The sequence below is a fragment of the Mameliella sp. CS4 genome, from assembly GCF_019392335.1.
In the GTDB taxonomy this organism is placed as follows: domain Bacteria; phylum Pseudomonadota; class Alphaproteobacteria; order Rhodobacterales; family Rhodobacteraceae; genus Antarctobacter.
On sequence record NZ_JAHXRQ010000005.1, the window covers coordinates 162,570 to 218,498 of the forward strand.

53 protein-coding genes, 1 tRNA gene and 1 pseudogene (2 of these 55 running past the window's edge) are annotated in these 55,929 nt (G+C 66.0%); 39 read left to right on the top strand and 16 right to left on the bottom strand.

All coding sequences use genetic code 11. The features are described 5' to 3' along the window. Window positions 1-2,323, top strand: partial view of an ATP-dependent Clp protease ATP-binding subunit ClpA gene (clpA, locus tag KZZ07_RS09025; RefSeq protein ID WP_219513643.1) — the 3' portion only. It extends 8 nt beyond the left edge of the window; 2,323 of the gene's 2,331 nt are visible here — the last part of the coding sequence; its start codon lies beyond the left edge, outside the window; it ends in the stop codon at window positions 2,321-2,323. Beyond that, window positions 2,320-3,294, top strand: coding sequence for a M23 family metallopeptidase (locus tag KZZ07_RS09030; protein ID WP_219513644.1), 975 nt, complete (start codon window positions 2,320-2,322; stop codon window positions 3,292-3,294). Before clpA ends, KZZ07_RS09030 begins: the two co-directional genes overlap by 4 nt. Window positions 3,295-3,336: 42 nt before the next feature. Here the strand turns inward: KZZ07_RS09030 and KZZ07_RS09035 are convergent, their stop codons facing one another. The 3 genes from KZZ07_RS09035 to KZZ07_RS09045 form a co-directional block, all read right to left on the bottom strand. Then, window positions 3,337-6,798, bottom strand: a complete 3,462-nt coding sequence (locus tag KZZ07_RS09035) for a peptidoglycan -binding protein (protein WP_219513645.1) — start codon at window positions 6,796-6,798, stop codon at window positions 3,337-3,339. Between the two features lie 3 nt (window positions 6,799-6,801). After that, on the bottom strand, window positions 6,802-7,977 hold the full coding sequence (locus tag KZZ07_RS09040) for a biopolymer transporter ExbB (RefSeq protein WP_219513646.1): 1,176 nt from the start codon (window positions 7,975-7,977) through the stop codon (window positions 6,802-6,804). Window positions 7,978-8,092: 115 nt separating this feature from the next. Then, entirely contained in the window at window positions 8,093-8,722 is a 630-nt protein-coding gene (locus tag KZZ07_RS09045) for a TetR/AcrR family transcriptional regulator (protein WP_219513647.1), read from the bottom strand. Window positions 8,723-8,853: 131 nt separating this feature from the next. On the opposite strand from KZZ07_RS09045, the gene KZZ07_RS09050 reads away from it, so the two are divergent. Next, a complete protein-coding gene (locus tag KZZ07_RS09050) occupies window positions 8,854-9,810 on the top strand; it encodes a homocysteine S-methyltransferase family protein (RefSeq protein ID WP_219513648.1) in 957 nt (318 codons plus the stop codon). A gap of 84 nt (window positions 9,811-9,894) precedes the next feature. On the opposite strand, the gene KZZ07_RS09055 is transcribed toward KZZ07_RS09050, so the two are convergent. After that, a complete protein-coding gene (locus KZZ07_RS09055; RefSeq protein WP_219513718.1) occupies window positions 9,895-10,428 on the bottom strand; it encodes a gamma-glutamylcyclotransferase in 534 nt (177 codons plus the stop codon). 66 nt (window positions 10,429-10,494) lie between these two features. On the opposite strand from KZZ07_RS09055, the gene KZZ07_RS09060 reads away from it, so the two are divergent. Both KZZ07_RS09060 and KZZ07_RS09065 read left to right on the top strand, forming a co-directional pair. Next, window positions 10,495-11,406: a DUF2125 domain-containing protein gene (locus KZZ07_RS09060; RefSeq protein WP_219513649.1), complete on the top strand. Its 912-nt coding sequence runs from the start codon at window positions 10,495-10,497 to the stop codon at window positions 11,404-11,406. Window positions 11,407-11,464: 58 nt separating this feature from the next. Next, window positions 11,465-12,736, top strand: a complete 1,272-nt coding sequence (locus KZZ07_RS09065) for an acetylornithine deacetylase/succinyl-diaminopimelate desuccinylase family protein (RefSeq protein ID WP_219513650.1) — start codon at window positions 11,465-11,467, stop codon at window positions 12,734-12,736. A gap of 68 nt (window positions 12,737-12,804) precedes the next feature. On the opposite strand, the gene panC is transcribed toward KZZ07_RS09065, so the two are convergent. Both panC and panB read right to left on the bottom strand, forming a co-directional pair. Continuing rightward, the gene (gene panC, locus KZZ07_RS09070; protein ID WP_219513651.1) at window positions 12,805-13,647 is read right to left on the bottom strand and encodes a pantoate--beta-alanine ligase; all 843 of its coding nucleotides are present in this window, start codon (window positions 13,645-13,647) and stop codon (window positions 12,805-12,807) included. Continuing rightward, the gene (gene panB / locus KZZ07_RS09075) at window positions 13,644-14,477 is read right to left on the bottom strand and encodes a 3-methyl-2-oxobutanoate hydroxymethyltransferase (RefSeq protein ID WP_219513652.1); all 834 of its coding nucleotides are present in this window, start codon (window positions 14,475-14,477) and stop codon (window positions 13,644-13,646) included. The genes panC and panB overlap by 4 nt, the downstream gene beginning before the upstream one ends. 183 nt (window positions 14,478-14,660) lie before the next feature. Between panB and KZZ07_RS09080 the strand changes: the two genes are divergently transcribed. The 4 genes from KZZ07_RS09080 to KZZ07_RS09095 all read left to right on the top strand — a co-directional run bounded on the left by KZZ07_RS09080 (window position 14,661) and on the right by KZZ07_RS09095 (window position 20,164). Continuing rightward, window positions 14,661-16,130: an ABC transporter substrate-binding protein gene (locus tag KZZ07_RS09080; protein ID WP_219513653.1), complete on the top strand. Its 1,470-nt coding sequence runs from the start codon at window positions 14,661-14,663 to the stop codon at window positions 16,128-16,130. A 93-nt stretch (window positions 16,131-16,223) separates the two neighbouring features. Then, complete coding sequence (locus KZZ07_RS09085; RefSeq protein WP_219513654.1) at window positions 16,224-17,783, top strand: peptidoglycan-binding protein; 1,560 nt, start codon at window positions 16,224-16,226, stop codon at window positions 17,781-17,783. A gap of 78 nt (window positions 17,784-17,861) precedes the next feature. After that, window positions 17,862-19,268 (top strand): hypothetical protein, encoded by a 1,407-nt coding sequence (locus tag KZZ07_RS09090; protein ID WP_219513655.1) that lies wholly within the window; start codon window positions 17,862-17,864, stop codon window positions 19,266-19,268. A gap of 5 nt (window positions 19,269-19,273) precedes the next feature. Next, window positions 19,274-20,164 carry an alpha/beta fold hydrolase gene (locus KZZ07_RS09095; RefSeq protein WP_219513656.1) on the top strand — a complete coding sequence of 297 codons (891 nt, stop codon included), beginning with the start codon at window positions 19,274-19,276 and terminating at the stop codon, window positions 20,162-20,164. A 15-nt stretch (window positions 20,165-20,179) separates the two neighbouring features. Here the strand turns inward: KZZ07_RS09095 and KZZ07_RS09100 are convergent, their stop codons facing one another. Beyond that, on the bottom strand, window positions 20,180-21,055 hold the full coding sequence (locus KZZ07_RS09100; protein WP_219513657.1) for a hypothetical protein: 876 nt from the start codon (window positions 21,053-21,055) through the stop codon (window positions 20,180-20,182). A 177-nt stretch (window positions 21,056-21,232) separates the two neighbouring features. Between KZZ07_RS09100 and KZZ07_RS09105 the strand changes: the two genes are divergently transcribed. From KZZ07_RS09105 to KZZ07_RS09170, 14 genes are all read left to right on the top strand, one after another. Further along, window positions 21,233-21,784 carry a hypothetical protein gene (locus tag KZZ07_RS09105; protein WP_219513658.1) on the top strand — a complete coding sequence of 184 codons (552 nt, stop codon included), beginning with the start codon at window positions 21,233-21,235 and terminating at the stop codon, window positions 21,782-21,784. Window positions 21,785-21,909: 125 nt separating this feature from the next. Continuing rightward, complete coding sequence (locus KZZ07_RS09110) at window positions 21,910-22,851, top strand: ABC transporter permease (RefSeq protein ID WP_219513659.1); 942 nt, start codon at window positions 21,910-21,912, stop codon at window positions 22,849-22,851. Further along, entirely contained in the window at window positions 22,848-23,663 is an 816-nt protein-coding gene (locus KZZ07_RS09115; RefSeq protein WP_219513660.1) for an ABC transporter permease, read from the top strand. The genes KZZ07_RS09110 and KZZ07_RS09115 overlap by 4 nt, the downstream gene beginning before the upstream one ends. Then, window positions 23,660-25,300 carry an ABC transporter ATP-binding protein gene (locus tag KZZ07_RS09120; RefSeq protein ID WP_219513661.1) on the top strand — a complete coding sequence of 547 codons (1,641 nt, stop codon included), beginning with the start codon at window positions 23,660-23,662 and terminating at the stop codon, window positions 25,298-25,300. Before KZZ07_RS09115 ends, KZZ07_RS09120 begins: the two co-directional genes overlap by 4 nt. A gap of 409 nt (window positions 25,301-25,709) precedes the next feature. Beyond that, window positions 25,710-26,441: an SDR family NAD(P)-dependent oxidoreductase gene (locus KZZ07_RS09125; protein WP_219513662.1), complete on the top strand. Its 732-nt coding sequence runs from the start codon at window positions 25,710-25,712 to the stop codon at window positions 26,439-26,441. 11 nt (window positions 26,442-26,452) lie between these two features. Further along, a complete protein-coding gene (locus tag KZZ07_RS09130; protein WP_219513663.1) occupies window positions 26,453-27,193 on the top strand; it encodes a glucose 1-dehydrogenase in 741 nt (246 codons plus the stop codon). A 389-nt stretch (window positions 27,194-27,582) separates the two neighbouring features. Further along, entirely contained in the window at window positions 27,583-29,154 is a 1,572-nt protein-coding gene (locus KZZ07_RS09135; protein WP_219513665.1) for a hypothetical protein, read from the top strand. 211 nt (window positions 29,155-29,365) lie between these two features. Beyond that, entirely contained in the window at window positions 29,366-29,935 is a 570-nt protein-coding gene (locus KZZ07_RS09140) for a hypothetical protein (RefSeq protein WP_219513667.1), read from the top strand. Then, window positions 29,932-30,594, top strand: a complete 663-nt coding sequence (locus tag KZZ07_RS09145) for an ABC transporter ATP-binding protein (protein WP_219513669.1) — start codon at window positions 29,932-29,934, stop codon at window positions 30,592-30,594. Before KZZ07_RS09140 ends, KZZ07_RS09145 begins: the two co-directional genes overlap by 4 nt. Continuing rightward, window positions 30,591-31,745, top strand: a complete 1,155-nt coding sequence (locus KZZ07_RS09150; protein ID WP_219513671.1) for an ABC transporter permease — start codon at window positions 30,591-30,593, stop codon at window positions 31,743-31,745. The genes KZZ07_RS09145 and KZZ07_RS09150 overlap by 4 nt, the downstream gene beginning before the upstream one ends. A gap of 37 nt (window positions 31,746-31,782) precedes the next feature. Continuing rightward, window positions 31,783-32,547 (top strand): DUF4198 domain-containing protein, encoded by a 765-nt coding sequence (locus KZZ07_RS09155; protein ID WP_219513672.1) that lies wholly within the window; start codon window positions 31,783-31,785, stop codon window positions 32,545-32,547. Beyond that, window positions 32,544-32,879: a hypothetical protein gene (locus KZZ07_RS09160; RefSeq protein ID WP_219513673.1), complete on the top strand. Its 336-nt coding sequence runs from the start codon at window positions 32,544-32,546 to the stop codon at window positions 32,877-32,879. The genes KZZ07_RS09155 and KZZ07_RS09160 overlap by 4 nt, the downstream gene beginning before the upstream one ends. After that, window positions 32,879-33,751, top strand: coding sequence for a metal ABC transporter substrate-binding protein (locus KZZ07_RS09165; RefSeq protein WP_219513674.1), 873 nt, complete (start codon window positions 32,879-32,881; stop codon window positions 33,749-33,751). Before KZZ07_RS09160 ends, KZZ07_RS09165 begins: the two co-directional genes overlap by 1 nt. 336 nt (window positions 33,752-34,087) lie before the next feature. After that, window positions 34,088-35,086, top strand: a complete 999-nt coding sequence (locus KZZ07_RS09170) for a P1 family peptidase (protein WP_219513675.1) — start codon at window positions 34,088-34,090, stop codon at window positions 35,084-35,086. Here the strand turns inward: KZZ07_RS09170 and KZZ07_RS09175 are convergent. After that, window positions 35,083-35,877, bottom strand: coding sequence for an SseB family protein (locus tag KZZ07_RS09175; protein ID WP_219513676.1), 795 nt, complete (start codon window positions 35,875-35,877; stop codon window positions 35,083-35,085). The two genes, KZZ07_RS09170 and KZZ07_RS09175, sit on opposite strands and share 4 nt — an antisense overlap. Beyond that, a complete protein-coding gene (locus KZZ07_RS09180; protein WP_219513677.1) occupies window positions 35,874-36,455 on the bottom strand; it encodes a uracil-DNA glycosylase family protein in 582 nt (193 codons plus the stop codon). Before KZZ07_RS09180 ends, KZZ07_RS09175 begins: the two co-directional genes overlap by 4 nt. Before the next feature lie 260 nt (window positions 36,456-36,715). Between KZZ07_RS09180 and KZZ07_RS09185 the strand changes: the two genes are divergently transcribed. From KZZ07_RS09185 to KZZ07_RS09200, 4 genes are all read left to right on the top strand, one after another. Next, complete coding sequence (locus KZZ07_RS09185; RefSeq protein WP_219513679.1) at window positions 36,716-37,060, top strand: ArsR/SmtB family transcription factor; 345 nt, start codon at window positions 36,716-36,718, stop codon at window positions 37,058-37,060. Further along, the gene (locus KZZ07_RS09190) at window positions 37,053-38,078 is read left to right on the top strand and encodes a permease (RefSeq protein WP_219513681.1); all 1,026 of its coding nucleotides are present in this window, start codon (window positions 37,053-37,055) and stop codon (window positions 38,076-38,078) included. The genes KZZ07_RS09185 and KZZ07_RS09190 overlap by 8 nt, the downstream gene beginning before the upstream one ends. Before the next feature lie 149 nt (window positions 38,079-38,227). Next, window positions 38,228-38,887, top strand: a complete 660-nt coding sequence (locus tag KZZ07_RS09195; protein ID WP_219513682.1) for an ABC transporter ATP-binding protein — start codon at window positions 38,228-38,230, stop codon at window positions 38,885-38,887. Further along, window positions 38,865-40,547 (top strand): KpsE/RkpR family capsule polysaccharide export protein, encoded by a 1,683-nt coding sequence (locus KZZ07_RS09200; protein ID WP_219513683.1) that lies wholly within the window; start codon window positions 38,865-38,867, stop codon window positions 40,545-40,547. The genes KZZ07_RS09195 and KZZ07_RS09200 overlap by 23 nt, the downstream gene beginning before the upstream one ends. A 12-nt stretch (window positions 40,548-40,559) precedes the next feature. Here KZZ07_RS09200 and KZZ07_RS09205 read toward each other — a convergent pair whose 3' ends face one another. Further along, window positions 40,560-41,252 carry a nitroreductase family protein gene (locus KZZ07_RS09205; RefSeq protein WP_219513684.1) on the bottom strand — a complete coding sequence of 231 codons (693 nt, stop codon included), beginning with the start codon at window positions 41,250-41,252 and terminating at the stop codon, window positions 40,560-40,562. A 158-nt stretch (window positions 41,253-41,410) separates the two neighbouring features. Between KZZ07_RS09205 and KZZ07_RS09210 the strand changes: the two genes are divergently transcribed. Further along, window positions 41,411-41,500 (top strand) — tRNA-Ser (locus KZZ07_RS09210). Window positions 41,501-41,599: 99 nt separating this feature from the next. Here KZZ07_RS09210 and KZZ07_RS09215 read toward each other — a convergent pair. The 4 genes from KZZ07_RS09215 to KZZ07_RS09230 form a co-directional block, all read right to left on the bottom strand. After that, window positions 41,600-42,379: a hypothetical protein gene (locus KZZ07_RS09215; protein WP_219513685.1), complete on the bottom strand. Its 780-nt coding sequence runs from the start codon at window positions 42,377-42,379 to the stop codon at window positions 41,600-41,602. A 101-nt stretch (window positions 42,380-42,480) separates the two neighbouring features. After that, complete coding sequence (locus KZZ07_RS09220) at window positions 42,481-45,447, bottom strand: bifunctional DNA primase/polymerase (RefSeq protein WP_219513686.1); 2,967 nt, start codon at window positions 45,445-45,447, stop codon at window positions 42,481-42,483. A 57-nt stretch (window positions 45,448-45,504) separates the two neighbouring features. After that, window positions 45,505-45,780 carry a helix-turn-helix domain-containing protein gene (locus KZZ07_RS09225; RefSeq protein ID WP_255564243.1) on the bottom strand — a complete coding sequence of 92 codons (276 nt, stop codon included), beginning with the start codon at window positions 45,778-45,780 and terminating at the stop codon, window positions 45,505-45,507. 119 nt (window positions 45,781-45,899) lie between these two features. Then, the gene (locus tag KZZ07_RS09230; protein WP_219513687.1) at window positions 45,900-46,628 is read right to left on the bottom strand and encodes a hypothetical protein; all 729 of its coding nucleotides are present in this window, start codon (window positions 46,626-46,628) and stop codon (window positions 45,900-45,902) included. Window positions 46,629-47,124: 496 nt separating this feature from the next. Here KZZ07_RS09230 and KZZ07_RS09235 point away from each other — a divergent pair. The 11 genes and pseudogenes from KZZ07_RS09235 to KZZ07_RS09285 form a co-directional block, all read left to right on the top strand. Continuing rightward, window positions 47,125-47,601: pseudogene (locus KZZ07_RS09235) on the top strand (transposase); the annotation flags it as partial. Between the two features lie 271 nt (window positions 47,602-47,872). Further along, window positions 47,873-48,748, top strand: coding sequence for a universal stress protein (locus KZZ07_RS09240; RefSeq protein ID WP_219513689.1), 876 nt, complete (start codon window positions 47,873-47,875; stop codon window positions 48,746-48,748). Window positions 48,749-48,752: 4 nt separating this feature from the next. Continuing rightward, window positions 48,753-50,195 carry a F0F1 ATP synthase subunit beta gene (atpD, locus tag KZZ07_RS09245; protein WP_219513691.1) on the top strand — a complete coding sequence of 481 codons (1,443 nt, stop codon included), beginning with the start codon at window positions 48,753-48,755 and terminating at the stop codon, window positions 50,193-50,195. Next, window positions 50,192-50,641 (top strand): F0F1 ATP synthase subunit epsilon, encoded by a 450-nt coding sequence (locus KZZ07_RS09250; RefSeq protein ID WP_219513693.1) that lies wholly within the window; start codon window positions 50,192-50,194, stop codon window positions 50,639-50,641. The genes atpD and KZZ07_RS09250 overlap by 4 nt, the downstream gene beginning before the upstream one ends. After that, window positions 50,638-50,925, top strand: a complete 288-nt coding sequence (locus KZZ07_RS09255; protein WP_219513694.1) for an AtpZ/AtpI family protein — start codon at window positions 50,638-50,640, stop codon at window positions 50,923-50,925. The genes KZZ07_RS09250 and KZZ07_RS09255 overlap by 4 nt, the downstream gene beginning before the upstream one ends. Then, complete coding sequence (locus KZZ07_RS09260) at window positions 50,922-51,194, top strand: N-ATPase subunit AtpR (RefSeq protein WP_219513695.1); 273 nt, start codon at window positions 50,922-50,924, stop codon at window positions 51,192-51,194. Before KZZ07_RS09255 ends, KZZ07_RS09260 begins: the two co-directional genes overlap by 4 nt. 3 nt (window positions 51,195-51,197) lie before the next feature. Next, window positions 51,198-51,866 carry a F0F1 ATP synthase subunit A gene (gene atpB, locus KZZ07_RS09265; protein WP_219513696.1) on the top strand — a complete coding sequence of 223 codons (669 nt, stop codon included), beginning with the start codon at window positions 51,198-51,200 and terminating at the stop codon, window positions 51,864-51,866. A gap of 13 nt (window positions 51,867-51,879) precedes the next feature. Next, window positions 51,880-52,128, top strand: a complete 249-nt coding sequence (locus KZZ07_RS09270) for a F0F1 ATP synthase subunit C (RefSeq protein ID WP_219513697.1) — start codon at window positions 51,880-51,882, stop codon at window positions 52,126-52,128. A 4-nt stretch (window positions 52,129-52,132) separates the two neighbouring features. Continuing rightward, complete coding sequence (locus tag KZZ07_RS09275) at window positions 52,133-52,870, top strand: F0F1 ATP synthase subunit delta (RefSeq protein ID WP_219513698.1); 738 nt, start codon at window positions 52,133-52,135, stop codon at window positions 52,868-52,870. A gap of 3 nt (window positions 52,871-52,873) precedes the next feature. Then, complete coding sequence (locus tag KZZ07_RS09280; RefSeq protein ID WP_219513700.1) at window positions 52,874-54,394, top strand: F0F1 ATP synthase subunit alpha; 1,521 nt, start codon at window positions 52,874-52,876, stop codon at window positions 54,392-54,394. Next, window positions 54,394-55,221 carry a F0F1 ATP synthase subunit gamma gene (locus KZZ07_RS09285; protein WP_219513701.1) on the top strand — a complete coding sequence of 276 codons (828 nt, stop codon included), beginning with the start codon at window positions 54,394-54,396 and terminating at the stop codon, window positions 55,219-55,221. Before KZZ07_RS09280 ends, KZZ07_RS09285 begins: the two co-directional genes overlap by 1 nt. A gap of 73 nt (window positions 55,222-55,294) precedes the next feature. On the opposite strand, the gene KZZ07_RS09290 is transcribed toward KZZ07_RS09285, so the two are convergent. Then, window positions 55,295-55,654 (bottom strand): SpoIIAA family protein, encoded by a 360-nt coding sequence (locus tag KZZ07_RS09290; protein ID WP_219513702.1) that lies wholly within the window; start codon window positions 55,652-55,654, stop codon window positions 55,295-55,297. Between the two features lie 10 nt (window positions 55,655-55,664). Then, window positions 55,665-55,929, bottom strand: partial view of a hypothetical protein gene (locus KZZ07_RS09295; RefSeq protein WP_219513703.1) — the 3' portion only. Its footprint extends 20 nt past the window's final position; 265 of the gene's 285 nt are visible here — the last part of the coding sequence; its start codon lies beyond the right edge, outside the window — the gene reads right to left on this strand; the stop codon is at window positions 55,665-55,667.

A 55,929-nucleotide genomic window follows, 5' to 3' on the forward strand; every position in this document is an offset into this window, starting at 1 on the left:
ATTCTCGAACACACTTGAGCAGGCAATTCATTCGGCGCTGGCGTTGGCGAACTCTCGCAGCCATGAATTCGCCACGCTTGAACACCTTCTTCTTGCGCTGATCGACGAACCGGATGCCTCCCGCGTGATGAAGGCCTGCTCGGTCGATACCGAGGAGCTGCGCACCACGCTGGTCGAATTCATCGACGACGATCTGTCGAACCTCGTGACCGATGTCGAAGGGTCCGAGGCGGTGCCGACCGCGGCCTTCCAGCGGGTCATCCAGCGCGCGGCGATCCACGTCCAGTCCTCGGGCCGGACCGAAGTGACCGGCGCCAACGTCCTGGTCGCGATCTTCGCCGAACGCGAATCGAATGCCGCCTACTTCCTGCAGGAACAGGACATGACGCGCTACGACGCGGTGAATTTCATCGCCCATGGCGTCGCCAAGAACCCCGCCTACGGCGAAGCGCGGCCCGTCCAGGGCGCCACCGAGGCCGAGGAAGAAACCCAGCAGGCAGAGGCCGCAGCGCCCGGCTCGGACAAGGAATCGGCACTCGCGAAATATTGCGTCGACCTGAACGCCAAATCGCGTGACGGGGAGGTGGATCCGCTGATCGGCCGCAATGCCGAGGTCGAGCGCTGCATTCAGGTGCTCTGCCGTCGGCGCAAGAACAACCCGCTGCTGGTCGGTGATCCCGGCGTGGGCAAGACCGCCATAGCCGAGGGGCTGGCACGCAAGATCGTCTCGGGCGAAGTCCCAGAGGTTCTCTCCGAGGCGACCATCTATTCGCTCGACATGGGCGCGCTGCTGGCCGGCACGCGGTATCGCGGCGACTTCGAGGAAAGGCTCAAGGCCGTCGTGCAGGAGCTTGAGGAACATCCCGACGCGGTGCTCTTCATCGACGAGATCCATACTGTGATCGGCGCCGGGGCCACGTCCGGCGGCGCTATGGACGCCTCCAACCTGCTGAAGCCCGCGCTTCAGGGCGGCAAGCTGCGCACGATGGGATCGACCACCTACAAGGAGTTCCGCCAGCACTTCGAGAAGGACCGCGCCCTGTCGCGCCGGTTCCAGAAGATCGACGTGAACGAGCCGTCGGTGGATGACACCGTCAAGATTCTCAAGGGTCTGAAGCCCTATTTCGAGGAGCATCACAGCGTCAAATACACCGGCGACGCGATCAAGACCGCCGTCGAACTCTCGGCGCGCTACATCAATGACCGCAAGCTGCCCGACAAGGCCATCGACGTGATCGACGAGGCCGGTGCGGCGCAGCATCTGGTCGCCGCCTCCAAGCGGCGCAAGTCCATCGGCACCAAGGAGATCGAGGAAGTCGTGGCCAAGATCGCCCGCATTCCCCCGAAAAACGTCTCCAAGGACGACGCCGAGGTGCTCAAGGACCTGGAAAACACGCTCAAGCGCGTGGTCTTCGGCCAGGATGCCGCCATTACGGCGCTGTCGTCGGCGATCAAGCTGGCCCGCGCCGGACTGCGCGAACCGGAAAAGCCCATCGGCAACTACCTGTTCGCAGGCCCGACCGGCGTCGGCAAGACCGAGGTGGCCAAGCAACTGGCGGATACGCTGGGCGTGGAACTGCTGCGTTTCGACATGTCGGAGTACATGGAGAAACACGCGGTCAGCCGCCTGATCGGTGCGCCTCCGGGCTATGTCGGCTTTGACCAGGGCGGTCAGCTGACCGACGGCGTAGACCAGCACCCGCACTGCGTGCTGCTGCTGGACGAGATCGAGAAGGCGCACCCGGATGTCTACAACATCCTGTTGCAGGTCATGGACCACGGCTCGCTGACCGATCACAACGGGCGCACGGTGGATTTCCGCAACGTGATCCTGATCATGACCTCGAACGCCGGAGCGACCGAACAGGCCAAGGCGGCCATCGGCTTTGGCCGCGACCGCCGCGAGGGCGAGGACACGGCCGCGATCGAGCGGACCTTCACGCCGGAATTCCGCAACCGCCTGGACGCGGTGATCAGCTTTGCGCCGCTGCCCAAGGACACGATCCTGCAGGTTGTCGAGAAGTTCGTGCTGCAGCTCGAGGCGCAGTTGATGGATCGCAACGTGACCATCGAACTGACCAAGCCCGCCGCAGAATGGCTGGCGGACAAGGGCTACGACGACAAGATGGGCGCCCGCCCGTTGGGCCGCGTGATCCAGGAGCACATCAAGAAGCCGCTGGCCGAGGAGCTCCTCTTTGGCAAGCTGACCAAAGGTGGAATCGTCAAGGTCTCGGTCCGCGACGGAGAGCTCTTCCTCGACCTTAGCGGTCCGGACAACCCGCGCCTCGGCTCCAAGAAACCGCCGCTTCTGACCGCGGAATGACCTTTGCGCGCGCCGCCACCGCGGCCGCGCTGGCCCTGATCTCCTCCGTCCCGCCTGCCGGGGCGGAGGATTTTCGCCTTGCGGTGCCGCTGGACTGCACGCTGGGCGAAACCTGTTTCATCGAGGATTACGTCGACAACGACCCCGCCCACGGGCGCCACAGGGATTTTGCCTGCGGCATCAATTCGCGTGACGGGCACAAGGGCACGGATTTCGCCCTGCTCGACTTCGGCGCCATCGGTGAGGGCGTGTCGGTGCTGGCCGCAGCGCCCGGCGTGGTCAAGCGCATCCGGGATTCGATGCCCGATGACCGGCTGATGCGCGGTGTCACCTCGGAAAACGCCTGCGGCAACGCGGTGCTGGTCGATCACGGCGAAGGCTGGCAGACGCTCTATTGCCACTTGCGACGGGGCTCTGTCTCGGTCGCGCCCGGTGACCTGGTACAGCCCGGTAATCCCCTGGGCTTCGTCGGCCTGTCGGGCCAGACAAATCACCCCCATGTGCACCTGACCCTCTTGCGCCAAGGCAAGGTGGTCGACCCCTTCCGCCCCGAGGCCACGGGCACCTGTGGCGATCCCGGCCCGACCCTTTGGGCCGAGCCGCCCGCCTACACCAGCACCGGGCTCGTCACCGCCGGTTTCTCGGATGCGGTGCCGACATTACGGGCCGTGGGCGACGGCTCTGCCCGGCGCGAAACGCTGCCCCCGGACGCGGCACTGGTCGTCTATGCGCACGCAGGATATGCCCACCCCGGCGACGTCCTGACGATTTCAGCGGAAGGCCCTGCCGGAACGGAACTGTTTCGCCGGGCCATCACGCTCGACAGCGACCAGGCCAGCCAGATGCGCGCCCTGGGCCGCAAGGCGCCGCCCACGGGCTGGCCAGCCGGCGAGTACCTCGGCCGCGCCAGGCTGACCCGCGACGGCACGGTGATCGCACACCGGTTCGCGCATGTGACCGTCACGAATTGAGCGCAACGCAAGCGCGTTGCAACGCGCTTGGCCGCCCGGTGATCAGCGTTCCGTCAGTTTCAGCTCGATACGCCGGTTCCTGGCGCGCGCCTCTGGCGTATCCGCCGGGTCGATCGGCTGGAACTCGCCAAAGCCGTTGGCCGACAGCCGGTTTGGCGGAATGCCGTAATTGTCGATCATGTCGCGCACCACCGACAGCGCCCGCGCCTGGCTGAGCTCCCAGTTGTCCGCAAAGTCGCCGCCCGGTCGGATCTTCTGGCTGTCGGTGTGACCGTCCACCCGGATCACCCAGTCGATGCCCTTGGGAATATCCTCGGAGATGTCGAACAGGATCTGGGCGACCTTCTCGATCTCGCGGCGTCCCGCCGCCGACAGATCGGCCGAACCGACCTCGAACAGGACCTCTGACGAGAACACGAAACGGTCGCCCTCGATCCGGATGCCCTCGCGGTCCCCGACAACCGACCGCAGCTTGCCGAAAAACTCGGACCGGTAGCTTTCCAGGTCCTTCTTCTCGGCTTCCAGCCGCTTGGCCCGCTCCTCTTCCAGTTTGCGCTTTTCCTCTTCGGCCTTGCGGCGCGCCTCTTCGGCCAGGCGGCGGCGGCGTTCTTCCTGTGCCACCCGGGCAATTGCCGCGTTCAGTTCCGACCCGAGGTTCTGCAGCCGAACCTCCGCCGCCGCATCGCGGGCCTTGGAGTCGTCCAGCAGCGCCTGCAAATCGCTCAACTGGCGGCGCAGTTCAGCCACGTTCTGGTTCAGCGCCTCGACCTGCAGTTCCGCCTTGGTCGCACGCTCCTCTGTCTGGGCCAGCTTCTCGCGCGCCGTGTTCAGCAGGATCTGGCGTTCTTCCACCTCGTCCAGGCGTGCCTCCAGCTTGACCTCTGCCGCCTCCTGCGCCGCCAGCGCCGAGGCAAGCCGGTCCCGCGTTTCCGCGACGGTGGTCTCGGCGGCCATGCGCGCGGCCAGCGCGGCGGCCAGCTTTTCCTCCAGCGTGCGGGTATCGTCGCTCTGCTCGGCAGCCCGGGCCTCGGCCTCCGCCAATTGCTGGCGCAACTCCGCGATCACCGCGTCGCGCCGCGCGTCGCGAGACCGCAGGGCCTCAAGCTCGGCCGAGATCCGGTCGATCCGGCCCTTGAGCAGGTCCAGTTCCGCGTCCCTGGCCGCGCCTCGGCCATCGGCCTCCGCCAAACGGCGGCCAAGATCGGCGTTCTCGGCTTCGAGCGAAATGACACGGGTCAGCCCCTGCGCCGCGCGCGCCTGCGCGGCCTCCAGCCGGGTGCGCACCTGCGCCAGTTCCCCGCGCAAGACCTCCAGTTCGGCGGCCTCGGCGGTGCGGTCCTCGGCCCGGGCTTCGGCCTGCGCCAAATCCTGCTGCAGCCGCGCCATCTGGGCGTCGCGCTCTGTTGCCCGCGCGCGCGCCGCGTCGAGGTCCGCCGACAAGCGCGTGTTCGTCGCCTGCAACGCGGCAACCTCGGCATCCTGTTCCGCCGCTTCGCCGCCCAGCCGGGCCAGGCGCGCAGACAAATCCGCATTCTCAGTTTGCAGGCGGTCGATCCGGTCGCCACGGTCCTCGACCCTTTTCAGGGCTGAATCCAGCTGCGCCTGGACCTGGGCAACCTGGCCGCGCAGTCCTTCGATCAACTCGGTCCGTTCGGCCACACGTCCCTGCGCCTGGGCCAACTGCGCCTCCAACGCGGCCACCTGGTCCTGCAAAGAGGCCACGGCGCCCCGCGCATCGCCCACATCGCCGCGCGCACGGGTCAGTGCCGCGTCCAGACGGTCACGCTCTGCCCGGAGTTCCTTGAGGGCTGCGGCGCGGTCATCGGCCTGCCCCTCGGCCACCGACAGGTCTGAAACCAGGGATTCGTTGCGGGCCTGCAGCGCCTCCAATTCGGTCCGAAGCGCCTCTGCCTCGGCCAGCCGCGCCAGCGCCTGCGCCAGTTGCGCGGAAAGATCCGTCAGTCGCGAGGACCGCGCTGCAGCCTCTGCCTGTGCGTCCTTCAGGGCACGCTCGGCCAGGGTGCGCGCCGCCGATTCACGTGCCAGCGCCTGTTCGGCATCGCGCTGCGCCTTGAGCGCCTCGGTCAGGTCGCCGCGCAGCCCCGCAAGGCGGCTGTCGGTCTGGGCCCCCTGCGCCCGCGCATCGGCCAGCGTTTCCTCAAGTTCGGAAATCCGCGCCAGCGCCGCGTCGATGCGGCTTTGCAGGGCGCGGGCCTCACGCTCGCCATCGGCAAGCGCCACGGCCAGTTCCTCGTTCAGCTTGGCCTCGTCCTGACGGGCTTGCGACAGGGCCGCTTCCAGTTCGGTGATACGGGCCAGTGCCGCATCGACCTGGGTCTGCAGCGTTGCGGGCGGTGCCTCGGTGGGGCCAAGCCCGGCGGTCAATTTTTCACCGGCCTTGGCGGCCTCGTCGAGGTCGGCCTCCAGCCGGGCGATCCGCGCGGTCGCCTCGTCGATACGCGCCTTGAGCCGCTGCGCCTCCAGCGCGCTTTCATCCTTGAGGTCCGCCAGTTGCGCGTTCAGGCGGGTTTCGTTTCGGCGCGCCTCGGCCAGTTGCGCCTCCAGCGCGTCGATCCGCGATTGCAGGTCGTCTCCCTGTTGTTTTCCGGCCAGCAACGCCGCCGCCAGTTGCGCGTTCAGGTCCTTTTCCGCCTCGCGTGCCGCTGCCAGCAGGGTCAGGGTCTCCTCGGCGCGGGCCCGTTCCTGTTCCAGCGCCAGCGTCATGGCGGTCAGTTCGGCATCCGCCTCTTCCAGCCGTTTGCGCAGGGCGGCGGCGGCCTCGGCCTCGGCCAGCTTGGCCTGTTCCTCTTCGGTCAGGGCCTTTTCGGCCTCGTCGAGATCGGCGGTCAGCGTGGCAATGCGCGCGTCACGGTCGGCGTTGCGGGCACGCAGATCGGTGATCAGCGCCTCCATCGCCTCGCGCCGGGCGGCGGCCAGCCGGGCTGCCTCGGCCTGTTCGTCGATCTCGGTCCGGGCCGTGGCCAGCGCGGCGGTCAGCGCATCGCGTTCATCGGCCAGTTCGTCGCGTTCCTCTGCCAGGGCGTCGCGGGCGACGGTCAGGTCCTGCACCTCGTCGCGCGCCTCATCCCGTTCCAGCAAAAGGGTGGCAACCCGCTCCTCGAAGGTTGCGATGCGCGTGGCGGCGGCGGCAAGTTGATCGGCCTGACGGTCGCGGGTCGCGGTCAGGCTTTCGATGATGGTCTGCTGTTCGGCCAGTTGCAGGTCCCGGTCGCTGAGAGTCGAGGTCATGCGGCCAAGCTCGGTCTCCAGCCGGGTTGCGCGGGTCCGTTCGACGCCCAGCGCCTTGGACAGGGCGCTGAGTTCCGCGCTGAGCGTGTCGAGTTCGGTTTCCTGCCCCGAGATCGTCTCGTTCAGGACGAATTGCATGACCATGAAGATCGACAGGACAAAGGTCAGGACCAGCAGAAGCCCCGTCATCGCATCCACGAAGCCCGGCCAGATCGAGGCCTGAAAGCGCGCACCCGTGCGTCGCGACAGGGCCATGCGTCACCCGTCCCCGCGGGGCCGGATGTTGCGCGTCGTCCCCAGCGAACGTGAGAGCGCCGCAAGGTCGGTCCGCAGTTCGGCCATGCTTTCCTGCCGGCCCGCGCTGATTTCTTCGAGGATGCGCAGCATCTGTACGTCGATCGACCGCAGCCGCATCCGGCTTTCGGCGTCCAGCCCCTCGTCACTTTCCTTTTCGCGGATCGCCTGGGCCAGCAGTTCCTGCCCCTCTGCGATCCGTGCCAGCGACGAAGCTGAGGGCGAGGTCGCCTCGATCCGTTCGGTCAGGCGTTCGACGCTGTCGGCCAGTTGCGCCAGCCGGGTATCGACCTCGGACCGGCCCTGTTCCGCTTCGGCGAACAGGTATTGCAGCCGGTCCATCTGCTCGGCCATCTGGTCCAGAACCAGCCCCGCCGGGCCAAGGTCCGGTCCCTCGCCGTCATGAGAAAAGCCCAGACGGGTGATCGAGGACAGCCATTCCTCAAGCTCGCGGTAAAAGCGGTTCTGACCGTGTCCCGCGAAAAGTTCCAGCAGCCCGACAACCAGCGAACAGGCCAACCCCAGCAGCGAACTGGCAAAGGCCACGCCCATGCCGCCAAGCTGGCCTTCCAGCCCCGACATCAGGCGGGCAAAGGCGGCGGTGCCGGTTTCCCCCTCTTGCGGCGCAAGGCTCTGGATCGTTTCGACCAGCGCGGGCACCACGGTCGCCAGCCCGTAGAACGTCCCCAGAAGGCCGAGGAAGATCAGCAGGGACACGATGTAACGCGTGATCTCGCGCGCCTCGTCGATCCGCTGCGCCACGGAGTCGAGGATCGACCGGGTCGAGGTCGCCGTGATCTGCATCCGCTTGTCCCGACGCGACCGCAAGAGCGCGGCCAGAGGCGCCAGCAGCCGCGGCGGCGTGGCGCGCACGCCCTGGTCGCCGCGCGCCGTGAACCGTTCGATCCAGCGCACGGACACCATCAGTTGCGCCACCTGCCAGAAACAGGCCAGCACACCGACGACAAAGACGACCAGGATGAAACCGTTCAGATAGGGGTTCGACTGGAACACCGGCAGAACGCGCGGCAGGGCCAGAAACCCGCCAAAGCCGGACAAGCCCAGCACCGCCAGCATGAGGATCACCTGACGGAAGGGCTGACTGAAATGTGGCTCGGCCTCGAGGTCGGGCTGATCCATCGGACACCTGACGCTTGTTCTCTTGTGCTATACCTAGGGGTTTAAGGCCACAGAGCCAAGAAGTTATGAGCAATTCCGCGCCTATGCCCCGGAAAACCCGCGCTTTGGGCAACAGTCAGCCTGCCTCGGTGAAAAGCCCCGAGACAAAGACCTCGTAAAGGGCGATCTGCCGGGGCAGCGCCTCTTTCTCGCGGACGGTCTTGGACAGGATGATCGCCCCGTCCACCAGCACGACCAGCATGTCGGCCAGAGCCTCCAGGTCGATCTCCTGCCGAAGCGGGCGACCGCGCGCAATCTCGGCCAGGCGGGCATGGAACCGACGCCGCCAGCTCAACAGGTTCTGCTGGGCGAGGTCATGGACCGTCTGGGTGAACAGCCGCTCCTGGAAACAGGTCGCCGCGATCAGACAGCCAGGATGCACGTCCGGCAGTGCCTCCATCTGTGCGCGCAGCAGCCGCAGAAAGGCCAGGAACTGCCCCAGCGGGTCCTCGCTCTGCTCGGCGGCGCGGGCGAAAAGCTCGTCCAGCCAGGCCTCCTCCGCGCCCAGATGGCGTTTCAGGATGGCCTCGATCAGCGCGCTCTTGTCCTTGAAGTGGTAAAAGAACCCGCCTTTGGTGATGCCCACCTCGGCGATCAGCTCCTCGATCGACGTGGCGGCAAAGCCCTTGTCCAGGATCGCCATCTCGGCAGCGGTCAGCAGGCGGTCGCGGGTGGTTTCGGTGCTGCGCGGCTTGATGAAGGACATCGGTCGGCTCCTTTCCCCCGAACTTACCGCAAGGGACCGCCTGCGTCACTGTACCCCAAGTACAGTAGACCGACCGTCCTGCCACGGGCAGGCTTTGACCATCCCCGGACAGCCCCGAAAGGAGACCGGCCATGCCTCCCCTCTTTCCCCAGCACCCCGATGGCCTGCCCTGGTTCACCGAGGGTGGCACCGAGACCGAGCTTATGTTTCGCCACGGCTTCGAATTCGATCATTTCTGCGCCTTCACCCTGCTGGACAATCCACGCGCCATGCAGGTCACGCACGACATGTACCGCCGCCTGCTGGACCGGATCGCCGCCTCTGGCGGCTGCGCGCTGCTCGCCGGGCTGGACTATCGCGCCAGCGCCGACTGGGCCGGGCTGGTAGGCTACGACAGCGCCGCGCTGGAAGAGATCCAGTTGCGCAACATCGCCTTCCTGCGCGAGGTCAGCGCGCCCTACAAGGGCCAGATCCCCGAGATCCGCATCGCCGGCATTCTGGGGCCGCGCGGCGACGCCTATGCTCTCAACCGCGCCATCACGGCGGATGAGGCCGAGGACTACCACGCGCAACAGATCACCACCTATGCCCGCGACGGTGTCGACCTGATCTGGGCCGCGACGATCAACAACGTGCCCGAGGCGGTGGGCATCTCGCGCGCCGCCGCAACCGCCGGCATCCCGGTCAACATTTCCTTCACCCTGACCGAGGATCACCGCCTGCGCGCCGGACCCAGCCTGGCCGATGCGGTGGTCCAGACGGATGCCCACAGCGGCCCGGACGCGCAGCCCGACAGCTACGGTGTGAACTGTTCCCACCCGCTGGAATTCGAACCGGCGCTGGAGGCGGGCGCCTGGCAGGACCGCCTGCGCAGCTTTCGCCCCAATGCCGCCGCGATGGACAAGATCGCGCTTTGCAAGCTCAACCACCTCGAAGAAGGCGACCCGCAGGAACTCGGCCAACAGATGGGCGACCTCGCACGCCGCTTTCCGCAGGCCGACATCTGGGGCGGGTGCTGCGGCAGCTGGGACCGCCACCTCGCCCTGATCGCCCCCGCCGTCATGCAGGCGCGCCGCCTGGCGTCCTGACCCGCAGGCGCGGCTTCTTCTTTGTAAAAATACCCCTGGGGGGGCAAGGCCGAAGGCCGAGGCGGGCAGCGCCCCCTGCCCCTGCTAGTCGCCCCGCGACAAGGCCTTTACCTCGCGCACCAGCCAGTGCAGATCCGCGTCCGGCACGCCGATCTCGTCCAGGTGGGCGGCGGTGTTATACAGGTATTCCGTGTTCGGCCCGCGCCCACCATGCGCCCGCGCGATCAGCCGCGCCTGTTCTTCCAGCGCCAGGTGGCAATACTGGACGTGATGCGGGTCGATCACATAGGCCACCGCCTCGACGTGTCGCCCGTCGGTCAGGCTCAGTTCCAGCCTCTTTTCCAGGTAGGCGGAGGACACCAGCTCGCGTTCGCGCAGATAGGCCAGCGTCTCTTCCTCGCTGCCCGGCGCGGCGCGCAGGGCCAGCCCGTCGCAGCAGGCGTCTTCCTGTTCGTCCAGGGCCAGCACCAGCCCCGGCTTTTCCTCAGTGCCGCGATGGTGGATCGAATACATGCAGAAACTGCGCGCATAGCCGTGCAGGCGGGCCTGCACCCGCTCCGCTACCGGGAACCCCGGGTTCCAAAGAAGTGAGGCGTATCCGAACACCCAAAGCGTCATCATTCTGGTCCTTCCCGCTGAGGGCCTGTAAACACGATCGGGTGCGGCAGGAAAAGGGGGGCGCGCGTGGCACGTTGGATCTTTGCCGTGACCTTGGCGCTGGGGCTGGCTTGGTCGGGCCTCTGGCTGACCTCCTCCTGGGCCCTGAAAGCGGACATCGCCGACTGGTTCGAGGCGCGCCGCGCCGAGGGCTGGCAGGCCGACTATGGCTCGCTTTCCGTGCGCGGCTTTCCCAGCCGCCTGGACGCCACGTTGACCGATGTCGTGCTGATGGATACCGCGCGCGGCCTCGGCTGGCAGGGCGAGGTCTTTCAGGTCCTCGGGCTGACCTACAAACCCGGGCACCGCATCCTGGTCTGGCCCGACAGCCAGACCGTGACGCTGCCCTCGGGCGACATCATCCTTCACAGCAGCAGCTTGCGGGCCTCGCTGATCCATGACGCCGAGGGCGTTGTCCTGCGCGCCAACCTCGAAGCAGAGATGTTGCGCAAGGGCACCCTGTCGCTGGCCGACCTGCGCGTGGGCCTGCTGGAGGTGCCGGGCACGCCGGGTCTCTACCGGCTCGGGATGAGCGCCGGTTTTGCAGGCACACCGGCGGACAACGGGCTGGCCCTGCGGGCAGAGGTCACCTTTGACCGCGACTGGCGGCTTGGCAGTCTTGCCGGGCCTTTGCCACAGCCGACAAAGATCGACCTGCGACAGGGCAGCTATACCACCGGCGGCGCAGAGCTGGACGCCACGGGCCTGCTGGAAATCGACGCGCAGGGGCGCCCCAGGGGGCAGTTGGCCCTGCGCGCAGGCAACTGGGGCGCGCTGGTGGACAGCGCCCGCCAGTCCGGCCTGATCCCGGCCCCGCTGGCCGACAGCCTTGTCCGCGCCGCAGAGGACAACCTCGACCTGCCCCTGAACATCGACGAGGGACAGGTGTCCCTGGGCGGCACACCCTTGGGCACGTCACCGCGCCTTCACCTGCCCTGAACGCCTGCCGCGACTGCGCCCCCTTGCGCCCCCGCGACAAGCGACAGAGACTTTGCGCATGACAGATTCCCTTTTTGCGCGGATCGACGCCGCCCGCGACGACCTGATCGCGCTGACCCAGGACCTTGTCCGCCTGCCCACGCTGAACCCGCCGGGCCGGCACTACCGCGAAATCTGCGAGCTGCTGCAACAGCGCCTCGCGGCTTCGGGCTTCGCCTGCGAGCTGATCCGGGCGACCGGTGCGCCGGGGGACAGCGACCGGTATCCGCGCTGGAACGTGATCGCCCGGCGCGAGGGCACAGACCCCGGCGACTGCGTGCATTTCAACAGCCACATCGACGTGGTCGAGGTCGGCCACGGCTGGACCCGCGATCCCTTTGGCGCCGAACTGGACGGTGACCGGATCTATGGCCGGGGCACTTGCGACATGAAGGGCGGGCTGGCCGCCTCGATCATCGCGGCGGAATGCTTCATCGCTGAGCACCCTGATTACGCCGGAGCCATCGAAATCTCGGGGACGGCGGACGAGGAAACCGGCGGCTACGGCGGTGTCGCGCACCTGGCGCACCTCGGCTATTTCTCACCCGATCGCGTGCAGCACGTCATCATCCCGGAACCGCTCAACAAGGACCGCATCTGCCTTGGCCATCGCGGCGCCTGGTGGGCCGAGATCGAGACCAAGGGAGAGATCGCGCATGGCTCCATGCCCTTCCTCGGCGACTGCGCCGTGCGCCACATGGGCGCCGTCATGCAGGCCTTTGAGGACCGGCTGTTCCCCGCGCTGACCACGCGCGAAACCGCCATGCCCGTCACGCCCGAGGCCGCGCGGCAATCGACACTCAACATCAACTCGGTCCACGGCGGCGAAGCGGAGCTGGAGGATTTCACCGGCCTGCCCGCCCCCAACGTGCCCGACAGTTGCCGCATGGTGATCGACCGCCGGTTCCTCGTCGAAGAGGCCTATGACGAGGTGCGCGGCGAGGTCATCTCGCTGCTCGAAGACCTCAAGGCCCGCCGCCCCCGGTTCGACTACGCGATCCGCGACATCAACCGCATCGACCCTTCGATGACCGCGCAGGACGCGCCGGTGGTGACAACGGTGGCCGAAGCCATCGCCGACGTGCTGGGACAAGCGCCGGACTACGTCGCCTCGCCCGGGTCCTACGACCAGAAACACATCGACCGCATCGGGCGGCTGCAGAACTGCATCGCCTACGGGCCGGGGGTGCTGGAACTGGCGCACAAACCCGACGAATGGGTCGGCGTGACCGATATGCTGGACAGTGCCAAGGTCATGGGCAGGGCATTGGAGAAACTGTTGCTGCCCTAGGCGCGACGCCCGTGGGACGGCGGGCGGGGCGTCTTTCGCGCGCAGCGCGAAACAGCGTCCGCCCGGCGTCACACCGCGATATTGTCGATCAACCTGACCCCCGCCAGCCAGGCCGCGACCAACAGGCGCGCGGGCCGGTCCGGCCGGTCCAGCAGCGCCAGATCGTCATTGGCTCTCAGGTCCAGGTAATCGACCTCGGTAAAGCCGGCCGCCGCCAGCCGCGCCTCTGCCTCGGGGCGCAGATCCTGCGCCAAACGCCCGCCACGCAGCCCCTCGGCCATCTCCTCCAGCGCCTCGTTCAACGCCGCCGCCCTTGCGCGTGCCATGTCGGACAACAGCAAATTGCGCGACGACATGGCCAGCCCGTCGATTTCGCGGATGGTCGGGCAACCCACGATGTCACAGGGGATATTCAGATCAGCCACCAGCCGCCGCACCACCTGCAACTGTTGCCAGTCCTTCTCGCCGAAAAAGGCCCGGTCGGCGGCGGTCTGCAACAACAGCTTTGTCACCACGGTTGCCACACCGTCGAAATGCCCGGGCCGATACGCGCCACAGAGAACATCCGTCAGGCCGGATACGGACACGCCGGTCGAAAAGCCCTGCGGATACATCTCGTCCCCGTCGGGCACAAAGATCGCGTCGACGGCAAAGCGTTCCAGCTTGCGGGCGTCGTCATGTTCGGTACGCGGGTATTTCTCGTAATCCTCGCGGCTGTTGAACTGCCTTGGATTGACAAAGATCGTCACGATCACCCGGTCGCAGCTTTCCTTGGCCGCGGCGACAAGGCTCAGGTGCCCATCATGCAGCGCGCCCATGGTCGGCACCGCGCCGATGCTTTCCCCCGCGCGGTGCCAGCCGCCGGTCAGCTTGCGCAGCTCTGCGACGCTGCGGACGATCGGCGCAATCATGCCTTGTCCTCCGGCGCGTCGTCGCCAAAGACATGCTCGGGCGCGGGGAAGGTCCGCGCGCGCACCTCGCGGGCGTAGTCGGCAATCGCCGCCTCGCCATCCGCGCCCAGTGTCGCGTAGCGTTTGACGAATTTCGCCTTGAAGGCGGTGAAGAGCCCCAACATGTCGTCCACGACAAGGATCTGCCCGTCACAGCCGGCCCCCGCACCGATGCCGATGGTGGGGATCGGCACCGCCTCCGTCACCGCATCGGCCAGAGAGGCCGGCACCTTTTCCAGCACCACCGAAAAGGCCCCTGCCTCGGCCACGGCGCGCGCATCGGCCATCAGGGCCTCGCCCGCCGTGCCGCGCCCCTGCACCTTGTAGCCGCCCAGGGTGTTGATCGACTGCGGCGTCAGGCCGACGTGCGCCATGACCGGGATGCCCCGTTTCACCAGGAAGGCAATCGTCGGCGCCATCTCGACCCCGCCTTCCAGCTTGACCGCGCCCGCCCCCGTCTCGGCCATCAGCCGCGCGGCATTGCGGAACGCCTGCTGGGGGCTTTCCTCGTAAGAGCCAAAAGGCATGTCGATCACCATCATGGCATGCGACAGGCCCCGCGCCACCGCCTGACCGTGCAGGATCATCATCTCCATCGTCACGCCCAGGGTCGAGGGCAGCCCGTGCAGCACCATGCCCACGCTGTCGCCGACCAGGACGAAATCGCAATGCGCATCCATCATCTGTGCCATCGGCGTGGTATAGGCCGTCAGGCTGACCAGCGGCGCGCCGCCCTTTCGGGCGCGGATATCCTCCGCCATCGGCGCTTTCTTCTTCGCGGTTGCACTCATCGCCTGAGCCTCCTCCCTAAGCGTGGCGCAAGGACCGGGCAAGGCCCGACGCCTATCGCGCAACAAAGTTGCGCACCTACCTATCATTTGCTGCAGCGCAGAACCAGAGGCCATTTGCAGCCCGTGCTTGAACCGCGCGCGGCAAAGCGCAACACTCGATGTCAAAGCAACAGGGGAAACGACATGACATTCCGCCTCACCCTCGCCGCCGCCCTGCTGGGCGGGACCGCGGCGCTCGCCCAGCAGACCGATCTGACCATCGCGATCCAGCTGGAACCGCCGCACCTTGATCCCACCTCTGCTGCCGCCGGGGCCATCGACAGCGTGCTGTATTCCAACGTCTTCGAAGGATTGACACGGTTCACCGGCGATGGCGCCATCGTGCCGGCCCTGGCCCGGTCCTGGGAGATTTCCGACGACGGGCTGACCTATACCTTCCACCTCGCCGAGGGCGTCGTCTTTCACGATGGCACCGCCTTCGACGCCGAGGACGTCAAGTTCAGCCTCGACCGCGCCCGGGCCGAGGACAGCACCAATGCGCAAAAGGCGCTGTTCTCCGATATCGCCGAGGTCAGGGTGATCGACCCGGCCACGGTCGAGTTGTCCCTGAATGCCCCCAACGGCAACTTGCTGTTCAACCTCGCCTGGGGCGATGCGGTCATGGTGGCGCCGGAAAGCATCGAGGACATCCAGCAGACCCCCATCGGCACCGGCCCGTTCCGGTTCGACGAATGGCGCAAGGGCGACAGCGTCCACCTTGTGCAGAATGCCGATTACTGGGGCGATACGCCCCACCTGACGGAGGCGACCTTCAAGTTCATCTCGGACCCGACCGCCGCCTTTGCCGCCATGATGGCGCAGGACATCGACGTGTTTACCGGCTATCCCGCGCCCGAAAACCTGCCCCAGTTCCAGGCCGACGCGCGCTTCCAGGTGCTGCTGGGCTCGTCCGAGGGTGAGACCATCCTGGCGATGAACAACAAGCAACCGCCCTTCGACGACCCCCGCGTGCGCGAGGCGGTGGCCCATGCCATCGACCGGCAGGCGATCATCGACGGCGCCATGTTCGGCCTTGGCACGCCCATCGGGACGCATTTCGCGCCCCACAACCCCGATTACGTCGACCTGACCGGCCTGTCGCCCTATGACCCGGACCGGGCGCGCACGCTGCTGGTGGACGCGGGGTATGCCGAGGGTTTCAAGACCACACTGAAACTGCCGCCCCCCTCTTATGCCCGTCGCGGCGGCGAGATCATCGCCGCCCAGCTGCGCAATGTCGGGATCGAGGCAGAGATCACCAACCTGGAATGGGCGCAATGGCTGGAAGAAGTGTTCAAGGGCAAGGGGTTTGGCCTGACCATCGTCAGCCATACCGAGCCCCTGGACATCGGCATCTACGCCCGGCCCGACTACTACTTCCAGTATGACAGCGCCGAGTTCCAGGCCCTGATGAAAACCCTGAACGCCACCACCGATCCGTCGGCACGGTCGGACATGCTGGCCGAGGCCCAGACGCTGATCGCCAAGGATTACGTCAACGGCTTCCTGTTCCAGCTGGCTTTCCCCACCGTCGCCGACGCCCGGATCGAGGGTCTTTGGACCAACCAGCCGACCCAGGCGAACCCTCTGGCGCAGGTGCGCTGGACCAAGTGATCGCCTTGCGCGCCTTGTCCGTGGACAGGGCGCGCGCCTTCGGGGCATCGTGAAGGGGATTATTGACAGCCTTTGCGACGATGGATTTCCCCGATGCCGATTATCAGACTTCTCTGCCTGATCCTCTTTGCCCACCCCGCCCTTGCCGCCACGATCACGCTGGATCGCGGACCGACAGGCAACCGCGAGGTGACATTCATCATCCCCGAACCGAGTTTCGCGGACGGCTGGGCCTTCGCGTATGGCGAAAGACCCCTTCAAAGGCAGGAGGACACCAGCCGGTTCAAATCCGCAAACACGACGTTCGACGCGCGCGGGCTCACGCCCGACGGCGCGGGCAACGCCTATACCGAGATCTCGAAATACGCGGCCGAGAGCTTTCTGAACGGACGGATCTTCCGTCTCGAAGGGCCGATCACGGTGGGCGATACGGACCGCCTGGCCAGACTGGCCGAACCTCACCTGCGTGCCATTTGCCCGGCGGGCCAGAACTGTCCCCATTCCGCCATCCTGTCACTGAACTCTCCCGGCGGCAGCCTCGCCGAGGCCATGCGCCTCGCCCGGTTCATCAAGAAATGGAGCCTCGTGACCGTGGTCGACAAGGGCGACCGCTGCGAGAGTGCCTGCGCCTTGGCCTTCTTCAGCGCGTTTGACGAATTCGAGGGCTATTCCGGGGCTCGCCGTTTTGCCCATCTGGAGTCGCGTATCGGCATTCATCAGCCCATCCTTGCACTCGACCCATCCGATCCCCGGGTCGCGAATGCCCGACATGCCGACCTGTTTCGCCTCGCCAATCTCGCCACCGGCGAAGTCGCCCGCCTGTTCCTGCAAACAGGCGTCTCCATCGGATTGCTGGACCGCATGTATGCCACGCCGCCAGACGACATGCTGATCCTGTCCCCCTTCCAGCTTGTCAGCGAGGATGTCCGCCTGTTCGACGACCGGACCACTGCCTTTGCCGGGGATCGGTCCGACCTGATCGCCCTCTGCGCCAACCGCTTTGCCGCCCGGCACCATAGCCTGTCCGATGAACTCATCGACAATTTCCAGATGGCGGGCGATGCCTTCCTGACCTTCGACGCGGGCCGTAATTTCCTCTGCGCAGGACACCGCGATGACGGCCCCGACTGGCGGATCATGACCTGCCTTGCCTATGACGGCTGCGCCTTCATCGGCTTTGTCAAATGGGCCTATGAATACGGCGAAGGCTATAAGGAAACGCCGGACTTCGAAGATCTCTACATCTGGATCACCGAGCGCGGCTTTCTCGGCTTTCGCGAGTATTCCCACCGATCCATCCTGCTGCGGGCCTTGCGCGATCACGCGGCACAGCGATACAACAGTTACCGCCCCCTCCAGATCCCCGCCTCCGCCCTGCCCATGCCGCCCGAGCTCTGCGGCAAGCTGGACGAGGCGCACCCCGCGCTTGTCCTGACCGTCCAGCAGAAACTCGCCACCTACGGCTTCGACGCCGACGGCGCGGATGGCAGCCTTGGCCCCAAGACCCGCACCGCCGTGCAGGCTGCCAACGCCCAGATCGCGCCCAACGCGCCGCCCGGCAACCGGATCACGCCCGCCCTGCTGAGGGCGATGCGGGTTCCGCAGACGACCATTGATCGTTTCACACTCTGCCACCCGAGCTATCGTGACTGACAGGATACAGCGCTGTTCGCCCAAACCTGTCCCGCGTGCTAGGCTGAACCGATTTCTCTGCATCGGGACCCATTGCCAATGTCCGCCATTCGCTTTTCCATCGCCCGCCTGATCCGCCTGTCCGCGCTTTTGGCCTTCGCCCTGCTGGCCATCGCCCTGCCCCCCGGCGCCCGCGCCGCCACCGTCGCCATGGGCAACGGCCCCTGCACGTTCACGCTCGACGGGCAGATCACCGGCGGCGAATACGACCAGCTGGCCGCATTCAAGGGCGAGGCAATGTTCTGGTCGGAAACCGGGTTCGACATGGACCCCGTCCTCTGCCTCGACAGCGAGGGCGGCAGCCTGACCGAGGGCATCAAGGTCGCGCGCTTCGTCTATGATCAGGGCGTTCAGACGCGGATCGGCGACGGCGCTCGCTGCTATTCGATCTGCGCCATCATCTTCATGATGGGCAACAAACACGCCGGCCCCACCTCGATCGAGGAAAACCGCATCCTGCATGTCGGCGGCGACCTGGCCTTTCACAGCCCCTCCATCAGCATCGACGACGGTGGGCAATACAGCTCTGACCAGATCAAACGCGCCTACACGCTGGGCATCGAAAGCATCCTGAGCCTTGTCGAACTGGCCAATTCCCCGCGTGTCTTCGAGGCCGGCGCCATGATGCACCCGGAGCTGATCGGCAACCTCCTGGCCACGCCCAGCACCGAGCTGTTTCACCTCCGCACCATCGAACAGGCGCTGATCTGGGATATCGGGCTGGAAGGTCTGGACGGCCCCCTGCCGCAACTGGCGGTGCAACGGCAGATGGCCTGCGAAACCGGCCTGCTGCGCGGTTTCCGCCAGCCCAGCAGGATCTACGACGGCCACGGCGGCGGCAGTGTCAAGGTCATGTCGGACTCGATCTTCGACCTCGCGCCACTGCCCGACACGGATACGGATCGCATTCTGTGGGACTACGACGCCGCCGATGGCCAGGACACCGTCTACGGCTTTCGCTACAGCGCCCTGCCGATGGAATGCCGGGTCCGCATCGACGGAGACCGGGTCGAGGTCTGCGGTTACGACAGCAACTATCGCATCACCGTCGGCGATTGCGAGGACGACGTCTTTGTCACCCTGCCGCCCTACGCCCGCTATCACCCGGTCAGCGAAATCAAGGCGATCAGCACCAGCGGGCTGCAGGCCGACGCCCTGCGCAGCGCCCGCTGCACGCTGCGCGATACCTCGGGCGCCGTGCTGCGGGATGCGCCCTGTACCCAGGCGGTCGACCTGGTCGACCGGCCTGACCGCGACAACAGCCTGCACCGGCTCTACTGGCCCTCCGGCACGCCCACACGGGTCGAAATCGCGGTGCATCTGGTCTACGAGGACGGACCTGATCTCTACCGCGTGGATGGTGCCCTGGCCGAACCGCATGGCAAAGACGGCACCTGCCTGCTGATCCCCGGCCGCGGTGAGATCCTCTGCGTAACGGGGGACTAGGCATCATGCTCCGCAACGACATCCCCGGCTTTGCCGCCGCCAGCGCCCTGTTGGACGGCACGCGGATCGCCTATGAAAGCGCGGGCAGCGGGCCGCCCCTGCTCATGCTGCACGGTTTCCCCCAGACCCACGCCATGTGGGCCGAGGTCGCCCCCACCCTGGCCCGCGATTTCACCGTCATGTGCCCGGACCTGCGCGGCTATGGCGAAAGCGACAAGCCCAGGGGCGTCGCCAGCTACAGTTTCCGCGAGATGGCACGCGACCAGCTGGCGCTGATGCGCCACCTCGGCCATGAGACCTTTCACCTGGTCGGGCATGATCGCGGCGCGCGCACCGCGCATCGCCTTGCGCTGGACGCGCCCGAGGCGGTGCGCTCGCTGACGGTGATGGACATCGTGCCCACCCACCACCTGCTGACCGAACTGACCCACGAGGTCGCGAAGGGGTATTACCACTGGTTCTTCCTCGCCCAGCCGGAACCCTTCCCGGAAACCATGATCGCTGCCGACCCCGAGGCTTTCTACACGCGCTGCCTGCTGGGCTTCGGCAAGGCGGACCTGTCCGATTTCGCCCCCGCCCAACTGGCCGCCTACCGCGCCGCCTGGGCGGACCCGGACTGCCGCCGCGCCATGAACGACGACTACCGTGCCGCGATCGAGAACGACCTGCACGATGATGCAGAAGACCTCGACCGCCGCGTGACCTGCCCCGCGCTTGTGCTTTACGGCGCCGATGGCGCGATGGCTCGCGCCTATGACGTGCCCGCCACATGGGCCGACCGGCTGGGCGACATGGCCGCCCGCGCGATCCCCGGCGGGCATTTCTTCATCGACCAGTCCCCGGCAGAGACGACAGAGGCGCTCATGGCGTTTCTCGCCAAAGCGCAACGGACGTGATGGCAAACCGAGGGATCAGGCGGCGCCGCAAGGCGACCCGGACCACGCCGCAAGGATCGCGAGGACCAGCAAGGCGAATGTCAAAGGCGTCAGGATATACACCTTGCGCCGCAGGCGACGCCCCCCAAGGCGATGGCCAAGGGAATAGGCTGCCACGGCACCCACGAGGTACGCCGCGACCGCGACCTGAACCGACCAATCATCGCGAAAGCCGCAAAGATGGTGCGGCACCCGGACTGCGATCGCCAGGAAGGCCCCCGCCCCCGTCACCAGGCCAAAGACAAGACCGAACAGCAGCCTCAGGTTGAGAGGCATCGGAAACCGGGTGTGGCGCCGCGACAGGTACCCGCAGGCCAGCGCCGTTCCGATCCCTGCGCCGGGAAAGGCGATCCGCAATTCGAGGAACCAGTTTTCCACGAACAGCGCATAGCCGACAGCGACCGCCAGCGCACCGACAGTCGTGATCCGTATCCACAGGCTGATATCGCCGACGATGTCGTGGCCGACCCATCCCGCCCGGCGCCCTCCCGGCAAGGGCAAGTCGCCCGGAACGGTGTCTGGCTCGGGCTCGGTATCCGGCACCATCAGGATCAGGTCACGCGGTTCGACGTTCAGGAGGAGCGCCAGCCCATAGGCGGTGTCGAAACGGACATTTGACCCGGCGCGCGCCCGCCGGATCCATCGGTCGGTGAACTTGCGTGGAATGCGGCCGTTCCGGAACCGTTCGACCGACAAGGCCGCAAGCGCGTCGTCCGAGGCCCGGCCCCGGGCGCGAACCTGCAGGATCTCCAGCAATTCGCTGTCGATTCTCACCGGGGTCGCCGGGGTCACGTCGTAGCCCTCGGCTTCGAACTTGCGCCGCCAGTCCGCCTGTTCCGGAAATGCTTGCACTCGCCCGCCCCGCCCGCGCCACCGTTCAACCCCCATTAACCGGAAACCTGTCCGGAAAGTAGGGCGGAAACCTGCAAACTGTCCGGTTCCGCGGCTTTCCTCACTGTCCGTCCCGCGGCCAGGTTTCGGTGCACCCGCCGGAAACACCCGGCGCACTTCAAGGCAAAAGGAGCCGACATGAAACATCTCATCGCACTTGCCGCCACGGTCATCATGCTGATCGCCGGAGGCGCACAGGCCGGCATGGGGGACCGTCTGACCGTCACCCCGGGACAGCCCTTCGACGCCACGCGCACCTACTGGGTGGACAGCCACCAGGACGTGACGATCCGCTTCACGCTCGATGCCAGCGGCAAGGCGCATTTCCACTCGCGCTACTCCAACGGCAAGAAACTGGACGGCGACCACTTCTACGCCAAGGTCGTCCTGCTCGACCGCTTTGGCCAGAAAGTCGCCGAATCCATCGCCGGTGTCGGGCTGAACGGCTCGGGCATGGGCCGCACAAATGTCGCCTTCCGCGACATCGGCTTCGTTCTGCCGCGCGGCCACTACAAGGATGTTGCCCAAGTCCGTTTCGAGGCCGGGCACTCGGACAGCCGCGATGACAAGGCCTTCTGGCAGAACATCCGCAGCATCGCGGAAACCACCTTTGGTTCGTCCGATGCGGGCGCCGTGGTCTACGGGGCAAAGTCCCGCCTGAAGGACCGCACGCCGCTGGTGTTCCAGTAACCAGCGGAACGATACAGGCCGGGACGGCGTCCCCCGGCCCGCTGTCGGCGCGGTCGCAAGGCCGCGCCGGTCTGTCCGGCGCCAAGCCTCTGGACGCCGCCCCGGGCCGCCCATACGGTGCCTCCATGCTGGCCTACCTGTCCCGACGCCTGATCTCGCTGGTCCTCAGCCTTGCCGTCGCTTCGGCGGTGATCTTCCTGGTGGTCGAAGTGGCGCCCGGGGACCCGGCCAGCTACATGCTGGGCATCAACGCCCAGCCCGAAACCCTGGCCGCCCTGCGCGAGGAACTGGGCCTCGACCTGCCGAAATGGCAACGCTACCTCGCCTGGACCACTGGCATGCTGACAGGCGATTTCGGCACCTCCTACACCTACCGTGCCCCGGTGGCCGAAATCATCGGCGAGAGGCTGTGGATCTCGCTGCCGCTCGCGCTTTTCGCCCTTGCCCTCTCGATCCTGCTGGCCTTCCCGGCCGGTCTGATCGCCGCCGCCACCCGTGGCCGCGCGCCCGACCTCGGCGTCATGGCCTTCTCACAGCTGGGCGTCGCGATCCCGAACTTCTGGTTCGCCATGCTGCTGGTGCTGGGCTTTGCCATCACCTGGCGCATCTTTCCCTCCGGCGGCTTCCCCGGCTGGGAGGACCCGCTGCAGGCCCTCCGCGCCCTCACCCTGCCCGCCGTGGCACTGGCCCTGCCGCAGGCCGCCATCCTCGCCCGGGTGCTGCGCTCCTCCCTGATCGACGCCCTGGGAGAGGATTACATCCGCACCGCCCGCGCCAAGGGGCTGACCCGCACCCAGACGCTCTGGCGCCACGGGGTGCGCAACGCGCTGATCCCGGTGCTGACCATCATCGGGTTGCAATTCTCCTTTCTCATCGCCGGGGGCATCATCATCGAACAGGTTTTCTACCTGCCGGGCCTCGGGCGACTGATCTTCCAGGCCATCAGCCAGCGCGACCTGATCGTGGTGGGAAGCACCGTCATGCTGCTGGTCTTCGCCGTCATCCTGGTGAATTTCCTGACCGACCTCGCCTATGCGCTGGCCGACCCCAGGCTGCGCCACAGATGAGCCGCAACCTGATCCTCGGCGGCGCGCTCACCGCGCTCTTTCTCGGCGCCGCCCTTCTGTCCTTTCTCTGGACGCCGGGCGAGGTCACCGCGATGAACATTCCCGCCCGCCTGCAACCACCGGGCGGCGACCACCTGCTGGGCACGGATCACTTCGGCCGCGACATCCTCAGCATGCTCATGGTCGGCGCGCGCACCTCGATCGCCGTGGCGCTGGTCGCCGTGGGCATCGGCCTCACCCTCGGCGTGCCGCTGGGCCTAGCCGCCGCCGCCGCCCGCGGCGGCTTGCTGGACGAGCTGATCTCGCGCACCTCCGACCTGATCTTCGCCTTTCCCAGCCTGGTCATCGCCATCCTGATCACCGCCGTCTTCGGCCCCGGCGCCATCAACGCGATCCTGGCCATCGGCATCTTCAACATCCCCGTCTTCGCCCGCCTCTCGCGCGGCGCGGCGCTGTCGCTCTGGACGCGCGACTTCATCCTCGCCGCCCGCGTCGCGGGCAAGTCCACGCCGCGCATCAGCGCCGAGCACATCCTGCCCAACATCGCCAACCTGCTGATCGTGCAAAGCACCATCCAGTTCTCCCTGGGCATCCTGGCCGAGGCGGGCCTCAGCTACGTGGGCCTCGGCGCCCAGCCGCCGGTGCCCTCCTGGGGGCGAATGCTGGCCGATGCGCAGACGCTGGTCTCGCTCGCCCCGCATGTCGCCGTGATCCCGGGGCTGACCATCGTCTTCATGGTCCTCGGCCTCAATGTCCTCGGTGACGGGCTGCGCGACGCGCTTGACCCACGGTTGAAGGTCCTGCGCACATGAGCGCTTCTTTGGGCGAAAAATCCTCCGGGGGAGGCCGCAGGCCGGGGGCAGAGCCCCCCCTTCTCGACATCGACGCCCTCACCGTCGAGATCCAGGGCACGCGCATCCTCGACACCGTCTCGTTGAACATCGCCCCCGGCGAAATCCTCGCCCTGACCGGCGAATCCGGGTCGGGCAAATCCATGACCGCGCTTGCGACGATGGGCCTCCTGCCACAAGGCGCCCGCGCTTCGGGCCGCATCGCGCTGGACGGCACAGACCTGCTCACGCTCCCGGAACGGCGCCTGTGCGACATCCGGGGCCGCGACATCGGCATGGTTTTCCAGGAACCGATGACCGCGCTCAATCCGGTGCAGAGCATCGGTGCCCAGGTCTCGGAAACCATCCTGCAACACGCGCCCCGCACGCCGCGCGCCAAGGCCCGCGCGCAGGCCACAGAGGCGCTGGCCCGCTGTGGCCTGGACCTGCCGCTCTCGCGCTACCCGCATGAACTCTCCGGCGGCCAGCGCCAGCGCGTGGTGATCGCCATGGCCATCGCGCTCCGGCCCCGGCTGCTGATCGCGGACGAACCCACGACAGCGCTCGACGTCACCACCCAGGCACAGATCCTCGACCTTTTGCAGGATCTGACGAAAACAGAGGGCATGGCGCTGATGATGATCACCCATGACCTTGCCGTGGTCGCGGGCATGGCCGATCGCATCGCCGTCATGCAAAAGGGCCGCATCGTCGAAAGCGCACCGACAGACCGGCTCCTCGCGCGGCGCGAGCACCCCTATACCCGCGCCCTCTTCGAGGCCTCCGGCCACCAGCCGCATCTGCCGCCCCGCCCCGACAGCGGCCCGCTTCTCGACGCCAGCGGCGTGACCTGCACCTACCCGCTGCCGCGCCCGCATCCCTTTGCCGCCCATCCGCACTTCACCGCCGTCGACGATGTCGGCTTTGCCATAGACCGGGGGGAACGGGTTGGACTGGTGGGCGAATCCGGCTGCGGCAAGTCCACCCTCACCCGCGCGCTGCTCGGCCTGACCCCCATCGCCTCGGGGACCATCACGCTCGACGGCGCGCCGGTCTTCACCCATCACCGCCCCAACCCCGAGGTCCGGCGCAAGGTGCAGGTCGTCTTCCAGGACCCCTACGGCAGCTTCAACCCCCGCCACCGCGTCGCGCGCCTGATCACGGAACCCTTCCACCTGCTGCCCGACCCACCCCGGGGCAAAGCCCGGGACGAGGCCATCGCAGAGGCGCTGACCGCCGTGGGCCTCTCGCCCGGCGATGCGCAGAAACACATCCATGCCTTCTCCGGCGGCCAGCGCCAACGCCTGGCCATCGCCCGCGCGCTCATCATCCGCCCCGACCTGATCGTCTTCGACGAGGCGGTCTCGGCGCTCGACGTGCGCGTCCGGGCGCAGATCCTCGACCTCATCGCCGGGCTCAGCGCCAGTCACGGGCTGGCCTATCTCTTCATCAGCCACGACCTCTCGGTGGTGCGGGGGATCGCCGACCGGGTCATGGTCATGCAAAAGGGCCGCATCGTCGAGGCCGGCCCGACCCAGCGGATCTTCTCCGCGCCGGAACACCCCTATACACAAACCCTGCTCGACGCCGCGCCCCGACTGCCGGCACTCACCTCCTGACTCTTCTGTTCACGCATCCGCACCGGTGCTCACACCGGAGAGTTTACCGGCAGGCAGACCGGCCCCCAGCCTGTTCCCCGGAGCCCTCCGTCGCTTGAGGCCGATCAGAGCCGGGGCGCGGGGCGATGCTAGGGGCCGCAGGCCCGCGCAAAGCGCGGCTTGCCCTTGCATCGCCCCGCGCGCTGGCTCAGGCCCGAATAAGCGAGGGAGGGGTCAGGGGAACAGGCGAGGCCTGTTCGCTGGTGACTCCCGAAGCGAAAAACAGGCGCAGCCTGTTCCAAAGGGTCGGCGGGCGGGCGCCTTTGCGGCGCATGCCGCAAACAGTCCCGTCCCGCCGACAACAGCCCGCAAAGCGCTGGACCTCGCCACGGACTGGCCCCAACATGCCGCCCAAAAGGGAGGATCATCAATGCGCTTTGAAAACCGCCACGCGGTCGTCACCGGCGGCGCCTCGGGCATCGGTGCGGCCATTTCGCGCCGCCTTGCCGCCGAGGGCGCCGCAGTCACGGTCTGGGACATCTCCGAGGACAACCTCGCCGCCATCGAAGGCGAGGCCAACATCCGCACCCGCGCCATCGATGTCACCGACCCCCAGGCCGTCACCCGCGCAATGGCAGAGGATCAGACCGCGATGGGCGGGCTCGACACGCTGGTCTGTTCCGCCGGGATCACCGGCCCCAACACCACCGTCATCGAATACCCCACCGAGGCCTGGAAACAGGTCTTCGAGCTCAACACCCACGGGGTTTTCTACTGCAATCGCGCCGCCGCGGCGCTGATGCGGCCCGCGGGGTTTGGCCGCATCGTCAACATGGCCTCCATCGCGGGCAAAGAGGGCAATCCCAACGCCTCGGCCTATTCCGCCTCCAAGGCCGCTGTCATCGGGCTGACAAAATCGCTGGGCAAGGAACTGGCCGACACGCAGATCACCGTCAACGCCATCGCCCCCGCCGCCGTCCGCACCGCGATCTTCGACCAGATGACGGATGAATTCATCGCCTACATGGAAAGCAAGATCCCGATGGGCCGCTTCGGCACTGTCGACGAAATCGCGGCGATGGCCTGCTGGCTCGCCTCCACCGAGGCGAGTTTCACCACCGGGGCGGTCTTCGACCAGTCCGGCGGCCGCGCAACCTATTAAGGAGAGCCATCATGAGACTGGAAGGCAAACGCGCCATCGTCACCGGCGGCGGCTCCGGCTTCGGCGAAGGGATCGTCACCCGTTTCGCCGCCGAGGGCGCGCAGGTGGTTGTGGCCGACATCAACTATGAAAACGCCCGCAAGGTGGCCGAGGCGACCGGCGCGCACCCGCTGCACAGCGATGTCTCGGACGGGTCCAGCGTCCGCGCCCTGATGGCGCTGGCGCATGAGCACATGGGCGGCATCGACATCCTGGTGAACAACGCCGGCATCACCCACCTGCCCGCCCCGATGGACGAGGTCAGCGAAGAGGATTTCGACCGCGTCTTTGCCGTCAACTGCAAGTCGGTCTACCTCACCGCCCGCGCGCTTGTCCCCGCGCTCAAGGCGCAGGGCTCGGGCGCGATCCTCAACGTGGCCTCGACGGCGGGTGTCTCTCCCCGGCCCAACCTCAACTGGTACAATGCGTCGAAGGGCTGGATGAACACGGCGACGCGGACAATGGCGGTGGAACTGGCGCCGTCGGGCATCCGCGTCAACGCGCTCAACCCCGTGGCAGGCGAAACGCCCCTGCTGGCCAGCTTCATGGGCGAGGACACGCCCGAGATGCGGGCCAAGTTCCTCTCCACCATCCCTCTGGGCCGGTTCTCGACGCCCCGCGACCTGGCCAATGCCGCGCTGTTTCTTTGCTCGGACGAGGCGGACATGATCACCGGCGTCTGCATGGAGGTGGACGGGGGGCGGTGTATCTGAAACGGGCCGGGGTGTAGGGCATCGACGCGCGAACAGTTTGACGGATCAGTCAAATCAATGGGTTACAGAGGCCCCCTCCCTTTCCACTCAAGACTGGACCCATCGCAGCCGCCCCCGCCCCGGGCGATTTCGGGCTGACGCCTCTTGGCATCAGCCTCATCTTTGCCCATGTCGAAAGACAGGAGGGACGCGATGGCAGGCACTGGCAAGACACTGGATCAGATCAAGGGGGACATCCCTGGACCAAAGCCGAGGAAAGGCTGATCGCCGAGGCGCCCAACGGCTTTGTCGATTTCGGCGAGGGCTGCCCCGAGGACAGTGAAGACGCCCCCCGCATCCGCGCGCCCCTGATCCGCCACCTGGTCACCGGCGGCTGCGCCGATCTGCCCTTGCCCGATCGCTCCGTTGGGGTGCAGGGCGCGGTGATCACCGGGTTCCTCGACCTCGAAGCCGTCAAATCCTCCCGTGATCTGAGCCTTTTTGACTGCCGGTTTCTGCAAGAGCCGGATCTGGACGATGCGGAGCTGGGCGGCGTCTATCTGCCCGGCTGCGCCCTGCCGGGATTGCGGGCGGACCGCTTGAAGACGGAACGCAATCTGCATCTGAGAAACGGGTTTCATGCCACCGGAGAGGTCACCCTCAGAGGCGCCCGGATCACCGGGCAGTTCGACTGCACCAAGGGGCGGCTCGAAAACCCCGGCGGCGTGGCGCTCGATTGCAATGGCTTGCAGGTGGGGTCTGACGTCTTCCTGAGGGACGGGTTTCATGCCACGGGAGAGGTCAACTTTATAGGCGCCCGGATCACCGGTCAGCTAGACTGCATCAAGGGGCGGTTCGAAAACCCCGGCGGCATGGCGCTCAACTGCGATGGCTTAAAGGTGGGGGCTGACGTCTTTCTGAGGGACGGATTTCACGCCGAAGGATTGGTCAACCTCACCCGCGCCCATGTTCAGGGCCATCTCGATTGCCAAGAGGGCCGATTTGACAGCGGGCTGGCCGCAGAAGGGCTGCGGGTGGAGGCGGCGCTGTTCTGGTGCGGGTTGGCGGGGTTTTCCGGGCCACTGGATTTCGACGATGCGCATCTCGGGCGACTTTGCGATGACAGGGAGAGCTGGCGAGGCGCCAAGCCGCTGTATCTCTCCGGCTTTCGCTATGAGCGGCTGGACAGCGGGATGAGCGTTGCCGAGCGGTTGACCTGGCTGTCCCGCAAGGCAGAGCGGCGGATCACTCCGGCCATCGACAAAATTCTGGATCACGACGGCAACACGCGGCTGGACCAGCCGCCCTTCATCCGCGGCGCCAATCGCAAACAATGCGACCCGCAGCCCTATACCCAGCTTGCCAAGGTGTTGCGCGAGCAGGGCGTCACACAGGGGGCCGCCCGCCTTCTGGAAGAACGCGACAAGCGGGTGCGGCGGGCGAGCTATCATCGGGCGATGGCGGCGCAGGACGGGACATGGCGCGCGGGTTGGGCGGCGCAACTGGCCACGCTCATGCGGCCCGTCAACGGTTTGTTCGGCGCGGTCTTTGGCTTTGGCCACCGGCCCGGTCGGGCGATCTACTGGGTCCTCGGTCTCTGGATCTTTGCGACGCTGCTTTACGCGCAGGTCTGGGCGGTGGACCAGATGGCGCCGGAGTCTGCCATTGTCCTGACTTCCGCCGACTGGATCACGGCGGTAGAGGGCTATGAGGACAACCCAACAGGCCCGCTGCCGCTGGCCCTGTGGAAGGGCAGCCCGGCGGCGCAGGATTACGAGACCTTTCAACCGATGCTCTATGCGCTGGATGTCTTCATCCCGCTGGATGCCCTGGGGCAAGAGGCGGCCTGGGCGCCGTCTCCGGTCCGGGGCAACTGGGGGGCATTCGGGTTTTGGGCCAAACCCGCCCTGCAGGTCGCGGGATGGATCATCACCGCCGTTGGCGCGGCGGCTGTGGCAGGATTGGTCGGGCGCAAGGACTAGGCCGGTGCCCTTTGATACGCGACGAGACGCCTTTTGACGTTTTGCGCACAACGCTCAGGGCGGTCGCCCCGCGCCCCCGGGCGCCACGCCTTGCCGCCGGGCCTCGGACCGCAGGATTCGCGGGGCATGGTGGAAGGCGCGGTCCGCCTTGCACGCGACCGGCTCTGCACTATGCTCATGGTCGAAGTTCGGAAGGCGGTGCAGGCGTATCATGTTCAGGAACATTTTGGCCGCGGCGCTCGCGGCGGCCGGTATCGCGATCGGCGCCTGGTCCTTCATGGCGCCGGATCGGGCCGCCCCGGTCTCGGCCAACGGCATGTCGCCGCAGGAATTTTCCCGCGAAAGCCCCCTCTTGCTGCCCGGCATCCTCGCCACGATCTACGAGGCCTTCAGCCAGACCGAAGAGGCCGAGATCTATGACCGTCTCGCCACGGTGGCCGCCGGTCCCGCGCTGGAACAGCTCTATCTTGAACGGGTCGGCGCGATGGCCGGGGGCGGCCTGAACCCCGATCAGGAAATCCACGACGTCTCGCTGCTGGGCATGAGCGCGCGCCGCACGGGCGACATGGTCGAGATCGCGGCCAGATGGCGCGTCCTGGGCGTGGTCGGCCATGCCGAACACATGCACATGCGGGGCAATGCCTATGCCGCGGATCTCACGATGGCTCCCGATCAGGGCGCCTGGAAGATCACCGGGTTCTCGCTGACAGAGGTGGACCGCAGCGACGCGGGCACGCTGGAGCGCAACGCCGACGCCCCTCCCCCGGGGGAAGACAGTTGATCGCGGCGCGCGACCTGGCCTTTGCCTATCCCGGCGGCGGCTTTGCCCTCAAGGTGCCCGCGCTGGACGTGGCCGCCTGCGAACGTGTCGGCGTGATCGGTCCCAGCGGCACCGGCAAGACGACGCTGCTGAACCTCGTGGCCGGGATGGTGCGGGCGGACGCGGGCACGCTGACTGTCGCCGGGACCGATCTTGCCACCCTCGATGAGGCCGCACGCCGCCGTTTCCGGGCGACGCATGTGGGTTTCATCTTTCAGAACTTCGCGCTGGTCGACTACCTGAACGCCTATGAGAACATCCTCTATCCCTATCGCGTCGGTCTTGGCCTGCGCCTGGATGCACAGGTCAGGGAACGTGCCCACGCCCTGGCAGAGGCCTGCGGCATCGCGCATCGCCTGAAAAGCCACCCGCCCGCGCTGTCGGGGGGCGAACAGCAGCGCGTGGCCATCTGCCGGGCGCTGGTCACACAGCCGAAACTGATCCTCGCGGACGAAGCCACCGGCAACCTCGACCCAGAAACCAAGGAAGCCATCCTGGACCTGCTTTTCGACCGGGCCTTGGACATGCAGGCCACCGTTCTTGCGGTGACGCATGACCACGACCTGTTGCCGCGCTTTGACCGCGTGATCGACTTTGCCACGCTGAGACAGCCCGCATGAACGCCTTCTTCCTCGCCTTTGCCCACCTGCGCTGGACATGGGCGCGCAGCCTTGTGCTGGTGATCGTCGGCGCCCTGATCCTGTCGGTACCACTGGTGACACAGGTCCTGTTGCGCGGCTCGGAAGAGGCGCTGACCCGGCGGGCCGAGGCCACGCCGCTGGTGCTGGGCGCACGGGGCAGCCAGCTCGACCTGGTGATGAGCGCGGTCTATTTCTCGCAGGATCGCGCGCAGCCCATTTCCCGCGCCGCCGAGGATGCGGTCTGGGACAGCGGACTGGCGCTGCCGATCCCCCTGCACACGGGCTTTCAGACCAATGGCGCACGGATCGTCGGCACCTCGCTCGACTACGTCGACTTTCGCGGGCTGCGGATCGCCGAAGGCCGGCAGATGGCCCTCTTGGGCGAGGCGGTGCTGGGCGCGCAGGTGGCGGACCGGCTGGGCCTCGGCCCCGGCGATACGGTGGTGTCCTCGCCGGAAAACCTCTTCGACCTAGACGGGGTCTATCCGCTGGAACTGCAGATCACCGGGGTCCTGGCCCCCACCGGCACGCCCGACGATGAGGCCGTCTTTACCGACGTCAAGACCACCTGGATCATCGCCGGCATCGGCCACGGGCATGACGACGTGGTGACACCGGATGACGCGGGCAATGTCACCGCCAATGCCGCCATCACCCAGTTCCAGCGCATCACGCCCGACAACATCGACAGCTTTCATTTCCACGGCCCTTCCGGCGATTATCCCCTGTCCGCCGTGCTGGTCGCCCCCTACGACACCCGCTCCGGGACGATCCTGCGCGGGCGCTACCTTGACCCGGAAAACCCGCTGCAGATGACCGTCCCGGCCGAGGTCGTCGCAGGGCTGGTCGACCGGATCTTCCGGATCGCGGCGCTCTTGGACGCGGTCACGCTGGTGATCGGGATCGCCGCACTTGGCGCCATCGGCCTGTCGCTGTTCCTGGCCTGGAGCCTGCGCGCCCCGGAGATCGAAACCGCCCGGCGGCTGGGCGCGGGCCGTTTCATGATCCTGCGATTGGCCTTTGCGGAAATTGCCCTACTGTTGATCGTGTCGGCAGGGATTGCCACGGGGCTTGTCACGGTCGTCACCATGAACGGCGACAGGCTGGTCGCCTGGATTCTTGCCCTATGAGTAACAATTTCAGCTTCCCAGTAACGGAGACGGCCCCATGAAAGCCCTGATGACCGCCGCGGCCCTTGCCGCCCTCGCCTCGACGGCCACGGCCCACTACGGCATGATCATCCCCTCCGACAACATGGTCAGCCAGGAGGACGGGCGCAGCATCGACCTGACACTCTCCTTCTCCCACCCTTTCGAGGGCATCGGCATGGTGCTGGAACGGCCCGAGGCCTTTACCGTGACGCATGGCGGCAAGACGACGGACCTGCTGGACAGGCTGCAGGACACTCAGGTCATGGACCATGCCGCCTTTGCCACCGAATACCGGCTGGACCGCCCGGGCACGCATGTCTTTGCCATGACCCCCAAACCCTACTGGGAACCCGAGGAAGACGCCTTCATCACCCATTTCACCAAGACCTACGTTTCGGCCTACGGCGACGATGACGGCTGGGACGCGGAACTGGGCCTGAAGACAGAGATCGTGCCGCTGTCCAAGCCCTTTGCCCTGTGGGAAGGCAACCTGTTCCAGGGCATCGTCAAGCTTGACGGCGCGCCCGTGCCCTACGCCGAGGTCGAGGTCGAATATTACAACGAGGATGGCAGCGCGGTTGCGCCCTCGGACCTGATGATCACCCAGACGATCAAGGCCGATGCCGATGGTGTCTTCAGCTATGCCGTGCCGGCCGACGGATGGTGGGGGTTCGCCGCGCTGAACACCGCCGCAGAGCCGATGCAGCATGACGGTGAGGACAAGGCGCATGAACTGGGCGCCGTGATCTGGGTGCATTTCGAACCCTGGGGCGCGAAATGATCCGCGCGCTCGCCTTTGCCCTGGCGCTCGCCGCGCTTCCCGTTGCGGCGCATGACCTGCGGGTCTTTGCCTCTGTCTCGGGTCAGACCGTGACGGTGGAATCCACCTTTTCCTCGGGCCGCGTCCCGACCGGGGGCGAGATCCGCGTGCTGGATGCCCAGAACGTCCTGCTCATGACGCTGGACATCGGTGACGAGGGCAAGACACAGTTTGCCCTGCCCGAGGGCGCCGCCAACACCGGGCTGATGATCGAGGTCGAAGTCAGCGAGGGCCATTCCGACTACTGGATGCTGACACCGGACGACATCGCCTACGGTCAGGGGAAGAACTGATGCTCAAACCACTTGCATGCGCCTTGGCCGTCCTGGCCGGTGCCGCCACCGCGCAGGAGCGGCCCGTGGTCGCCACCGTCAACTACCCGCTGGCCTGGATGGCGGACCGCCTTGGCGGCGATGCGATCGAGGTCCTGTTCCCGGTTCCCGACGGGCGCGACCCGTCCTTCTGGCGGCCCGGACTGTCCGACATCGCGGCGATCCAGCAGGCGGATCTGATTGCGCTCAACGGGGCCGGTTTCGCGACCTGGACGACGCGGGCCTCGCTGCCGCGCTCGCGGCTTGTCGATACCTCCGCCAAACTGTCCGCGGCCTTCATCGCCACGCAATCCGTGAGCCACAGCCACGGCGAGGATGGCGCGCATTCGCACACCGGAACCGCCAGCTACACCTGGCTCGATTTCGAGCTGGCGGCGGGACAGGCCGAGGCGCTGGCCGCCGCCATGCAACGGCGGATGCCGGACCTGCGCAACCGGGTCGAGGAAAGGCTGCCGTCGCTGCTGGCGGATCTGGCCGCCCTGGACACCCAGGCGCGCGACGCGCTGGCCACGCTGCAGGGCACGACGATCATCGCGACCCACCCCCGCTATCAGTATTTCGCCCGGGCCTATGGCCTCGACATCGCCGCGCTCGAATGGGAGGCGGGTGCGCTGCCGGACGAGGCGCAATGGCAGGATCTGCAGGACATGGTTGCGGAAACCGGCGCCTCCCTGCTGATCTGGGAAGCCGAACCGCCCCAAGAGGCCAAGGAACGGGCCGCCGGGATGGGGCTGGCATCCATCGTCTTTGCGCCGCTTGCGACGCGGCCCGCCAGCGGCGATTTTGCCTCTGTCATGCGGGCGCAGATCGAGGCTCTGGCCACGCGCCCCTGACCCCCGCTGCGGCCCTCGCATCACGGGCCTTAACCTTGTCCGACGCGACGTCACGTTCATGACTTGGTCCAAAGCGGGAACGGTTTTGTACGTTTTGCGGAAATCGCCGTACGTTTTGTACAAAACGTACGGAAAAAGGGCCCCGCAGCTCCGTTTTCAGCCCTGTCCGGATCGGGCGTGACCACAACATCTTGTGGCATGTTGCGTGACGTGCGCCGCGTTAAGCCTGTCGCGCGCCACCGTCACCCGATCTTCATCCGTCGCGGCCAAGGCCCCTTGCGATTCTCCGGACGGCCCCGGATGCTGCGGGCAAATCTCCTGATCCCAAGGCCAGCCATGCGACCCGGAAACCGTAACCTGATCACCGATGTCCCCGGCCTGCTGGTCGGCAATGCCCAGGACGAAAAGCTTAGGTCGGGCACCACTGTCCTGACCTCCGAGACCCCTTTCACCGCCTCGGTTTCCGTCATGGGCGGTGCGCCGGGGACACGCGAAACCGACCTGCTGGCGCCGGACAAATCCGTCGAGGCCGTGCATGCGCTGGTGCTGTCCGGTGGCAGCGCCTTCGGCCTTGCGGCGGCCCAGGGCGTGATGGATGCGCTGCATGAAAAAGGCAAGGGATTCAGCATCTTCTCGGCCCGCGTGCCGATTGTCCCGGCGGCGATCCTGTTCGATCTTCTCAATGGCGGCGACAAGGCCTGGGGCGACAATCCCTATCCCGCGCTGGGGCGGCAGGCGCTGATCTCGGCCACGGCCGACTTTGCGCCAGGCACCCTGGGCGCGGGCACCGGCGCGCAGACGGCACAGCACAAGGGCGGGCTGGGCTCGGCCAGCCTGGTGCTGGAGGACGGGACAACCGTGGGCGCCCTGGTGGCCGCCAACCCGATGGGCAGCGTGACGACCCCATCGGGCCGCCATTTCTGGGCAGCACCCTTCGAGCTGGGAGGAGAGTTCGGCGGGTTGGGCGTGGACCCGGCGCCCGGAATCGCCCTCCCCCCCAGCCGCAAGGTCAGCGCAATGGCCGCCCAGGGCAACACGACGATTGCAATCGTCGCCGCCGACGCGGCGCTGAGCAAGGCACAGTGCCACCGGGTCGCCGTGGCCGCCCATGACGGGATCGCACGGGCGATCCTGCCCGCGCACTCACCGATGGACGGGGACCTGGTCTTTGCCGCCGCGACGGGCGCGCGCGCGCTGCAGGACCCGGGTCCGCAAGTGACGATGATCGGCCATGCGGCCAGCCTTTGCCTGTCGCGCGCCATCGCCCGTGCAATCTGGGAGGCAGAGCCGCGCGAGGGAGACACCCTGCCAACCCTGAAGTCCGAACTGGGCTAGCGCAGGATCGGCGGCTTGTCCGGGTCGGCCCCGGGGGCCAGCCGTTCGACGCGCTTCGGCGCCTGAGGCTGCGGCAGGTCAAAGCGCAGCGCGACACGGGCAAGATCCGCGGTCAGCCGGTCGCTGTCTGCCAGAAAGGTGACGTCCAGCGCCCCGGCCTCCAGCCCCGAGAAAACCAGCGCCTCGTTGATCGCCCCGGCAAGCGCCGGTTCGGCACCCGGAACCGTGCCGGTGATCCCCAGAAGGTGCCCGCGTGTGCCATCGTCATAGATCACCTCGGCAAGGTAGGCCTTGCGGGCCAGCCCGGCGCCGGTGGCCAGCCGCGCATCCAGCGCCGTCACCAGCGCCTCTGGCACGCGGGGGGCGCGGAACTCGGCGGGGCGCGCCTCGGCCTCTTGCGGGCCGTGGCCCAGGGTTTCGGCCAGCCAGTCCAGCGCCTCGGGCGGCAACAGGTATTGCGAGGGCGCCACCTCGAGGTTCAGGGCAAGGCCGATCCCCTGCCCCGCCAGCATCGCGGCCAGTGCCCGGCCCGAAAGCGCGGCATAGGGAACCGCCCGCCCGGCAAACGCCGCCATCCGCTCCTCTCGGTCAAAGCCAAGGACAAAGCGCGCGTCGCCCAGCTCGAACACCTCGGGCGAAATCTCCTGCCCCTGCGGTTCGGCGGTCAGTATCAGGTACAGCTCTGTCGTGGCCAGCCGGTCGTAGTAGCGCAGTCGGACCGCATCGTCTTCCGGCGCGGCCTCCATCGCCGCATGGGCGCGGTCCAGTTCGGTCAGGGTCTCATCGCTCATGCCAGCACCTCTGCGACGCGGGTCCGAAGGACGGGCAGCAGCTCGGCCTCGAACCAGGGATTGCGTTTCAACCATGCGGTATTGCGCCAGGACGGATGCGGCAAGGGCAGCGCCCCGGGCGAAAAGTCGCGCCAGCAGGCAACGGTGTCTGTGACATTCGTCTTGACGCCCAGATGCCATTTCTGCGCGTAACCGCCGACCAGAACGGTCAGTTGGACATCGGGCAGCGCCTCGATGACCTGCTGCCGCCAGGTGCGGGCGCAGATCGGCGGCGGCGGCAGGTCTGACCCCTTGCGATACCCTGGAAAGCAGAAGGCCATCGGCACGATGGCAACGCGGGTGGCGTCATAGAAGGTCTCGCTGTCGATCCCCAGCCAGTCGCGCAAGCGATCGCCGGACGGATCGGTGAACGGCAGGCCGGAATGGTGCACCTTCATCCCCGGGGCCTGCCCCGCGATCAGCAGGCGGGCCGTGGGTTGCGCACGCAAGACGGGGCGCGGCGCATGTTCCGTCTCGGTGGCGGCGAACCGGTCGGCGCAGAGACGGCAGGCGCGGATGTCGGCAAGCAGTTGGTGCATTGCGCAAGTCTAGACCGCCGATGCGTCGAGGTCACGCCGGGAGGGGGCGCTGCCCCCTCGGCCTCCGGCCTCACCCCCGGAGGTATTTTCCGCCCAAAGAAACACGATCGGGCGGAAGTTGGGGTCCCTGCGGTGGGCCCGTTTTCGGCGAGGAGAACGTGCAAGCCAAGCGGGGCATCGCAGGCGCCTTGCGCCAATCAGTTCGACAAATATCGAAATAACCCTTGCCAAGCCATCTTTATTTCGACAACGTTAGAAATATGAAAATGATCGATTCCCAACCTCTGACCGTCGAAACGGCGGCTTCCAAGTTTGCCGCGCTTGGGTCCGAACAGCGCCTTCAGGTCCTGCACACGCTGGTGCGGGCCGGGCACGAAGGGCTTAGCATCGGCGCGTTGGGTGAACGCACCGGGATCACCGGGTCGACCCTCACCCACCACCTGAAAATCCTCTCTGCCGCCGGGCTTGTCTCCCAGGCGCGGCAGGGACGTTCCATCATCTGCGCCGCCGCCGATTACTCGGAGGTGGAGGCGCTGTCCGATTACCTGCTGCGCCAGTGCTGCGCGGATGCCTCGATCTGTCACAAGGATATCCAGAATGGCTGACACCACCACAACGGCAACCCGCCGCCTGCCGCCCGTGCCAAAGGCCTGGCTGGCCAGTATCGCGTTGCTGGCCCTTGTGGCGCTGGTCGACTGGCCTCAGCTCTGGCCGACAGTCACCTTTGCCGCCGGCGCGCTGGCGGGCACCGCGCCGTTCATCCTGTTTGCCGTGCTGGCGGTGGCCTATCTCAAGGCCACAGGCGCAGAAACCCTGCTGGCCAAGGCCTTTGAGGGGCGAGAGGTGCGGATGATCTTCCTGGCCGCCCTGCTGGGCGGCATGGCTCCCTTCTGCTCTTGCGAAGTGATCCCCTTCATCGCCGCCCTGCTGGCCGTGGGCGCGCCCTTGTCGGCGGTCATGGCCTTCTGGCTGGCCTCGCCGCTGATGGACCCGGCCATGTTCCTCATCACTGCGGGCACGCTGGGTTGGGGCTTTGCCGTGGCCAAGACCGCCGCCGCCGTTGGGCTGGGCCTGCTGGGCGGTTTCGGCACCAAGGCCCTGGCCAACAGCCCTGTCTTCCGCGATCCGCTGCGCGAGAAACCGCAGGTGGGCGGCTGCTGTGGCGTCAAGAAGCCGTTCAGCGGCAAGCCGGTCTGGACCTTCTGGCAAGAGAGCGAGCGCACCGCGACCTTCCGCGACACCGCCTTGGAAAACGCGCTGTTCCTGCTGAAGTGGCTGACCCTGGCCTATGTGATCGAGGCGCTGATGATCCACTACGTCCCCGCCGACATGATCGCGGGCGTGCTGGGCGGCACCGGGTTCATGCCGATCCTGTTGGGCGCGCTGGTGGGGGCACCAGCCTATCTGAACGGCTATGCCGCTGTGCCGCTGGTCGACGCCCTTCTGGCGCAGGGCATGGCACCGGGCGCGGCCATGAGCTTTGTCCTGGCCGGCGGCGTCAGCTGTATTCCCGCCGCCATCGCGGTCTGGGCGCTGGTCAAACCGCGGGTCTTCATGGCCTACCTTGGCTACGCGCTGCTGGGATCGTTGATCGCAGGCATGATCTGGGGCCTCGTCGCCTGAGATTCATGATGAATTGTTGACCTGCCGGGCCCCTCACCGGGGCCCGGTTTGTTTTTGTTTCGCGACAACGCCATAATGTGAACAAATTATCTACCAACTTGGCGCATACACCAATTTGCAAGGGAACCGGGTATAGTCAGGGCACCCAGATGTTAGAGTTCGACATGGTCAGCAAGTCCTTCTGGACCGGCGCCCAGCGCAAGGTGATCCTTGACCGGGTTTCCTTCCGTGTCGACATTGGCGAGTCTCTTGGCATCCTGGCCCCCAATGGCACCGGGAAATCCACCGTTATCAAGATGATGGCCGGGCTGGAAAAGCCGGATGAGGGGGAGATCCGGCGTGGCTGCCGTGTTTCCTTTCCCCTCGGGTTCATGGGCGGTGTGGTTTCCAAGATCTCGGCCAAGGAAAACGCCCGCTTTATCGCCAAGCTTTACGGTCTAGACCCCGATTACGTCGAATCCTTCTGCCGCTGGCTGTGCGACCTGAAGGAATATTTCGACCAGCCCATCGGCACCTATTCTTCGGGCATGCGGGCACGGTTCACCTTTGCGCTGATGCTGGCGCTGGATTTCGACATGTACCTGATCGATGAGGGTATGCCCAATTCCACCGATGCCGGTTTCAACAAGCGGGCCGGTGATATCCTGGCCGAACGGCTGCGCACGACCACGATCATCATTGTCAGTCACCAGCCCAAGGTGCTGGAGAAATTTGCCCGCAAGGCCGCCGTCCTGATGGATGGTAAAATGCATATGTTCGACACCCTGGAAGAAGCGAAACGGCTCTATGACTATGAAACCGAAGGCTAAGAAGTTCCGCATTCGGCGTTCACCGGCCGCAGCCGCCCTTTCAGGAGAGGGGGCCGAGGCCGATCGCGGCGATCCGGCGGAGACGACCAGCCCCACGCCACCCGCATCCGCGGCCACCCCGCCCCCGCCGGGCCGACCGCAATTCTCCAACGCCGGGGCCGCCGCCAAGGCCCGCAGCGGCGAGGTCGCCTCGCCCCGCCAGGTTGCGGGAGAGACGGATATGGACTCGATCCGGGCCGAGGGTCTGACAGGGCGCCAATTGCGCATGGCGCGCCGCGTCGCCAACAAGCATGGGCTTGAGGCGACATCGGATTTCGATGCGGTGCGGCTGTTGCGTGCACGCGGGATCGACCCGTTCCAGCGCGCCAACATGCTGGAACTGGTGCAGGCGGAACCCAGCAACAAGACCGCCACGCCACCGCAATCAAAACCCGAACCCAAGGTGCAACTGCCGCAGACCGTAAAGCTGGAAAAGACACAGCTGCCTTCGACCGAAACCGTCAGCCCGGCAGAACGCCGCGCTGCCGAAATCCTGAAAATCCAGCGCGAGCTGGCCGCGCGCCGCCGCAAGAAGATGATGCTGCTTCTGGTGCGGCTGGCGGCTTTTGTCCTGCTGCCGACCCTGATCGCGGGATACTATTTCTATGCCGTGGCGACGCCGATGTATTCGACCAAGTCGGAATTCCTGATCCTGAAGGCAGAGAGTTCCGGTGGAGCAATGGGATCGCTGTTCTCGGGCACGCAATTCGCCACCAACCAGGATGCCATCGCGGTGCAATCCTACCTGACCTCCAAGGACGCCATGCTGCGCTTGGACCGGGACGAAGGGTTCAAATCGCATTTTACCCAGGGCTTTATTGATCCGATCCAGCGGCTGGACCCCGAGCCGACCAACGAAGAGGCCTATTCGCTTTACAAACGTCACGTCCAGATCGGCTATGACCCGACCGAGGGCGTCATCAAGATGGAGGTGATGGCCGCCGACCCGGAGGTCGCCGCCGATTTTTCGAAGGCATTGATCGGCTATGCCGAGGAACGGGTGGACAACCTGTCCCTGCGCAAACGGTCCAACGCAGTGACCGACGCCGAACAGGGGCTGGCCGATGCCGAGGCCGCCCGCCGCGACGCGCAGGAAAAGCTGGTGCGCATGCAGCAGGAGGGCAATGTCGTCGACCCCGAAGGGCGGATTGCCGCGCTGCGCTCGCAGATCAACACTTATGAACTGCAATTGCAGGAAAAACAGCTGCAACTGCAGGCGCTGCTGGACAACAGCCGCCCGAACCAGGCCAAGGTCGAAGGCGCCCAGGGTGACATTCGCCGGCTCGAAGCCTTGCTGGACCGCCTGAACCGCGAGATGACAACGGCGACCACGGGCAAGGATTCACTGGCCGAAGTGGCGGTCCAGATCAAGCTGGCCGAGGCCGATCTATCGACCCGCGACCTGATGTTGCAAACGGCGCTGGAACGACTGGAACAGGCCCGTCGCGACGCCGACAGCCAGGCCCGCTACCTGACCACATCCGTTGTGCCCGTACCTTCCGAGGACCCGAGTTATCCTCGCAAGTTCGAGAACACGGTGCTGGCCTTCCTGATCTTCGGTGGCATCTACCTGATGATCTCGCTGACCGCCTCGATCCTGCGCGAACAAGTCGCCAGCTGAGGTAGCCGCCCGTCACTCCACCAGGGTCAGGATCTCGTCCAGGGGTTTCTTGATCTTGGCCACGGCCGGCACCTTTGCCCCGGGCGCCGGATGTCCGGCGGCGATGATCATCACCGGCTTTTCGGACTCGGGGCGCCCCAGAAGCTCGTTCAGGAATCTCATCGGGTTCGGCGTATGGGTCAGGGACACCAGCCCCGCATGGTGCAGCGCCGCCAGCAGAAAACCTGTGGCAATGCCGACGCTTTCCGGCACATAGTAGTTCTTGAACCGCGTGCCGTCGTCGAACTGACCATAGCGCTGCGCAAAGACCACGATCAGCCACGGCGCGATCTCCAGGTGCGGTTTATCCGGCCCGGTGCCAATCGGCTCCAACGCCCGCAGCCATTCATCCCCCGCCGCGCCGTCATAGAAGCGGCGCTCTTCTTCCTCGGCGGCGACGCGGATGCGCGACTTGATCCCGGGGTTCGAGATCGCCACGAAATGCCAGGGCTGATGATTGGCCCCGGAGGGGGCCGATCCGGCCGTACGGATACAATCCTCGATGACCGCCCGTGGCACCGAACGGCCAGAGAAGTCGCGGACCGAGTGTCGCCGTTTCATCCGGTCATTAAACGCCTCAGCCGCCCGGACCATTTCCTCATCCGGCATCGAAACCCGGTCGGGCAGATCCATTGCCTCGTATTTCAGCTGTTTCCGCGCGAACATTCCCGCCCTCCTTGCACTTCGTTCCATAGAGTGCGGCGCCCGCGCTCGGGGATGCAAGCCTGACGCGGGTGAGTTGGGCGCGGGTCGACGCCACCACAGGGAATGAAGGTCCGAATGCCTCTTGCAGCCGATGCGCAGTCCTTGCTAAACGGGTCGACGGAGAGGTGGCCGAGTGGTCGAAGGCGCACGCCTGGAAAGTGTGTAGGCGGGAAACCGTCTCGAGGGTTCGAATCCCTTCCTCTCCGCCATTGCTGACCTGCAAGTCATTGTTTTTCAATTGGAAAGTTCTGACGCTCGACGTGCGTTCCCACAATCGCTCCCACGCGCGGGCTTTTTTGCGAAACGGATCACGCGCTCGCGTTGTCTCTCCGAAGCGACTTAAACTTGAGAAGCATGGACAACATGCGTTCGAGTTTGCGGTCGAGGTGAGTCTCGTATCGAGCGAGCCGACCCATCTTGTCGGGGCAGAACGCGTTGGCGTGGAGAAAATCCCGGACCATGGGCCGCAGTGTTGCTTCTTCGCGTTTCCTGACGAAGAACGGCAAGAGGTGACCTTGGAGCGCGCGAACGAGGGCTTTGTCCCGTGCAAGGTTTCCAAAGGTCCCTGCGCGCAACTCTTCTTCGAACCAGAGGCGTGTGTCTTCCCGAAGACTCTCTTCCGCATCCTCGGCCCGGCCGTCCTGGGCCAGCTTGAGCGCATCGCGGCATCGTGTCTCGCATTCGGTCTGATCGGCGGCATCGAAGGCATCTTCTTCATCGGACGTCTGCAGGACACTTGCAGTCTTTACAGTTGTCTCGTGCGGAAGGTGCGCCAGTGCCGCCTCGGCAGGCGTAGGCGTGGCGTTCAAGGTGAAGGGCGAGTCCCGAGTTTCCGGATCTGAACTGGCCAAAGCGAATGAGGATCTGTGACTGGCGTTCTCGGCCATGCGGAGCCGGCGCTTGCGCCACAAGATTCCGGCAATTTCCTCGACGAAATGCGTTTCGGTGGGACCGGACGGAACATGCTCGGACAGGAGCGCATCGAGGAGGGCATTGTATTCTTCGGCAGCCTCCCACGGCAGCAATGTGTGCTGCGATAGGATGCCATGCCGGACTGCGTTGAAACGGGTGTCATCAGTCTTGGCCATTTCGATCCTGCATTGTTGCCCATGTGTCGATCAGGCTTGGCGATATCATATGGCATCCTCCTCGTGCGGCGAGTTGGATCTGCAGACCTTGAGACGCTCTGTCACTCCACCAGGCTCCAACCATCGATTGGACCGATCGCCTCTAGGAGTGTCGATCTGGCCGCTTCAGCGCTGCCGTGAATCCACCAGGCACGTTGCCAGCCACGCCCACGCCCGAGACGTCGGTAGGAAGCCGATTTAAGCGACATTTCCCTATAAGAGATATTCATAGGGGTTTGTCGCTTAAATGCAGCCCGTTCGAAAGACTTCTGCGCCTTCTTCTCGTTGCTGAACATCTCCGGATGTAGCGCCGTAGCGTCCGCCGGACTGTCGGTCGCGATCCCGCGCAGGAGCATCTTCTGAAACAGGTCAGGCTTCTCGGTGTCCCAGACTGTCAACCGGTCGTAGATCACTGGCAGGGCCACGTCGGAGAGGATGTGCACCTCCAGCGGGTTTGCCGCCGTACGGTTCACGCCGCGTCCGCGACCAACCACCTGGATCACCTCGTCGTCGCAGATTGCCGTCCGCAGGACTTCGGCCCGGTCGTCGGCGTGTCGGACAACAGACAGACCGCGGGTCTTGCCCGTGCGCATGACAATGCCCGCCCGAGTGCCGATGTAGCCTGCCTGCACGATGTCGCCCAGAAAGACCTGCGCCAGCGCCTCTGCCTCGGTGCTCGGCGGCAGAGGACGACCGATGCTGATCAGCAACGAGACGTCTTTGTAACAGTCGAGCCCGGCGACGGCGTTGAAGTGAGCGGTGTCGACGTTCGGGATGTCGATGAACGCCGACTCGATGGACTGGTAGGTGACGACCAGCACCCGGCCGGGAAAGACCCGACGGGCGTGCCAGCGGACGTAATCGACGCATTCGCGCAGGCGGTTCTCCCGGCGGCGCAGCTCCGCTTCCGCCAGCCCCGGCTGAGGGCAGAGCATCGACTTGCCGAAGCTGCCCTGGACGTGGCGTACAGACATGTGCGGCGCCGCGACCTCGATCGACTCAACCGACATGGGCGGCAAGACGGAACTCGCGAGTGCGGGGCGTAGCGTTGCGTCCAGATGCAGGACCGGCTTGACGCGCAGGCTGTCATGCAGGCGTTTCAGCTCACGCATCTCGATGACACAGCGGCCAGCGCCATTCGGTTTGTGAACCTGTACCAGGTGACCGGGTTGCGCGCCGTACCGCATCAGGTCAGCCAGGGCGGTCCAGATCGCGGCCAGCCGGTCGATGCGGTCATTGGTCTTCGCGGTCGCAAAAGCCGGCGCCCTACGCCCGGCAGCCAGCCCCGGGGCAAGCTCCGGGTCCTGCTTGCGCCGGTCCTCCAGCTTCGCCGCGTAGAGGCAGTCATCGTGGTTCAGGCCTGCCGACTTCAGGGCCGGGACCATCTCGCTGCCCTCAGTGACCGAGACCAGGGCCCTGGCAAGACTCTCTCGGAACGCCACGAGGTCTGCCATGGCGTCCACCAGTCTTCGTCCGACACGATCGCCGCCCATGCCGCTGACCGGCTCGGTCAGCAGGTCCTCGACGGCCAGGGCCCGGTCCACCTCCACCGCTCGTTGCCAGCAGCCCTCGTCGACCAGCAACAGTGCCACGTTGTCCTCGTCGAAGGCAAAGCCCGAGAACAGCGCGTCGTAGGGCGCGACAACCACATCCGCCGCGGCAACCTCGCGGCGATTGTGCTGCTTGAGGCAGGTCTCGAAAAACCGGCACCGGGTGCCGTCTTTAGACACGCAAGCGGTCTCGTACACCGGCAGGCGGCTGTCGAGGGACGCCCGCACCATGTCGATGTCCCGGCACATCGGATCGCCCGAGGGGTGTTTCCGCTCGTATCCGCGCAGCACGGCCACCTCGAAACCCCTTCCTGACCAGGACACGGCCATTTCTTCGGCCAGCGCGTGTGACGGCGTGAAGACCAGCACGCGATGTGGCAGGCCCCGGGCTTGCAAGCGTTCCATCAGCCTCTGGATCTCTTCCCGCGCGGCGTGGGACTTGCCGAGACCGACCGTGGCCCGGATGCCTTGGGCGGGCAGATCGGTGGCTTTGCCCGCATGCCAGTCGAGGACGTCGGCACAGAAGTCCGCCAACAGGGTCTGCAAGCGTTCCCGACCCTCCGCGGCGGTCAACCCGGGAGGCGTGTAACCCGGCTCCGGCACCTCCGTGTCCCGCGGCGGGAGGCACCCGTCCCGGGCCAGGCGCAGCTTGTCCGTGACTTTCTTGCGGGCATCCTTGATGTCGTAGGGCTCACCACCGTCCTTACGTGGCCGCTCCAAATTCGTGCTGTCGACGAAACGGATCCAGACCTGTTCGGCCAGTCGGTCGGCACCGATGTGCCTACCGGCATCGAGAGCGTCGTGCACAACGTGGAAGGCGATCCGGCTCAGCCAGCCGTCGCGCCCGTCCACGACGACCCCGTTCTCGCGATGGATACCCCGGCTGGCCGGTCCACGGCTGCGCAGCCCACTGGACACATTCTGCGGACCCGGCGCGGCCTCGGCCAGGAAAGCCTTCATCATCTCCTCGTTGACCAACGGGAGGTCGTCGAGGCTCAGGTCCAGCGGTGTCTCGCCGTCAGGCCAGTAATAGGCGTGGCCAGTATCGGGATGGATGCCAAGACCCACGAACTGCTGGCCTGCGCCGAGCACCTCGATATGACCGGCCGTCATCTTAGGAAAGGGTGTGTCGGTCCGGTAGAGTAGCAACCGCTTCGGCCAGAGACCGACCCGGACCGGGCTCTCTCCGAGGCGTTGAAAGGCCAGCGCTTGGACGAGATGCGCCTCGTCGGGATCGTCAAGGATGTCGATGTCCAGGCCGACCAGATGCCCGGTGCGCAGCCCGATGCCATAACCCGGGTATTTCCGGCTCCATGTGTCGATTGTCGCCGAATCGATTGGGGTCTTGGACCAGCGCGAAACAGCCGGCCTTTTTTTGCCGGGCAGGATGGGGAGTGGCTCAAAACCCTGCGCGAAGAGCTGCGCCGCGCCTTCGGCGAAAGTAATGTGGGCAGCACCTTGGGGGCGGCCGCCGGCCACCCTCTTGTCTGTCTGCTTGTTGCCGGGGTCGCTATGGTGGGGCGCCCCGTCCACGACCTACCGCTCGGTCTCGCCGCTTGCGGCCGCTTCGAGGCGTTTCAGCCAGGCTTCTATCTCCGCGACACGAACAAGGCGGCGGCTGCCGAACTTGAAGCTCTTCAAGTCACCGGAACTGATCGCTTGGTAGAACTTGGTGCGGCCAACCCCGGATATCCGGGCGCCCTCGGCTGGCGCGACGGCGAGAACCGGGTGAACCGGGGAGTCTGCGGGCGTTTCGTCCATGCCCGCGCCCGCGGCAAAGGCATTCTTTTTCCACGAATGGCTCCGGTTCATTGCTAGCTCCGCTCCGAGGGTACCGCAGCGTCAGGGACGCGCGGATCAGGGTCACCGAAGCGATAGCAGATGAACGATAGCGAACTCCCCGCGCGGAGACGGGCGGAAAACGGTCCGGTTTAGCGCGAGGTCAGAGTCTTTTTCTTTTTGATGGCCGTTTCGACACATTGCCCGATCTGATGATCGGAGATATCCGTCGGGACCACGGCCCGAATTACAGAATGCAACCAGTTACTGATGAACCGATCTCCCTTTTCGTCTTCGCGCGAGGATCTCTGCCAACTGCCGGTCAGGTCGAATACGACCCCATGAAGATATGCGGCCAACACCGCCAAGGCTGGGGTTCCGCGCCGCAAACCCCAGGGAACGATCAATGCCGACTCGATGCGGGCGATTTCGTCGCGAAGCGGCTGGATTGCATTTTGATCCAAGGTGGCGAAAGCTGAAACGTCGTGGGAAGAAAGCAACCGCTCCGCCTTGTCCAGGGCTGCGACAGCACGGGCCACGGTTCGCTTGGCTTCTTTCCGTGTTGAAGCATCGGGCACGCCCCGGTCGCTGATCCTAGGCAGGTTGTCCGGTTCAAACAGGATTTCGTCCGCCTCGCGCGAAGTTTCGACAGCGGCTTCGGTGAACCAGCAGGCATTACGGAGTTTCAGGGCAAGCCTTTTTGACGTGACCGGTTGATCCGGGCCGCTGCGCCGCTTTTCAAGTTCACGCGCGCGTTTCCGCAATTGATCTTTGCCAATCAGCCTGACCGGCGACCTTGACAGGGTGGCATGGAGGCTAGCCTTCGCCCGGGCACGCAATGCGACGTCGTCATCATCGGGAAGCTTGCCGTCTTCGTCCAACTTGATCCTCCCACTATTGCCTTGGTCGAAATTAACAAGGTCAGGGATTGTCCGACAGATCGAATCCCATCCACCCCGCCACTTGCCCTCGCGCAAGCGTTTCTCTGATCTGGTCGCCGCCGGATTTTCGCTTGTTTTCAAAGGGGGTTGCAGTGCGGGTTGAACACCGCCTTGTCGGCAATTGGCCCTAAATCCGTTCTCTCGCCCGATATTCTCTGGACCTGATGACTGCGCGATTTTGGTGAATAGCCTGTAAGTCATTGGCCAGAAGTGCTTTTCCATCGCGCCAACCTGAACACTTCGATGCCAGTCGTTTTCGGTGAGAAGGAACAGAAATCGAACGTTCGCCGACCTCCAGATTCAGCGCAGCATTCGGTCTTCTGCGATGCAGCATGCCGTGACGCCAGGCACCAAGGGCGGATTTTGTTGAAAAACTCGCGCTTGATCGATGAGCGTCGTGCTAATTCAATTCCGACATCGGGCGGGAGGATTGGCAATGATGGGACCAAGGCAAGAAGGGCAACCGGCGCTCTTCTACGAGTTCTCGCTTGAGGATCATGTCCCGCAAGACCACCTGCTTCGATCCATCGACCTGTTCGTCGACCTGAGCAGCATCCGTGCCCATCTTGCAGATTTCTACAGCCACACGGGCCGTCCCTCCGTCGATGTCGAACTGCTGATCCGGATGCTGCTGGTCGGCTATTGCTTCGGTATCCGTTCGGAGCGGCGGCTGTGCGAGGAGGTGCATCTAAACCTCGCGTATCGCTGGTTCTGTCGCCTCGATCTGAGCGACCAGGTCCCGGATCACTCGACCTTCTCAAAGAACCGCCACGGCCGGTTTCGCGACACCGAATTGCAGCGTCATCTGTTCGAGGTGACCGTCGCACGCTGTATCGAGGAAGGTCTGGTCAGCGGCCAGCGCATGGCCGTCGATGCCAGCCTGATCGAAGCGGATGCCAACAAGCAGAACTCGACACCGAAGGGGGGGCGGAGGCAGGCAGGCGGACAGCAGTGCCGAAAGCACCAGGACCGCGCAAAGGAGGCCCGCCATGCGTAAGCCTTTCCCGCGACTGGCCGCGTGACAGGGATTAACGGAGACGCATCACAAGATCATGTGCCAAAGGTTTCTTTCTTTGACATGAATCAATGCCCTGCCGGCGCGGTTTCCGCAAATTCCGGGTGTTCGAAGTGCATTCCCCGTGCGGCTCCCGTCCCACTGCCTGAGAAGGACACATAAGCAGGCCATGATCAGAACAGTTGTCGCACCCGTCGCCCCGGTCGCACAGGACCGCACCGGTCTTTTGTCGGCGCTTGCGGTCGCGCGGTCGTTGGGAGCGCATCTGGACGCCGCATTCGTGCGGCCCGACCCCAAGGATGTCTTTATCTACCTGGGGCTAGATCCCACGGTGGCCGACCAGGCGAACAGGGAGCAGCGGACGCGGGTCGAAGCAGACGGACTTGCGGCCGCCGAGCAGGCCGAGACGCGGTTTGCCGTCCTCTGCCGAGAGACCGGGATCGCGATGGTCGACGGACCGACTCCGGCCAAGACCGCCAGCGCTCGATGGCAGGTTCTGGTTGGCGACCCGGCCATTCAGATCCCGGAATACGCAAAGGCGCATGACATGGCGATCTTTACCGGTGCCTTCACCAGCTATCATCTCCTGCTGGAAAACGCGCTAGAGACAACCCTGTTGCGCTCAGGGCGCCCTGTCCTGTTCCTGCCCGAGGCCACTGGCCCATCATCACCCGACTTGGGTCATGCGCTTATCGCGTGGGACGGGGGTGGTGGCGCGGCACGTGCGGTGTCGGCCTGGCTGGCGACCGGGCAGGTGGCGCAGCGCGCAACCGTTCTCCAGCTTTCCGAGGCCAGTGAGTATGTGGCCGAGCCCACAGAAGTCCTAGAACACTTGTCATGGCACGGCATCTCGGCGAAGGCCGACATAAGGCCGCGTGGCTTTGATTCGTTGGGCGCGTCTCTGGTCACGGCGGCACGGGAGAATGGCGCCGGGGTGATCGTTATGGGCGGCTATGGTCACAACCGCTACCGCGAGGCCGTGCTGGGCGGCATGACGCGCCACGTCATCCGAAATGCCCCCATGCCCGTGCTGATGGCGCACTGAGCCGATGACAGCACATGATGATGCCAGTCGGGACAAGGAACCGGGCCATGACGTGGCGGGCAGGGTGTCGCAGATATCCGGGTCGGTGGTCGACGTCCGTTTTCCAATCGGACACCTGCCGCCGATCAATACCGCCCTGGACGTGCGCTGGCAGGGGCCCGGGCGGCTGACGCTCGAGGTGCAACTTCACGTCGATCCGCAGACTGCGCGGTGCGTGGCGATCCAGCAGAACGCCGGCCTTGCCTGCGGAACCCGGGTACTGGACACTGGTGGGCCGATCAGTGTTCCCGTCGGGGACGCCGTCCTGGGTCGGTTGATGAACGTGGTGGGTGAGACCATCGACCGGGGCGAAGACCTGCCCAGGGACACGCCGCGCGCCGCGATCCACCGCAAGCCGCCCGCCCTGGCTCAGCAAAGCGCCCGTACGGAGCCCTTCCTGAGCGGGATCAAGGTCATCGACCTGTTGGCTCCGCTGGCCCGAGGCGGAAAGGCGGCGATGTTCGGCGGCGCCGGGGTGGGCAAGACAGTTCTGATCATGGAGCTGATCCGGTCCATCGCCGACCGGTACAAGGGCACCTCGGTGTTTGCCGGGGTCGGCGAACGATCCCGCGAAGGGCATGAGCTTTGGCTGGACCTGAAGAAATCCGGAGTGATCGACCGTACCGTGCTGGTCTTTGGCCAGATGAACGAGCCCCCAGGGGCGCGCTGGCGCGTGGCCTTGTCCGCGCTGTCGGTCGCCGAGCATTTCCGCGACGCGATGGGCCGCGACGTGCTGCTGCTGATCGACAACGTGTTCCGCTTTGTCCAAGCGGGATCCGAAGTGTCAGGGCTTCTGGGCCGGCTGCCCTCGCGCGTGGGGTACCAGCCGACGCTAGCCACCGAGATCGCCGAGCTGCAAGAGCGGATCGCCTCCACCCACGGCGCGGCGGTGACTTCGATCCAGGCGGTCTATGTCCCAGCCGACGATTTCACGGACCCGGCCGTGGCCGAGACGTTTACCCATCTCGACAGTTCCATCGTCCTGTCGCGCGACATGGCCGCCCAAGGGCTCTATCCGGCGGTCGATCCGCTGGCGTCGAGTTCCACGTTGCAGGACCCTGCCGTCGTGGGCGAACGGCACTATGCCATCGCCGAAGAGGTCCGGCGCCTGATCGAGCAGTATCGCGAGTTGCAGGAGATCATCTCTCTTCTGGGCATCGAGGAACTCAGCGCGAATGACCAACAGGCGGTGGGCCGCGCGCGGCGGCTGATCCGCTTCCTGACCCAGCCTTTTGCCGTGACCGAGCAGTTTACCGGCATCCCCGGCGCGTCGGTCCAGATCGAGGATACGTTGAAGGGGTGCGAGGCGATCCTTGGCGGTGAGGCGGACACCTGGGAGGAAAGCGCGCTCTACATGGTTGGCACGATAGAGGACGCCCGGGCAAAGGAACGGGGGGCGGCGGCATGAGGCTGCTGGTGACCACGCCAACCGCGGTCGTCGAAAACGTAGACGATCTCGCCCATCTGCGCGCGGAAGACGCCACCGGTGCCTTCGGTATCTTACCGGGGCACGCCGATCTAGTTACCGTCCTGCCAGTTTCGGTGGTGACCTGGTCCGGCGACGGGCGCGAGGGTTTCGTGCTGATCAGGGGCGGTGTGCTGCGCGTTAGCGGCGGGGATCTGATCGAGATTGCCGCGCGGGGCGCTTGGCGCGAGGATCAGCTTGAGGAACTGGGTCCATCGGCGCTGGAGGACTTGCAGCGCGCCGACGAGACCGAGGACGTCACGCGCACCGCAGAAACGCGGTTGCACCTGGCCGCCATGCGCCAGATCGAACGCGTGTTGCGCGCGGGCCGCGACGGGCCGGGCACGCCGCCGCGTCTTGACCGGCGGGCCGATGAGACCGCGTCATGAGCACGCCGAACCACAAGGGCCGCAAGGACATGGAAGAGGCGGTGCGCCTGCGCAAGCAGCGGCGAGACAGCTGGAAACAGCAGGGCGAGCGCCCGCTGTGGAAGAACCTGTCGATGGTGGGCGCGCTGGGCTGGCTGGTGGTGGTGCCGACGCTGATCGGGGTCTTTGCCGGTCGCTGGCTCGACGGTCTGTTCGGCTCCGGGGTGACCTTCAGCGGGGCGATGACCTTCCTGGGGGCGGGCCTCGGGTTCTACCTGGCCTGGAAAAGGATGAACGAGGAATGACCATGCCCGATACGATGATCCTGATTGCCTGGCTCGCCGTTGGAACTGTGTTCGGGGCAGCCTATTTGTGGTTGATCGCGCGTACCGTGGCGGCGATCCAGCCTCCCGGTACCGCGCGCGCCGCGTTGGGCTGGCTGGCGTTGCGGCTTGTGCTGGCGGCCGGGGTTTTGACGCTTTCCGCCATGCAGGGCGCGCTCCCGCTGCTCGCCGTTCTCGGGGGGTTCCTCGTGGCGCGAACGGTGGCGATCCGCCGCGCAGAGAGAGCCTGAGGCATGGAGGGCAGCCCACTTGCTCCGGACATCCTGTTCCATCTCGGCCCGGTGCCGATCAGCCGCGCCGTCGCGACGACCTGGGTGATCATGGGTTTGCTGGCCGGGCTGCTCTACGTCGCTTTCGGCCGTCCGGGTGCAAAGCAAGGGGCTTTGCAGGCGGGGCTGGAAATCGTCGTGCTGACCATCGCCGACCAATTGCGCCAGATCCTCGGGCGCGATCCCTGGCCCTACATACCGCTTCTAGGATCGCTGTTCCTGTTTCTCTGCCTCGCCAACCTCGCCGCCGTCTTTCCCGGCGCCACGCCGCCCACCGGCCATATCGAAACGCCGGCGGCACTGGCACTGATCGTCTTCCTCTCGGTCCATTTCTACGGTGTCACCCGCCGGGGCGCGAGACGCTACCTGCAGCACTACCTTGAACCGAGCCCCTTGTTGTTGCCACTGAACCTGCTGGCCGAGGTGACGCGCACCTTTTCACTGATGATCCGGCTGTTCGGCAACATGATGAGCCATGAATTCGTCATCGCCATCGTCGTGTTCCTGGCCGGTCTGCTAGTGCCGATCCCCTTCTTGCTGCTGGGGATACTGATCGGCATCATCCAGGCGTATATCTTTACCGTCCTCGCAACCGTCTACATCGCCGCCGCCGTCGGCGCCGTGGAGGCATGAGAAAGGGAGTTCCATGGAATATCTGGTCGAAGTCGTCAGCATCATCGGCGCGGTGGTCGCCGTGTCCTTCGGGGCGATCATGCCGGCCTTCAGCGAGGGTCGCGCCGTGGCCGCCGCGATGGAGGCCATCGCCCGCCAGCCCGAGGCCGCGAACACGCTGTCCCGGACGCTGTTCGTGGGGCTGGCGATGATCGAGACCATGGCGATCTACTGTCTCGTCATCGCGCTGCTGCTGCTCTACGCCAACCCCTTCACGGGCTGACCTCATGCAGATCGATTGGTGGACGCTTGCGCTTCAGACGATCAACTTCCTGATCGTCATATGGCTACTGACCCGGTTCCTCTACCGGCCCGTCCGCCGCATCATCGAGGCGCGCGAGGCTGCCGACCGCAAGGCCTCCGATGACGCCGCCGACAAGGCCGAGGAGGCTGAGAAGGCCCGGCAGGCTTACGAGGAAAAGCGTGCGGCGCTGGAAGAGGAGGCGCGCAAGACGGACGCTGTCTTCCGGGGGGACATCGAGGCCGAGCGCGTCGCAATCCTGGAAGAGGCCCGCAAGACCGCCGAAGAGATGCTGACAAAGGCGCGCGACCGGATCGAACGGGACAAGGACGCCGCGCTCGTGGCTCTGCGCGGCCAGATCGCCGATCTGGCGGCGTCGCTCGCCCGCAAGGCCCTGGAGGACCGGCCCGCCACGTCCCGGGATGCGATCGCCCGCGCGGCAGCGCAGATCGACGAGTTGCCCGAAACCGAGAGGGCCGACCTGTTGCGAGATCTGGATGCCGAGAACGCGGCGCTGACGGTGGTCACGGCCGTGTCGTTGACTGACAGGGTGCAGGGCGAGTGGCGCAAGGCCCTGTCCGAGCGGTTTGGAGGCGACATCCGAACTGCCTTCGAGGTAGATCCGGACATCCTTGGCGGAGCTCTTCTGCGCTATCCCCATGCGGTGTTCGACTTCTCGGTGGCCGGCAGGCTCGACCGGGCGGCCGAGGCGTTGGAGGCCTGACCCGTGGCATTCGAGGACGATCTTGGACGGTGGATCACAGACGCCCGCGCGCGGCTCGACAAGGCCGAGGTCGCGCCGGGGATCGCGCATTCGGGGCGGGTCACCGCCATCGGCGATGGTGTCGTCCATGTCGCCGGGCTGCCGCACACGCGGCTGGACGAGCTGCTGCAGTTCGAGGACGGCACCCTGGGGCTTGCCATGACCATCGACCAGGCGGGCGTGGGAGGGGTCCTGCTGGCACATGGCGAAGGCATTTCCGCCGGGAGCGCCGTCCACGGGACCGGCGAAATCGCCCGGGTCCCGGTCGGAGAAGCGCTGCTGGGCCGCGTGATCTCGCCCGTGGGCGAACCGCTGGACGACGGACCCGAGGTCGTCGGGGAGCGGCGCGACCCGGTGGAACGCCCGGCCCCGGGCATCGTGGATCGGGATCTCGTGACCGAACCGCTGCTGACCGGCTTGACCGTCGTCGATGCGATGATCCCGTTGGGGCGAGGGCAGCGGCAGTTGATCATCGGCGATCGCAAGACCGGAAAGACCACCATCGCGATTGATACGATCATCAACCAGAAACGGTCGGACGTGATCTGTGTCTACGCCGCCATCGGGCAGAAGGCATCGACAGTGGCCCGCGTGATCGACGCGGTCAAGACGCATGGGGCGGTGGATCGCACGGTCTTTGTCGTCGGCCCGTCGGACGCGCCGGGGGCGCAGTGGATCACACCCTACGCTGCCTGCACGATCGCCGAGTATTTCCGCGATCGCGGCCAGCACGCGCTGCTGATCCTCGACGACCTGACCAAACACGCGATCATCTATCGCGAGCTGTCGCTGCTGCTGCGCAAGCCGCCCGGCCGCGAGGCCTATCCGGGTGATGTCTTCTACCTGCATGCCCGACTTCTGGAACGCGCGGCAAAGCTGTCCGGGCGGAACGGGGGGGGATCGTTGACGGCGCTGCCCATTGCCGAAACGCAGGCGGGCAACATGACCGCCTATATACCCACCAACCTGATCTCGATCACCGACGGCCAGATCTACCTGGAGCCCAAGCTTTTCTTCGAGGGTCAGAAACCGGCCGTGAACGTTGGCATCAGCGTCAGCCGCGTCGGCGGAGCCACCCAGGCCAAGGCGATCAAGACGCTCGCGGATTCGCTCAAGCTCGACTATGCACAGTTTCTGGAACTCGAGGTCTTCACCCGGTTCGGCGCCATGGTGGACGATCGGACGGCCCGGAAGATCGCGCATGGCCGTCGCCTCCGGGCGATCCTCAAGCAGACGGAATATGCGCCGCTCCCCTTGTCGCTCCAGGTAACGCTGCTGCTGGCGGTGGCCCAAGGGAGGCTGGACGATGTGCCGCTGGACGAGGTCGCCGGGATACGCGCAACGCTTGCCAAAAGGTTGCCGGCGGAACTGCCGAGGATCGCGGCGGAGATCGATCAGTCCGCGACCCTGTCCGACGAAGACCGGAAAGACCTGCTTGCACTGATTGACCGCTGTATCGGGACGTCGGACGCGGAGCAGATTTGATGGAACAGCTGTCCCGCATCGAGTCACGGCTGGAAAGCTTGTCCGAACTGGGCGACCTTGTCGGCGCGCTGAGGTCCATGGCCGCGTCGCGGTCGCGTGAGGCGCGCGAGGCCCTTGCCGGTACGCGAGCCTATTGTGCAACGGTCGAGGCGGCAATCGCGTCGATTGCGCCGCTGGAGACGACCGGACCGTCCGCAGCAGCCGCGGATGGATCGGCCGTCCTGATCGTCCTGACATCGGAAAACGGCTTTGTCGGCGGCTTCAACACTCGGCTCGTGGAACGCGCGGCCCGGGTTCGGCTGGACGACGAGCAGCTGTTCCTCGTAGGGCGGCGTGGGCAGGTATCGGCGGATGAGCGGGGACTTGTTGCGGACCATGTGTTCGGCATGACCTCGCGGGCAGGTGCGGTGACGGCGCTGGCGCGCCGGATCGTGGCACTGGCGCAGGGCACTGGCGCGGTGCGGGTTCTGCATGCGGACCACCGGCCCGGTTCGGCCTTCGAGATCAAGGAGACGCGGATCCTGCCATTGGAGGCGGCGCGACCGAAGGGCGCGAAGACGCCCGAGCCGCCCATCATCCAGATGCCGCCCCAGCAGCTTTTGCAACAACTGGCGTGGGAGTATCTATTTGCCGAGATCGCCTCGGCCCTGATGCAGAGCCTTGCCGCAGAGAATGTCGAGCGCCTGCGAACGATGGATGCGGCCTCGCGCAACATCGAGGATCGGCTGGACACCTTGAAGCGGCAGGAGCGGGTCGCGCGGCAGGAGGAAACGACCGCGGACATGCTTGACGTGGTGGTCGGGGCAGAGGCGGTCACCTCTGGTTGAGGATGTCGCGCTTTGGCGCAGTCCCAACGCCGCCCCGGGGACACCGCGTTCGCGAAGGACGCGAAACGCCCACTCAGGCCCGGACCCAATCCCATGCTGCGTCCAGATCATCGGCGGGAAACACGCGGACCTCTCCCTTGAACAGGAAGGCGCTGAGCTTGACGCACCAGACCACCCAGTCCGGCGCGCCGACGAGGGCGAGGCGTTCGAAATCGGCGACATGGGCAAAGCCGAAGGCGGTGTCGTCCCAGGCCGCCTTCAGGTCCCAGCCCTGGAACCCGGGGTCGGCATGGAACAAGACCCGCAGCTTGCCATGTTCCGTGAACCGCTCTTCCAGCATCGGCAGAAGGGTCTCGTAATCCGTCGCATGCAACGTGCCGGTGACCCTGAGCCCCACCACCTTGCCTTGGGATCCATCCATCACTACGATCATGTTCGGGCTCCTAGTCCAGCCGGTTGAGCCAGCGCGCCAGCGTGTCGCTGATGGCGTCGGCCTCGTCGCGGAAACTTTCGTGCAGCGCTGACCAGTCGTCGGCGCCCTCTGTCTCAGCGCGGGCGATCCGTTCGGCCAGGGTGTCATGGCGTTGCCGGCACTGCACCAACTGCGCGATGGCCCGAGCCTTGTCGGGTTCATCCGCACTTTGAAGCCGTTCTTCGAGCCGAGTAATGTCGGCATTGTTTTTCGCGAGCCGTTCCTTGAGGTGGGAA

Coding starts and splice junctions, on each gene's coding strand:
- atpD (WP_219513691.1), top strand. CDS start 48,753: ATGACAGCACATGATGATGCCAGTCGGGACAAGGAACCGGGCCATGAC.
- KZZ07_RS09120 (WP_219513661.1), top strand. CDS start 23,660: ATGAGCGCTTCTTTGGGCGAAAAATCCTCCGGGGGAGGCCGCAGGCCG.
- KZZ07_RS09225 (WP_255564243.1), bottom strand. CDS start 45,780: ATGAACCGGAGCCATTCGTGGAAAAAGAATGCCTTTGCCGCGGGCGCG.
- KZZ07_RS09080 (WP_219513653.1), top strand. CDS start 14,661: ATGACATTCCGCCTCACCCTCGCCGCCGCCCTGCTGGGCGGGACCGCG.
- KZZ07_RS09030 (WP_219513644.1), top strand. CDS start 2,320: ATGACCTTTGCGCGCGCCGCCACCGCGGCCGCGCTGGCCCTGATCTCC.
- KZZ07_RS09155 (WP_219513672.1), top strand. CDS start 31,783: ATGAAAGCCCTGATGACCGCCGCGGCCCTTGCCGCCCTCGCCTCGACG.
- KZZ07_RS09165 (WP_219513674.1), top strand. CDS start 32,879: ATGCTCAAACCACTTGCATGCGCCTTGGCCGTCCTGGCCGGTGCCGCC.
- KZZ07_RS09240 (WP_219513689.1), top strand. CDS start 47,873: ATGATCAGAACAGTTGTCGCACCCGTCGCCCCGGTCGCACAGGACCGC.
- KZZ07_RS09205 (WP_219513684.1), bottom strand. CDS start 41,252: ATGTTCGCGCGGAAACAGCTGAAATACGAGGCAATGGATCTGCCCGAC.
- KZZ07_RS09140 (WP_219513667.1), top strand. CDS start 29,366: ATGTTCAGGAACATTTTGGCCGCGGCGCTCGCGGCGGCCGGTATCGCG.
- KZZ07_RS09255 (WP_219513694.1), top strand. CDS start 50,638: ATGAGCACGCCGAACCACAAGGGCCGCAAGGACATGGAAGAGGCGGTG.
- KZZ07_RS09125 (WP_219513662.1), top strand. CDS start 25,710: ATGCGCTTTGAAAACCGCCACGCGGTCGTCACCGGCGGCGCCTCGGGC.
- KZZ07_RS09190 (WP_219513681.1), top strand. CDS start 37,053: ATGGCTGACACCACCACAACGGCAACCCGCCGCCTGCCGCCCGTGCCA.
- KZZ07_RS09110 (WP_219513659.1), top strand. CDS start 21,910: ATGCTGGCCTACCTGTCCCGACGCCTGATCTCGCTGGTCCTCAGCCTT.
- KZZ07_RS09115 (WP_219513660.1), top strand. CDS start 22,848: ATGAGCCGCAACCTGATCCTCGGCGGCGCGCTCACCGCGCTCTTTCTC.
- KZZ07_RS09260 (WP_219513695.1), top strand. CDS start 50,922: ATGACCATGCCCGATACGATGATCCTGATTGCCTGGCTCGCCGTTGGA.
- KZZ07_RS09045 (WP_219513647.1), bottom strand. CDS start 8,722: ATGTCCTTCATCAAGCCGCGCAGCACCGAAACCACCCGCGACCGCCTG.
- KZZ07_RS09095 (WP_219513656.1), top strand. CDS start 19,274: ATGCTCCGCAACGACATCCCCGGCTTTGCCGCCGCCAGCGCCCTGTTG.
- panC (WP_219513651.1), bottom strand. CDS start 13,647: ATGATTGCGCCGATCGTCCGCAGCGTCGCAGAGCTGCGCAAGCTGACC.
- KZZ07_RS09200 (WP_219513683.1), top strand. CDS start 38,865: ATGACTATGAAACCGAAGGCTAAGAAGTTCCGCATTCGGCGTTCACCG.
- KZZ07_RS09150 (WP_219513671.1), top strand. CDS start 30,591: ATGAACGCCTTCTTCCTCGCCTTTGCCCACCTGCGCTGGACATGGGCG.
- KZZ07_RS09180 (WP_219513677.1), bottom strand. CDS start 36,455: ATGCACCAACTGCTTGCCGACATCCGCGCCTGCCGTCTCTGCGCCGAC.
- panB (WP_219513652.1), bottom strand. CDS start 14,477: ATGAGTGCAACCGCGAAGAAGAAAGCGCCGATGGCGGAGGATATCCGC.
- KZZ07_RS09215 (WP_219513685.1), bottom strand. CDS start 42,379: ATGGCCAAGACTGATGACACCCGTTTCAACGCAGTCCGGCATGGCATC.
- KZZ07_RS09055 (WP_219513718.1), bottom strand. CDS start 10,428: ATGACGCTTTGGGTGTTCGGATACGCCTCACTTCTTTGGAACCCGGGG.
- KZZ07_RS09050 (WP_219513648.1), top strand. CDS start 8,854: ATGCCTCCCCTCTTTCCCCAGCACCCCGATGGCCTGCCCTGGTTCACC.
- KZZ07_RS09185 (WP_219513679.1), top strand. CDS start 36,716: ATGAAAATGATCGATTCCCAACCTCTGACCGTCGAAACGGCGGCTTCC.
- KZZ07_RS09105 (WP_219513658.1), top strand. CDS start 21,233: ATGAAACATCTCATCGCACTTGCCGCCACGGTCATCATGCTGATCGCC.
- KZZ07_RS09285 (WP_219513701.1), top strand. CDS start 54,394: ATGGAACAGCTGTCCCGCATCGAGTCACGGCTGGAAAGCTTGTCCGAA.
- KZZ07_RS09175 (WP_219513676.1), bottom strand. CDS start 35,877: ATGAGCGATGAGACCCTGACCGAACTGGACCGCGCCCATGCGGCGATG.
- KZZ07_RS09170 (WP_219513675.1), top strand. CDS start 34,088: ATGCGACCCGGAAACCGTAACCTGATCACCGATGTCCCCGGCCTGCTG.
- KZZ07_RS09130 (WP_219513663.1), top strand. CDS start 26,453: ATGAGACTGGAAGGCAAACGCGCCATCGTCACCGGCGGCGGCTCCGGC.
- KZZ07_RS09160 (WP_219513673.1), top strand. CDS start 32,544: ATGATCCGCGCGCTCGCCTTTGCCCTGGCGCTCGCCGCGCTTCCCGTT.
- KZZ07_RS09065 (WP_219513650.1), top strand. CDS start 11,465: ATGACAGATTCCCTTTTTGCGCGGATCGACGCCGCCCGCGACGACCTG.
- KZZ07_RS09250 (WP_219513693.1), top strand. CDS start 50,192: ATGAGGCTGCTGGTGACCACGCCAACCGCGGTCGTCGAAAACGTAGAC.
- KZZ07_RS09195 (WP_219513682.1), top strand. CDS start 38,228: ATGTTAGAGTTCGACATGGTCAGCAAGTCCTTCTGGACCGGCGCCCAG.
- KZZ07_RS09040 (WP_219513646.1), bottom strand. CDS start 7,977: ATGGATCAGCCCGACCTCGAGGCCGAGCCACATTTCAGTCAGCCCTTC.
- KZZ07_RS09290 (WP_219513702.1), bottom strand. CDS start 55,654: ATGATCGTAGTGATGGATGGATCCCAAGGCAAGGTGGTGGGGCTCAGG.
- KZZ07_RS09275 (WP_219513698.1), top strand. CDS start 52,133: ATGCAGATCGATTGGTGGACGCTTGCGCTTCAGACGATCAACTTCCTG.
- atpB (WP_219513696.1), top strand. CDS start 51,198: ATGGAGGGCAGCCCACTTGCTCCGGACATCCTGTTCCATCTCGGCCCG.
- KZZ07_RS09270 (WP_219513697.1), top strand. CDS start 51,880: ATGGAATATCTGGTCGAAGTCGTCAGCATCATCGGCGCGGTGGTCGCC.
- KZZ07_RS09085 (WP_219513654.1), top strand. CDS start 16,224: ATGCCGATTATCAGACTTCTCTGCCTGATCCTCTTTGCCCACCCCGCC.
- KZZ07_RS09035 (WP_219513645.1), bottom strand. CDS start 6,798: ATGGCCCTGTCGCGACGCACGGGTGCGCGCTTTCAGGCCTCGATCTGG.
- KZZ07_RS09090 (WP_219513655.1), top strand. CDS start 17,862: ATGTCCGCCATTCGCTTTTCCATCGCCCGCCTGATCCGCCTGTCCGCG.